General features: G+C 42.8%; 41 protein-coding genes (2 of these 41 only partly in view). 22 read left to right on the top strand and 19 right to left on the bottom strand.

Annotated elements, in window-relative coordinates; genetic code table 11:
* Positions 1-1,153: the 5' portion of an ABC-F family ATP-binding cassette domain-containing protein gene (locus ACTJKG_RS08940; protein WP_440738988.1), read on the bottom strand. The gene continues 437 nt to the left of window position 1, outside the view; only the first 1,153 of its 1,590 coding nucleotides appear in the window; it begins with the start codon at positions 1,151-1,153; its stop codon lies beyond the left edge, outside the window.
* 204 nt (positions 1,154-1,357) lie between these two features.
* On the opposite strand from ACTJKG_RS08940, the gene ACTJKG_RS08935 reads away from it, so the two are divergent.
* The 5 genes from ACTJKG_RS08935 to ACTJKG_RS08915 all read left to right on the top strand — a co-directional run bounded on the left by ACTJKG_RS08935 (position 1,358) and on the right by ACTJKG_RS08915 (position 9,493).
* On the top strand, positions 1,358-2,056 hold the full coding sequence (locus ACTJKG_RS08935) for an aspartyl/asparaginyl beta-hydroxylase domain-containing protein (RefSeq protein WP_440738987.1): 699 nt from the start codon (positions 1,358-1,360) through the stop codon (positions 2,054-2,056).
* Between the two features lie 6 nt (positions 2,057-2,062).
* Positions 2,063-3,019, top strand: a complete 957-nt coding sequence (locus ACTJKG_RS08930; RefSeq protein ID WP_440738986.1) for a sulfotransferase — start codon at positions 2,063-2,065, stop codon at positions 3,017-3,019.
* Between the two features lie 130 nt (positions 3,020-3,149).
* Positions 3,150-5,573 (top strand): family 20 glycosylhydrolase, encoded by a 2,424-nt coding sequence (locus ACTJKG_RS08925; protein WP_440738985.1) that lies wholly within the window; start codon positions 3,150-3,152, stop codon positions 5,571-5,573.
* A gap of 32 nt (positions 5,574-5,605) precedes the next feature.
* Positions 5,606-7,294 carry a DUF4091 domain-containing protein gene (locus ACTJKG_RS08920; protein WP_440738984.1) on the top strand — a complete coding sequence of 563 codons (1,689 nt, stop codon included), beginning with the start codon at positions 5,606-5,608 and terminating at the stop codon, positions 7,292-7,294.
* A gap of 9 nt (positions 7,295-7,303) precedes the next feature.
* Entirely contained in the window at positions 7,304-9,493 is a 2,190-nt protein-coding gene (locus tag ACTJKG_RS08915) for an alpha-galactosidase (protein WP_440738983.1), read from the top strand.
* Between the two features lie 287 nt (positions 9,494-9,780).
* Here ACTJKG_RS08915 and ACTJKG_RS08910 read toward each other — a convergent pair whose 3' ends face one another.
* A complete protein-coding gene (locus ACTJKG_RS08910) occupies positions 9,781-10,140 on the bottom strand; it encodes a DUF1304 domain-containing protein (protein ID WP_440738982.1) in 360 nt (119 codons plus the stop codon).
* A 330-nt stretch (positions 10,141-10,470) separates the two neighbouring features.
* On the opposite strand from ACTJKG_RS08910, the gene ACTJKG_RS08905 reads away from it, so the two are divergent.
* From ACTJKG_RS08905 to ACTJKG_RS08875, 7 genes are all read left to right on the top strand, one after another.
* Positions 10,471-11,706, top strand: coding sequence for an ROK family protein (locus ACTJKG_RS08905; protein WP_172335089.1), 1,236 nt, complete (start codon positions 10,471-10,473; stop codon positions 11,704-11,706).
* A 45-nt stretch (positions 11,707-11,751) separates the two neighbouring features.
* Positions 11,752-14,907 carry a SusC/RagA family TonB-linked outer membrane protein gene (locus tag ACTJKG_RS08900; RefSeq protein ID WP_172335088.1) on the top strand — a complete coding sequence of 1,052 codons (3,156 nt, stop codon included), beginning with the start codon at positions 11,752-11,754 and terminating at the stop codon, positions 14,905-14,907.
* Between the two features lie 25 nt (positions 14,908-14,932).
* Positions 14,933-16,558 (top strand): SusD/RagB family nutrient-binding outer membrane lipoprotein, encoded by a 1,626-nt coding sequence (locus tag ACTJKG_RS08895; RefSeq protein ID WP_440738981.1) that lies wholly within the window; start codon positions 14,933-14,935, stop codon positions 16,556-16,558.
* 520 nt (positions 16,559-17,078) lie between these two features.
* On the top strand, positions 17,079-18,674 hold the full coding sequence (locus ACTJKG_RS08890) for a glycerol-3-phosphate dehydrogenase/oxidase (protein ID WP_172335086.1): 1,596 nt from the start codon (positions 17,079-17,081) through the stop codon (positions 18,672-18,674).
* 132 nt (positions 18,675-18,806) lie between these two features.
* On the top strand, positions 18,807-20,312 hold the full coding sequence (gene glpK, locus ACTJKG_RS08885; RefSeq protein ID WP_440738980.1) for a glycerol kinase GlpK: 1,506 nt from the start codon (positions 18,807-18,809) through the stop codon (positions 20,310-20,312).
* A gap of 36 nt (positions 20,313-20,348) precedes the next feature.
* On the top strand, positions 20,349-21,086 hold the full coding sequence (locus ACTJKG_RS08880; RefSeq protein ID WP_172335084.1) for an MIP/aquaporin family protein: 738 nt from the start codon (positions 20,349-20,351) through the stop codon (positions 21,084-21,086).
* A 41-nt stretch (positions 21,087-21,127) separates the two neighbouring features.
* The gene (locus ACTJKG_RS08875; protein ID WP_440738979.1) at positions 21,128-21,907 is read left to right on the top strand and encodes a hypothetical protein; all 780 of its coding nucleotides are present in this window, start codon (positions 21,128-21,130) and stop codon (positions 21,905-21,907) included.
* Between the two features lie 205 nt (positions 21,908-22,112).
* Here ACTJKG_RS08875 and ACTJKG_RS08870 read toward each other — a convergent pair whose 3' ends face one another.
* Positions 22,113-23,144 (bottom strand): LacI family DNA-binding transcriptional regulator, encoded by a 1,032-nt coding sequence (locus ACTJKG_RS08870; RefSeq protein ID WP_172335082.1) that lies wholly within the window; start codon positions 23,142-23,144, stop codon positions 22,113-22,115.
* 307 nt (positions 23,145-23,451) lie between these two features.
* Between ACTJKG_RS08870 and ACTJKG_RS08865 the strand changes: the two genes are divergently transcribed.
* Both ACTJKG_RS08865 and ACTJKG_RS08860 read left to right on the top strand, forming a co-directional pair.
* Entirely contained in the window at positions 23,452-24,915 is a 1,464-nt protein-coding gene (locus tag ACTJKG_RS08865; RefSeq protein ID WP_172335081.1) for a tagaturonate reductase, read from the top strand.
* 95 nt (positions 24,916-25,010) lie between these two features.
* Positions 25,011-25,652: a DUF2306 domain-containing protein gene (locus ACTJKG_RS08860; protein ID WP_172335080.1), complete on the top strand. Its 642-nt coding sequence runs from the start codon at positions 25,011-25,013 to the stop codon at positions 25,650-25,652.
* Positions 25,653-25,663: 11 nt separating this feature from the next.
* Here the strand turns inward: ACTJKG_RS08860 and ACTJKG_RS08855 are convergent, their stop codons facing one another.
* The 3 genes from ACTJKG_RS08855 to ACTJKG_RS08845 form a co-directional block, all read right to left on the bottom strand.
* Complete coding sequence (locus tag ACTJKG_RS08855; RefSeq protein WP_172335079.1) at positions 25,664-26,542, bottom strand: cyclase family protein; 879 nt, start codon at positions 26,540-26,542, stop codon at positions 25,664-25,666.
* A gap of 480 nt (positions 26,543-27,022) precedes the next feature.
* Positions 27,023-28,405, bottom strand: coding sequence for an MFS transporter (locus tag ACTJKG_RS08850; protein ID WP_440738978.1), 1,383 nt, complete (start codon positions 28,403-28,405; stop codon positions 27,023-27,025).
* 619 nt (positions 28,406-29,024) lie between these two features.
* Positions 29,025-30,032, bottom strand: a complete 1,008-nt coding sequence (locus ACTJKG_RS08845) for a ThuA domain-containing protein (protein WP_440738977.1) — start codon at positions 30,030-30,032, stop codon at positions 29,025-29,027.
* 257 nt (positions 30,033-30,289) lie between these two features.
* Between ACTJKG_RS08845 and ACTJKG_RS08840 the strand changes: the two genes are divergently transcribed.
* The 3 genes from ACTJKG_RS08840 (at position 30,290) to ACTJKG_RS08830 (ending at position 34,024) form a co-directional block, all read left to right on the top strand.
* A complete protein-coding gene (locus tag ACTJKG_RS08840; protein WP_440738976.1) occupies positions 30,290-31,786 on the top strand; it encodes a flavin monoamine oxidase family protein in 1,497 nt (498 codons plus the stop codon).
* Between the two features lie 346 nt (positions 31,787-32,132).
* On the top strand, positions 32,133-33,107 hold the full coding sequence (locus tag ACTJKG_RS08835; protein WP_440738975.1) for a purple acid phosphatase family protein: 975 nt from the start codon (positions 32,133-32,135) through the stop codon (positions 33,105-33,107).
* 122 nt (positions 33,108-33,229) lie between these two features.
* Entirely contained in the window at positions 33,230-34,024 is a 795-nt protein-coding gene (locus ACTJKG_RS08830) for an alpha/beta fold hydrolase (RefSeq protein WP_440738974.1), read from the top strand.
* Between the two features lie 262 nt (positions 34,025-34,286).
* Here the strand turns inward: ACTJKG_RS08830 and ACTJKG_RS08825 are convergent, their stop codons facing one another.
* The 13 genes from ACTJKG_RS08825 to ACTJKG_RS08765 all read right to left on the bottom strand — a co-directional run bounded on the left by ACTJKG_RS08825 (position 34,287) and on the right by ACTJKG_RS08765 (position 51,465).
* Positions 34,287-34,673 carry a DMT family transporter gene (locus ACTJKG_RS08825; protein WP_172335073.1) on the bottom strand — a complete coding sequence of 129 codons (387 nt, stop codon included), beginning with the start codon at positions 34,671-34,673 and terminating at the stop codon, positions 34,287-34,289.
* Positions 34,674-34,684: 11 nt separating this feature from the next.
* Positions 34,685-35,641: a sterol desaturase family protein gene (locus tag ACTJKG_RS08820; protein WP_172335072.1), complete on the bottom strand. Its 957-nt coding sequence runs from the start codon at positions 35,639-35,641 to the stop codon at positions 34,685-34,687.
* A gap of 112 nt (positions 35,642-35,753) precedes the next feature.
* Positions 35,754-36,557 carry an SDR family oxidoreductase gene (locus ACTJKG_RS08815; protein ID WP_440738973.1) on the bottom strand — a complete coding sequence of 268 codons (804 nt, stop codon included), beginning with the start codon at positions 36,555-36,557 and terminating at the stop codon, positions 35,754-35,756.
* Between the two features lie 147 nt (positions 36,558-36,704).
* Positions 36,705-38,048, bottom strand: coding sequence for an aminotransferase class III-fold pyridoxal phosphate-dependent enzyme (locus ACTJKG_RS08810; protein ID WP_440738972.1), 1,344 nt, complete (start codon positions 38,046-38,048; stop codon positions 36,705-36,707).
* Positions 38,049-38,061: 13 nt separating this feature from the next.
* Complete coding sequence (locus ACTJKG_RS08805) at positions 38,062-39,000, bottom strand: transketolase family protein (RefSeq protein ID WP_440738971.1); 939 nt, start codon at positions 38,998-39,000, stop codon at positions 38,062-38,064.
* 4 nt (positions 39,001-39,004) lie between these two features.
* Positions 39,005-39,868 carry a transketolase gene (locus tag ACTJKG_RS08800; RefSeq protein ID WP_440738970.1) on the bottom strand — a complete coding sequence of 288 codons (864 nt, stop codon included), beginning with the start codon at positions 39,866-39,868 and terminating at the stop codon, positions 39,005-39,007.
* Between the two features lie 26 nt (positions 39,869-39,894).
* Complete coding sequence (locus ACTJKG_RS08795) at positions 39,895-40,698, bottom strand: cytidylyltransferase domain-containing protein (protein ID WP_440738969.1); 804 nt, start codon at positions 40,696-40,698, stop codon at positions 39,895-39,897.
* Between the two features lie 114 nt (positions 40,699-40,812).
* The gene (locus tag ACTJKG_RS08790; RefSeq protein WP_172335067.1) at positions 40,813-41,865 is read right to left on the bottom strand and encodes a hypothetical protein; all 1,053 of its coding nucleotides are present in this window, start codon (positions 41,863-41,865) and stop codon (positions 40,813-40,815) included.
* A gap of 225 nt (positions 41,866-42,090) precedes the next feature.
* Positions 42,091-42,933 carry a phosphatidylinositol-specific phospholipase C/glycerophosphodiester phosphodiesterase family protein gene (locus tag ACTJKG_RS08785; RefSeq protein WP_253952218.1) on the bottom strand — a complete coding sequence of 281 codons (843 nt, stop codon included), beginning with the start codon at positions 42,931-42,933 and terminating at the stop codon, positions 42,091-42,093.
* 300 nt (positions 42,934-43,233) lie between these two features.
* Positions 43,234-44,862: a RagB/SusD family nutrient uptake outer membrane protein gene (locus ACTJKG_RS08780; RefSeq protein WP_440738968.1), complete on the bottom strand. Its 1,629-nt coding sequence runs from the start codon at positions 44,860-44,862 to the stop codon at positions 43,234-43,236.
* Positions 44,863-44,882: 20 nt separating this feature from the next.
* Positions 44,883-47,915, bottom strand: a complete 3,033-nt coding sequence (locus ACTJKG_RS08775) for a SusC/RagA family TonB-linked outer membrane protein (protein ID WP_440738967.1) — start codon at positions 47,913-47,915, stop codon at positions 44,883-44,885.
* A 480-nt stretch (positions 47,916-48,395) separates the two neighbouring features.
* Positions 48,396-50,939, bottom strand: coding sequence for a hypothetical protein (locus ACTJKG_RS08770; protein WP_172335064.1), 2,544 nt, complete (start codon positions 50,937-50,939; stop codon positions 48,396-48,398).
* 322 nt (positions 50,940-51,261) lie between these two features.
* Positions 51,262-51,465, bottom strand: coding sequence for a hypothetical protein (locus tag ACTJKG_RS08765; protein ID WP_172335063.1), 204 nt, complete (start codon positions 51,463-51,465; stop codon positions 51,262-51,264).
* Between the two features lie 285 nt (positions 51,466-51,750).
* Here ACTJKG_RS08765 and ACTJKG_RS08760 point away from each other — a divergent pair, with 285 nt between their 5' ends.
* From ACTJKG_RS08760 to ACTJKG_RS08740, 5 genes are all read left to right on the top strand, one after another.
* Complete coding sequence (locus ACTJKG_RS08760) at positions 51,751-54,153, top strand: GumC family protein (RefSeq protein WP_440738966.1); 2,403 nt, start codon at positions 51,751-51,753, stop codon at positions 54,151-54,153.
* A gap of 78 nt (positions 54,154-54,231) precedes the next feature.
* Positions 54,232-55,533: a lipopolysaccharide biosynthesis protein gene (locus ACTJKG_RS08755; protein WP_440738965.1), complete on the top strand. Its 1,302-nt coding sequence runs from the start codon at positions 54,232-54,234 to the stop codon at positions 55,531-55,533.
* An 87-nt stretch (positions 55,534-55,620) separates the two neighbouring features.
* Entirely contained in the window at positions 55,621-56,208 is a 588-nt protein-coding gene (locus ACTJKG_RS08750; protein WP_440738964.1) for an acyltransferase, read from the top strand.
* A gap of 13 nt (positions 56,209-56,221) precedes the next feature.
* Positions 56,222-57,487: a hypothetical protein gene (locus ACTJKG_RS08745; RefSeq protein ID WP_440738963.1), complete on the top strand. Its 1,266-nt coding sequence runs from the start codon at positions 56,222-56,224 to the stop codon at positions 57,485-57,487.
* 11 nt (positions 57,488-57,498) lie between these two features.
* Positions 57,499-57,671, top strand: the start of a protein-coding gene (locus ACTJKG_RS08740) for a glycosyltransferase family 2 protein (protein ID WP_440738962.1). The gene runs 589 nt beyond the window's last position; only the first 173 of its 762 coding nucleotides appear in the window; it begins with the start codon at positions 57,499-57,501; the stop codon falls past the right edge of the window.

Raw genomic sequence — 57,671 nt, 5'->3', positions numbered from 1 at the left:
GCATCATTCTGACCAATGTTGTTTTTCCCGATCCATTGGCTCCCCGGATCACCAAACGCTCGCCACTTGTGATCTGAAATGTTAAAGGCTGTTCCCAAAGCGGTTTATCATCGTATCCGAAATTAATATTCCTGGCATTGATCAATATCTTCCCGGTATGCAGGGCCGAATTGTCAAAATCCATTTTCATTTTATCAATCCCGGGCAGCTCTTTCCGCAGCTGACTCAGCTCCTGCGAAATATTACCCACCTTTTCGGCGTGAATACCTTTCATTTTTGAGGTACTGTTCTCGGCGCTGTTCCTCAGGGTGTTCATCATAATGGTGGGCACTCCGGCCTTTTCCTGTTTCTTTTTGCCCCGGGCGTCCAGCTTTTGCTGCCGCTCTATAGATTCTTTGGCTGTTTCTTTCGCCTTGCGGAGCGCTTTTTCTTTGCTCTTTACATCCTGGTTCAGGGCGTTGCTTTCCAGTAATTTTTGTTCCGCGTAAAAATCGTAATTGCCGCCATAGGTGGTTATGCCCCGCTTACTCAATTCGCAAACGGTATCAAGCAGGTTCAATAATGTTCTGTCGTGGCTTACTACTATCAGGGTATTGGATGTTGAGGTGATATAGTCATACAGGAGTTTCCGGCCGTTTGTATCCAAATGATTGCTCGGTTCGTCCAACAAAACAGTTTCCGGTCGGTGTATATCTATCCCGGCCAGGAAAATCTTTGTTTTTTGTCCGCCGCTCTGGGTCGCCATTTTTTGCGTCAAATCAAGATCGCCCAATCCCCAGTGGGCAAGGGCTTCCCGGCAGCGTTCTTCAATAGCCCAGTCATCATTCAGCAACTCCATGTTTTCGTCGGTTACCTGGCCTTCCAGGATTTCTTTTAGCGCGTTCAGTTTGCCATCTATCGCGAGTGCCTGGGCTATACTCTGGTCGTTAAACTGACCAAAAAGCTGCGGCACATAATAGGGTTTCGGATCGGCTTTTACCAGTCCGCCCAAAGGTTGCAGTTCTCCGGCTAAAATTTTTAAAAGGGTCGATTTTCCGGTTCCGTTATTGCCAACCAGGGCAATTTTTTGATGTTTATTGACAATAAGATCCAGATCTGCAAATAACAGATCCTTGTTGGGATGTATATACGTAATATTTTGTAGGGTAAGCATAATTCCTTTCCTTAAGAGGTGAATAATTGAAGCCAGCTGATGCGTCGCTTGTGTTTATTTGTCCTGGAAGAAATTATTAATTACATAGAGAGGGTATGGGTTTTTTATTGCGACAAAGATATAAAAAATAAAAAACCTGTCCTTAAAATTTCGCAACTTAGCGTAACGCGCTGCGTTTAAAAGAAAACCTAACCACCTGTTATCATGATCATCCGTTATGCCCGTTTGTTTTTGCCGTTTGATTTAAAAGCCATGCAGACCGAAATTGCACAGCTTGGCCATCAATGGCGGGCGCATTTCAACACTTCTTATTACGAAGGTTCCTGGACAGCATTGGCGCTGCGGTCGCCGGGGGGGAGCCATACCAATATTACACCCGATCTGATGACCGATGCCGACTTCAGGGACACGCCACTCATGCCGCATTTTCCTTCGGTTATAGAGCTCATTTCTACCCTGGATTGCCCGGTGATGGCGGTACGTTTTTTAAAGCTGGAGGCTGGCGCGGTGATCAAACAGCACCGGGATAATGAGCTGGCTTTTGAAAAAGGGGAGGCGCGTTTGCATTTTCCGGTGATAACCAATCCGCAGGTGTTGTTTTATATCGAGGATGAACGCGTGCCCTTGCAAGAAGGCGAAGCCTGGTATATCAATGCCAATTTGCCGCACCGGGTATCCAACGAAGGGCAAACCGACCGCATACACCTGGTGGTGGATTGCACGGTGAATGATTGGCTTAGCCGGGTTGTGGATGGATCGGACAAGATATCCTGCAAAGAAGAGCATACGCGGGACGATCTGCCCCAAATTATCAGCGAGTTGCGTTTGCAAAACACAGCCGCTTCCCATAAACTGGCCGCAGAACTGGAACAGCAACTGAGTGGTAACCATACGGTCATTTAGATGGATATGGCTGACTTTACCCTCAAAAACTGGATACCCTATAAACTGGTAAACCTGGATGGCCAACTGCAATGCCACTGGTTAAATGCCCAGCAAATGCCCTTTGCCGAACCTTTTTTTGATGAAAGCATTGTAAAGCTTAAAGGATTGAACGGTGAACATGCGGGTATATCATCGGTAAGTGATCTCTCTTTATTTGAAGAATGGAGCCATGACCTAAGCGCTATTGAACCATCTGCCTTTATTTTTCATATTTCGCGCTGCGGTTCCACATTGGTTTCGCAATTGCTTACGGAATCACCCAGGCATCTTGTGCTTCCGGAAGTTCCTTTTTTTGATGATCTGCTGCGCTTGCCCTATCAGCTCAGTGATTTTACTGCTCAAACAACTTCCCGCTTACTAAGGGCGGCCATGAAATACTATGGGCAAAAACGAAGGGGCACCGAGCAGCATTTGTTTGTGAAGACCGATAGCTGGCACCTGTTTTTTTATGAACAATTAAGGCAGCTTTACCCCGATACGCCTTTTGTGCTCATCTACCGTAACCCCAACGAGGTATTCGGCTCACTCAGGCGGGTTCCGGCATTACAATCAGTACCAGGGCTGATCGAACCCGAAGTATTTGGGTTTGACAGGGAAGATGTCCCGCAGGCTCAGGACCTGTACATCGCCCAAGTGCTCGAAAAATATTTGCAACGATACCTGGAGATCATAGCGACTGATAGTAAGTTCCTGCTGCTTAATTACAGCGAAGGCCCTATGCCCATGATTAAAAAGATAGCCACTTTCAGCCATATAACTCTTGACCCACAGGATATAGCGACCATGGAAGAAAGAAGCCGTTATCATTCCAAAAGGCCCGATACCGTTTTTTCCGAACCGGATGCCGCGCCCATACCGCAATGCCTGCACCAGGCGATGAAGCTTTATCATGAACTCGAAAAAATACGATTGGTAGTCTAAACGGCTGGTTGATGATCACGCAAACGTTTGTTTGAATCTGATTTATCCGGCTCATAATTTGGATATTAGGCAACGCCAATGCCCGGTTTAAATCGTTACGGTTTAAGCTGTGATAACCTATTTGAGAGCTATGAAAAACAGACTTATCCCATGCAGGGACTTTATCAAGCAAAGTAATTTCCAAACATTAAACAATAGTAGGTCCATACCAAAACGATCACATCTTTCCAAAGCGCTGTTACCCGCAATCCTCCTTATGGGGCAACTGGGCTTTGCCCAAACAAACACTAAAACCGCCCCGCCGGTGCCCGAGGTTCGCGTTATACAGCCCGGCGATAAAAGGATCTTTGCTCCGCAAGCTCCCGAAGGTTATCACCTGCTGTTTAAGGGTAGCGACCGTTCACCTATCATTGATAGTACAGGCGCCATTACTACTCCTTTGGTGGAGAGCAAGGTAAATCTGTATTTTCAACTCATCAGCAACCAAATAGATACACTTAAATACGATGTTTCTAAACAGGTAACCGTTCCCGGGAAATTTGCGGATAAGGGTACCAATTCACAACCTTTTGTTATTCCTGCCCTGCGCGAATGGCACGGCGGTGTGGGAAACTACGCGTTAACAGCCTCAAGTAGGATCGTAGTCAATATGGTTAACAAAACGGCTTTGCAAAAAGTGGCCTCCATTTTAAAAAGAGAGATCAAAGAACAAACGGGACTAAGCTTAGCCATCATAAGCGGCAAACCCGAAAATGGAGATATTTTTTTAACGCTGCAGGAGCCCGATAAAAGTATTGGCGAAGAAGGTTATTATTTTAAGGTCGATCAATATATCACCATCAGCGCGCTCCGGTATCAGGGCTTGTTTTGGGGTACGCGTACCTTATTGCAATTACTGGAACATCAAACCAGCATTCCCAAAGGCATAGCCCGCGATTATCCCGAATTTAAAGTACGGGGTTTTGTATTGGATGATGGTCGTAAGTTTTTTAGTCTGCAATTTTTGAGGGGCTATGTAAAGCTGATGTCCTACTACAAACTGAACGATTTTCAGATCCACTTGAATGATAATGGCTTTAAAAAATATTTTAATAACAGTTGGGATAGCACGTATTCGGCCTTTCGGTTGGAGAATACTACCTATCCCGGGCTTACCGCCAAAGATGGCTCGTACACCAAAAAAGAATTTATCGACTTACAGCAATTGGCCGACGATTATGTCGTACGCATCATTCCCGAAATAGATGTGCCCGCGCATGCCCTCGCCTTCACCAAAGTAGTGCCCGCGATAGGAAGTAAACAATACGGCATGGATCACCTCGATCTGCACAGTCCACTTACCTATACCGTTATTGAAAATGTACTGAAAGAATACCTGGGCGGCGATCACCCGGTATTTACGGGTAAAGAGTTTCATATCGGTACCGATGAATACGCCAAACAGGAGGCGGAAGCTTTTCGCGCCTTTACCGATCATTTTATCAAATATGTACAGGGCTTTGGTAAAGATGTGCGGGTTTGGGGCGCGTTGACGCACGCGAAAGGTACCACGCCCGTGACTGTCAAAAATGTCACCATGAATACCTGGTATAATGGTTACGCCAATCCCGTCGACATGAAAAAGCTGGGTTACAGGCAGATCAGTACACCCGATGGCTGGCTATACATTGTGCCTGCCGCGGGCTATTATTTTGATTACCTGGATTGTAAGAATATATACGATAACTGGACACCATCCATGATCGGTGATGTGCGCTTCCCGGCAGGTGACCCCACCATCATCGGCGGTTCCTTTGCCGCATGGAACGATATCGTGGGCAATGGCATCAGCGAAAAAGATGTGAACGATCGGGTATTCCCGGCGATGCAGGTTTTATCGCAAAAAATGTGGGATGGAAATCATACCGAAAATGATTATGCAGGTTTCGCGACAGCAAGTAAACAAATTGGCGAAGGCCCGGCTGTAAATATCAGGGGCCGGATAAGCGCTGACACCACCTTTACAACCCGTTTTACATTCAACAAACCCGACCCTAAAGTACAGCTCCACGGCGCTACTTATACCCAAGGTATAAAAGGGCAGGCCCTGGCTTTTTTGGGCGACAAAAGCTGGGCTACGTTACCGTATCCAGAGATCGGTTATAATTATACCATATCTTTTTGGATCAATCCCGCTGGTAACCCTTCCGGCGATGTTACGCTGTTTAAAGGTCCTAACTCGGTTGTGAAATTAAAACAGGGGAATACCGGTAAATTAGGTTTCTCCCGGGATGGTTATAACCTTGATTTTGATTATACCCTTCCTGAAAATGTTTGGACGCACGTGGTCATCTCCGGTACCAATAAAGGCACCAGCCTGTATATTAATGGTCAGCTGCAAAAGAAATTGTACGACAATTGGATCCAGTTTACCGATAAAGAAAAAACCAAGATGCGCAAGGTTGAGACCCTGTTTTTTCCTCTGCAGCAGATAGGCGGCTTCCACGGTAAAATAGACGACCTGCAAATCTGGAACAGGGTATTATCCGATCAGGAGATCGCAAACGACAAATAAGCGCTTAGCCTAAATACAATTAGAAGAATACCATGATCAAAAGAATTACTGCCACCTTATCCTTTTTCCTACTCGGAGGCCTAACAGCTCTTCAGGCGCAAAATATCAAATTAGTCGACCCTTTAGAGCCCATATATCCCGATACCAACCACGTAGAACAATATAGCGCCAATTATCGCGAGGATTTCCCCCTGAACACCAATGCCGATGTTCATCTACTGATCGAAACTGCCCCGGGAAGTCAGATATCTGTATCTGCTGATATCAATAAGCGTCCTGTGCCGCTATCGGCCTGGTGCCAGCTGCTCGATGTTCCTGTAGAACGGAATACCGGTTTAACCGGCCGTACGGAGATCTACAATCACCAGATCGACCCGTATGTTATCCGTCGTGCACCTTTCCGTATTTACGAGGCCATACAGCCGCTTAAACAAAATCAGGTAGTAAGCAGCAATAAGTTTACCGCGTTAAGATTAAGCGTAGACCGGTCGCTGATATCCAAAGCAGGCGAGTATCCCTGTCACATCCTGGTTAAGGGAAAAGGCTGGCAGCGTAAGGCTGTGTTCACCATCAAAGTTTACCCCGTAAAGCTACCAGCTGTGGCCGATCAGCAATTTTTCTATACCAATTGGTTCAACATCGTACAAATGGAAAAACGGCAGCATGTGGAACGCTGGACGAAAGACTGGTTTGCCATGCTCGATAAATACGCGCGCTTGATGGCTCATGGTCGCCAGAATTGTATCAATATTCCGGATGAACTGTTGAGCTATCAAAATAACCACATCACCCTTGACGAAAAACGCTTACTGGATTTTATAGCTGTTTTCCGGAAATATGGTTTTAAATATTTTGAATCGCCACACATCATGTACCGCGGCGATAATGACGACTGGAACGATCCGGAATTGAAAGTTTTCCTCACCAAAAGAAGGTACCATACGCCCGAAGCCAAACTGGATGTGGATACCATGGTGCATCTGATCAAAAACTTTTGCGTTAAAAATAATCTGGAACACAGCTGGCTGCAACATATCTCCGACGAACCCAAACAGGTACAGGCCAAATGCTACCGCGAGATAGTGGCACAGATACGATCCATATATCCAACTATAAAAATAATAGAAGCCACAAACGATAGGGACAGCCTGGCAGGCAGTGTGGACCTGTGGTGTCCCACTATTGATGATTATCAGGAAAATCAGTCGTTTTTTGATGAACGGAAAAAGCACAACGAAAACGTATTGGTTTATACCTGTTTAACCCCCGGCGGCAAATGGCTCAACCGCACGCTCGATGAGGAAAGACTGCGGCAGGTATACTTTGGCTGGGCGGCCGCCAAATACCATACTTTAGGCTTTCTGCACTGGGGATTGAATCAGTACCATGTTCCCGATCCTTTGCAGCAAAGCGTGGTGCACCATTTTGCACCGGGCGCGGCACTCAATAATGAACTGCCGCCGGGGGATACCCATATTATTTATCCCGGTGCGGACGGGCCATTGTCGTCGCAGCGTTTTGAATCGCACCGGATTGGTGTTGAAGATTATGAACTCTTGCGGATGCTGCAAAGTACGGACAGCACAGCCGCGGCAGGTATCATCGCGCAGACTTTTACCAGCTATAATGATTACAACACATCTGTAAAAAAATACCGGCAGGCAAAGACCGGATTATTAAAAGCCTTATCCGTAAATTCAACTAAGCTTACCGCTAAATAAATGACCGCCATGATGATATACTCCTGTAATCTGAAACGCGTACCCACTGCCATCATCAGTTGTTTTATGCTGATCGGGCTATGTTTAACAGCTAACGCTCAAACCCAACCACAGTCCGACTGGCTGTTGAACCCGATAGCCTATAAAGCGGTGATCAAACCCTCGGCTTCGGGTAAAGAAATCACGTTGAATAATGGTTTAGTTAAAAGAACTTTCAGATTGAATCCTAATTTGGTTTGTACCGATTATACCAACCTGGTTAACGGGCAGCAACTGTTACGGTCGGTTAAACCCGAGGCCCGTTTAACCATCAACGGCAAAAATTATAATGTAGGCGGATTGATCGGCCAGAAAGAGAACGCCTACCTTTTGCCTGAATGGATAGATAATTTCAGAGCCGGTAAAAATGATTTCCAGTTCAAACGTTTCGAGATCAAAGCGCTGATGCCGAGGCTTAACTGGAAAAGTAAATTCTGGGCAAGTAACCACCAACAGCCCGGCGGTCGGCAGATTGATTTTTATTACCAGTCCAGCGCACCTGAGCTGGCCGGGCTGGAAGTTACCGTAAGCTATGAACTGTATGATGGTTTGCCCCTGATCGTCAAATCGCTTAGCATCAATAATAAAGGCGACCGCTCATTTAAGATCAACCGGGTGGTTAATGAGATATTAGGTATGGTGGAAGAACAAAGCGCGGTAGTAGGCACCCCCTCCAATATGGCCAAACTACAGGGCATATATTTTGAAACGAATTATGCCTTTAACAACGCCATGCGGTACGATCTGAGCGACCAGACCACGCACTGGAAGGCCGATTCGACCTATACCTCGCAGGTAAATTTTGACTACCAGACGCCATGCCTGCTGGAGATCTATCCGGATAAGGCACCCGGCATCGATCTGCAAAGTGGCGAGGTTTTTAACTCCGTACGCACCAATGAACTGCTGATGGATAGCTACGACCGGGAGCGGCGGGGTCTGGCCATCCGTACCATGTACAATACCGTAGCGCCATGGACAACCGCCAACCCCATATTTATGCACCTGGTGAGCCGCAATGATGAGGAAGTGCGCACCGCGATTGACCAGTGCGCGGCAACGGGCTACGAAGCCGTGATCCTGAGCTTTGGCAGCCATTGCAATATGGAGGATACTTCTGCCTCGAATATCAAAAGATGGAAACAGCTGGCCGTTTACGCGCACAGCAAAAAAGTGTTTATAGGCGGATACTCCCTGTTCAGTTCGCGCAGGATAAGTGATGAGGATGATGTGATCGACCCGAAAACGGGTAAACCGGGTGGCGCTTTTTTTAGCAATGCGCCTTGTTTTGGCAGTAAATGGGGATTGGCTTATCGCGATAAGATCAAAACTTTTTATGCGCAAACCGATTTCGATATCTGGGAAAATGATGGCCCTTATCCCGGCGACGTATGCGCGTCGAATACCCATCCCGGACATAAAGGTTTGGACGATTCGCAATGGCGGCAAATGGAGATCCAGAAGGAACTGTATCATTCCCTGCATCAAAAAGGGGTATACATCAACGCGCCCGACTGGTACTTTTTAGATGGTACCAACAAAATAGGCATCGGCTACCGCGAAGTGAATTTCTCGCTGCCTCGCGAAAATCAGATGATCCTGAACCGGCAGAATATTTTTGACGGCACCTGGGAAAAAACGCCATCCATGAGCTGGGGATTTGTACCCCTCACCAAATACCAGGGCGGTGGTCCGGAAGCGGTCTTAGAACCCTTGAAAGATCACCTCAAAGATTATGAACAACTGATGGCCCAGTATTATGGCGCAGGGGTACAGGCCTGCTATCGCGGTCCACGGTTGTATGATACCGAAGCCACGAAACAAACCGTTATCAAAGTGATTAACTGGTACAAAAAATACCGCGACATCCTCAACTCGCAGATCATCCACCTGCGCCGCGCCGATGGCCGCGATTGGGACGGGATACTGCACGTAAATCCTAACTTACCAACCAAAGGCGTGCTGATGTTATACAACCCCTTGAAGCAGACCATTACCCGAACCATTACCATTCCGCTGTACTATACCGGGCTAACAACAGTGGCTATAGTTCAGGAACAGGAAGGTCCTGCTAAAAAATACACGCTGAGCCGTGACTATAAAATAACCACCACTTTTACCATAAAACCCGAAAGCTACACCTGGGTGCAGATCAGGTAATTTTAGGAGTAAGGATTCGGGGAACAAGGAGCAAGGACTTTTGGAATAAAGATAAAAGGTGTAAAGAGCAAAGGCTACTTTCATTTATGTTTTTATTGAGTTCTTTAATTTTTGTTCCCAAAGTCCTGGTTCCAAAAAATACTTTTTAAACTTTTCAAAACCCATCAAAAATTTGTTAAAAAGTGTTAAAATGGCGTTAAAGTTTAGTTAAAGTGGCCAAAAAGCAAGCGTTTTTACCCTGTTTTTAACTAAAAAAGTGTTAAAATTTAACGTTTAAAAAGTTCTCCTCAGCTGATCAGGATAAGAACGATGGCCAGCAATGCCGGCACCGCCTGAATAAAGAATATCTTTTTGGTTACAGTAAGTGCTCCATAGATACCGGCTACGGCTACACAAATCAGAAAAAACAGGGCAATATTGTTATGCCACTGTAAATCACTGATAAAGAATGTCCAAATCAAGCCTGCTGCCAAAAATCCGTTGTATAAACCTTGATTAGCGGCTAAAACTTTGCTCTTTTCCAGTTCTGCAAGAGGTTTATTGAAGGCTTTAGGTCCACGGGTTGTCCAGGCAAACATTTCCAGCCACAGTATATAACAATGAATAAAGGCTACCAGGCCAATAACTCCCTTAATAATAAGATCCATAGGTTTAAATTATTTAAGTATAAATGTAGTAAAATGTGCGTGATATATTACTCTGGGATTTTCGCTGTACCAATGTTACCCTTTACATTTATTCGGCTAGCCTTTTCTATAAAAATGAGTATATAGCTTATCTTTTTGCTAAATAAGCTTAATTATTGTAAGTATTATAATTGCTGCTGATAATTATCGAAATTTTTATTGGAAAGTATTATTTATATCAATCAAATTTGAAAATTATTTCATTTGTTCAAATACTTATTAAAAAAAATAAAAAAGATTGCTTAAAAATTCAAAATTAATTAATTATGTTTGAATAATAAGCAATTATTTATGGAAGATAGGCATAAGCAAATTAAAAGTGCCCAATTAAAGAGTGATATCTTAAAACAATTGTATTTTAAAAAATCGCTTTTATATAGCGAATTAAGCGCCATTTATAACAAAAGCATTCCTGTAATAAATAAAATAATAAATCAATTAATTAAAGAAGGGCTTGTAGCCGAGATTGGTTATGCTGCATCAAGTGGAGGAAGAAGGCCTTTGATGTATGCCGTAAAACCGGATGCCATGTATATCATGGCTATAGCGATGGATCAGTTTTCTACGCGTATGCTAATTGTGGATATGCATAATGACCCGGTAACGGAAGTTGAAATGATAGCATTGTCGTTAAATGCCAATCCCGATGCGTTGTCTCAATTGATCGGTCACATTAATGATTGCATCATAAAAAGCGGGCTCGATAAAGCTAAAATATTAGGTATTGGAATTGGCATGCCGGGATTTGTGAGTGTTTCTGATGGTATGAACTACTCTTACCTGGATACCGGTGGTGAAAAATTGACCGAGCATATTCAAAACGCAGTTGGTTTACCGGTATATATTGATAACGATTCGAGTTTAATTGCCCTCGCCGAACAAAAGTTTGGTGCAGCGCAATCAAGAGATCAGGCGATGGTTATTAACCTAGGGTGGGGTATTGGTCTTGGAATGATAGTTAATGGTGGCATTTTCAGAGGGAGCGATGGCTTTGCCGGAGAATTTAGCCACATTCCCATATCTGAAGATGGAACGTTGTGTCTTTGCGGAAAACAAGGGTGTCTGGAAGCCGAAGCATCCATGCTGGTTGTAACCAAAAAAGCGATAGAGGGGATTAAACAGGGCAAATTATCTTCCTTAAAATCATTCATTAACGAGCCCCTGGAAGTGATTGCGAAGGCCATATTTGATGCAATCAACATCGGTGATCAGTATGTTATAGATCTGCTTTCAGACGCTGGCTATAAAATAGGAAAGGCGCTGGCCATACTGATACATATTATGAACCCACGCGCTATAGTTTTAAGCGGACGGGGTACAAAAGCTGCTAAAATAATGCTGGCTCCTATACAGCAGGCATTAAATAAATATTGCATTCCGCGTTTGGCGGCAAAGACGGAGTTGCTCATTTCATCGCTCGGTTTTGATGCTGAACTTTTAGGAGCCGCCGCTCTGGTGATAGAATATTTAGACGATCATATTTTAACTACACATTTTAATCAACAGCCTATGGATAAAACAAGCTAAGAAAAAACAACCCCAAAAATTCAAAATTACTATAACCGCTTAATCATGAAAAAAACATTACTCGCATTAATAATGCCTTGCTTGGCTATTGGAGTCAACACCCGCTCAATGGCAGGTGTTAGGGCAGCAGATTATCTGCATATTGTTAAAAATAATACCGGAGCCTTAAACGCGATCGACGCTATTAAAGGAACCGTGAAAGACGCCAGCGGACAACCGCTTATAGGCGTTAATGTACAGGTAAAAGGAACCAATCGTGGTACCCAAACCGATGTAAACGGTGCATTTACCGTTCAAGCCAGCACAGGCGAAATATTAGTTATCAGTTATATAGGCTACGCAAAAAAAGAAGTAACCGTAGCAGGCCCGGGAGTAGTTCTCAATATCGTACTCGCTGAAGATTCCAAAACACTGGGCGAAGTTGTGGTAACGGCTTTAGGTATCAAAAAATCCGAAAAATCAATTACTTACGCATCGCAACAAATTGGCGGCAGCGAACTTACCCGGGTAAAAAGTGATAACCTGATGAACTCCCTGAATGGTAAAATTTCGGGCGTTACCATTTCTCCAAGTGCTTCTGGTGTAGGTGGTTCGGCTAAGGTTATTTTACGTGGTAATAAATCGGCCGCGGGTAATAACCAGCCTTTATATGTAATTGATGGTATACCTATCTCCAATGGTTCCAACGCGAATGGACAACCCAATAATACTTTTGGAACCAGTATTGGACAAGGCGGTATGGCATCAGCGGCGTCTACCAATCAGGATGGCGGCGATGGTATATCAAACCTGAATCCAGATGATATCGAAAATATTACCATATTAAAAGGAGCTTCTGCTTCTGCATTATATGGTAGCCAGGCACAAAATGGTGTTATTCTGATCACCACCAAAAAAGGTAAGGCCGGAAAAACATCTATTAGCTTCACTTCGTCGGCCTCGGTTGATCATATTGCTTATAAGCCAGACTTTCAAAACTCATACGGACAAACTCCCGGGGGCGCTGATAGCTGGGGTGCAAAAATATCAGGTGGTCATGATAATCTTTCAGAGTTTTATCAGAACGGTACTAATTTTACTAATTCCATAAATCTTTCTGGTGGTTCCGAAATAGCGCAAACTTACTTTTCGTATGCAAATACAACCGCCCGAGGTGTTGAGCCGGGGAATAAGCTGGTTCGTAACAACCTTAACTTCCGCGAAACTGGTCACTTTTTAGATAATAAATTAACTGTTGACGGAAATATTACCTACGTTGACCAGAAAATAAACAATTCACCAGGTCTGGGTTTGTATTTAAATCCTTTAACCGGCTTGTATCTATTCCCGCGCGGGCGCGACATCCTTCCCTATAAAAATCAATTTGAATTGCCGCCGGTAGCAAATGTGGGTAATGGTGCGCCAACCCAAAACTGGCCTTTTAATGAAGATATCCAGCAAAATCCGTGGTGGACAACCCAAAGGGATCCAAATACGGCACAGCGTAACCGCATCCTGATAAACGGTAGTGTTAAATATGATTTCACCAAATGGTTGAGCCTGCAGGTTAGAGGAAATCTTGATCGTTTTAATGATGTTTATGAACAGGATCTGTATGCAGGTACTAATCCTGTTTATGCAAAGGCAAACGGGCAGTTTTTGTTAACCAATCAAACTACTGAGCAAAAATATGGCGATGCATTGTTAACTTTTACTGTGCCTGGTAAATCTGATTTTAAGGTTGATGGTATTTTGGGTGCAAGTATCACCGATTCCAGAACATCCGGCACAATTATAGGGCCCAATTCGTTAAATACATATAATGATCCGGGGCTTTTAATACCGAATGTGTTTTTACCAGAAAACCTTACCTCTGCTGAAGGAGCCCCGCCTGTTAATACGCTTCAGGCAAATCATAATCAAATACAATCGCTATTTGCTAACGCTAATATATCTTATAAAAACTGGGCTTTTTTAACGCTTACCGGCAGAAACGACTGGTCATCAAACCTGGCATTTACGCCTAATAGCTCATATTTTTATCCCTCGGCAGGTTTATCGTTTATCTTAAACCAAATGTTTGAATTGCCTAAAGCTATTTCTTACGCCAAAATCAGGGGTACCTATGCAGAAGTTGGTAATACTGTACCTCCATATGTAACTAATCCGTTAACACATATCAGCCCAGGTGGTGTAATTCTGAATTCTGTGGCTCCTTTTCCGGAGTTGAAACCCGAACGCACAAAATCGTTTGAATTGGGCTTTGATTCGCGCTTTTTTGAGGATGCCTTAACGGTTAATTTTACTTATTACAAATCCAATACAAGAAATCAATTTTTTAGTATCTCACCCTCCAGGGTAACTACTTATTCATTGGGTTATGTTAACGCTGGTAATATTCAAAACTCGGGTGTTGAGTTTATGGTGGCTTATGATATAATCAAAAACAGTTCCTTTACCTGGAATACTGCCTTCAATGGATCTACCTTTAATAATAAAGTGATTGATGTTGATTCAAAAGATGGTATCGATCAGTTTATCCTAACCACAAGTGCCAATAACTCCTATGAGTCTATATTGGCCAAAGGGGGCTCATATGGCGATATTTATGGTGTTACTTTAAAGCACGACGCGCAGGGCCGTATTATGGTTGGCACCGATGGAAAGCCAATAACAGAAGATGGGTTTAATTATATCGGCAATCCAAATCCTAAATTTCAATTAGGATGGAACAATACTTTCAACTATAAAAAATTCACTTTGAGTTTCCTGGTTGATGGCAAATTTGGCGGGCAAGTATTGTCATTGACACAGGCTGTAATGGATAAGTATGGTGTTTCGAAAGTAACAGGTGATGCGCGTAATGCAGGCAGCGTGCCAATTAATGGTGTTGATCCAACAGGTAAAGCAGTAAGCAGTGTTGATCCGAAATTGTGGTACACTACAATTGGTGGCCGTGATGGTATCTCAAGTCAATACATATACAGTGCTACCGTGGTACGTTTGCGTGAAGCTTCAATAGGTTATACCTTGCCGCTTACCGGTAGTGTATTTAAAAGTTTAAGACTTGCGTTAACGGGCAGGAATATATTGTACTTCCACAAAAAAGCGCCCTATGATCCGGAGGTTACCATGTCTACAGGTAATAGCCTTTCTGGTGTGGATACCTTTAACCAGCCGGCAACACGTAATATTGGTTTTAACCTGAATGTTACTTTATAAAATATTCAATTTAAAAATGAAAGTAATGAAAACACATTATAAATTAATTGCACGCTCAGGCTTTAACTATGGGATAGTCGGGCTGTTTGCAATGGTAATACTTACTTTTACCAGTTGTAAAAAGAATTTCGAAAAGTATAATACAGATAATACTGGTGTATCCAAATTTTCATCTGGTTTAATATTTCCCGGGTTGCAATACTCTGTTTTTAATGAAGAGGGAGGTTATCAGCTTGATCAGAACCTGAATGCTGACTGTTATGCGGGTTATATGATGTCGCCGAATCCATTCAGGGGAAATATTAACAACCTGAACTATAGTTTGGTTGATGGCTGGAACCAGCAGATTTTTATTGACTCTTACACTACGTCATTATTTGCAATAAATGGCATTGCCAAAACAGGGGCAAAGGCGAATCTCCCCGATTTCTGGGCAATAGCTTTGATTTTAAAGGTGGAGATTATGGATCGGGTAACCGATAAATTTGGACCAATCTCCTATAGTAAGGCCGCAACTTCCATATTGACTACGCCTTATGATAGTCAGCAAAGTGTTTATAATCGCTTTTTTATGGAACTGGACACCGCTACGGCTAATTTAAATACTTTTATAGCTGCTAATCCGGGTAAAACGCCATTTGCAACCTATGACAGGGTTTTTGGTGGCGATTATACCAAATGGCTCAAATTTGCCAACTCATTAAGATTGCGTTTAGCAATGCATCTTACCAAGGTAGATCTTGTAACAGCCAGGGCTCAGGGAGAAAAAGCACTAATAGCTCCCGGAGGGTTAATGACTACCAGCGATGATAACGCAGGTATTTCTGGCTCGGGGTACCACAATCCTCTTAATGTAATCACCACCGGCTGGACTGATATCGCGGCGGGAGCTTCATTACAATCATACCTGGTAGGTTATAAAGATCCACGATTGGCTAAGTATTTAAGTCCCGTAGTTACAGATCCTAAAGTGTCAGGCTCGCTGCCGGCAAGCTATGCCGGGCAGTATATAGGTATCCGTATTGGATCGGCTGTTACAGCAAAACCGGGTTATAATAGTTTTTCTACTTTAAATCCAAATACCGTTGTTGCATCAGGATCGCCTATGTTAATGATGACTGCTGCCGAAGCCTGGTTTCTGAAAGCAGAAGCTGCACTGCGTGGCTGGACAGGTGCCGGTGATGCGAAAACAAACTATGAAACTGGTATCAATACATCATTAGCGCAATGGGGTGTTTCAAATGCCGCTTATGTTAATGATGCTGCCAGTAAACCAAGTGATTATAAAGATCCTGTGAATTCGGCTAATAACGCCACTGCGGTTTCTAATATTACGATTGCCTGGAACGCAGGTGCTACCGATGAGCAAAAACTGGAGCGGATCATTACTCAGAAATGGCTGGCCATGTTCCCGGAAGGTCAGGAGGCGTGGACCGAATTTAGACGTACCGGCTATCCTAAATTGTTTACTGTTGTAAATAACAATAGTGGCGGAACAATTGATACGCAGACGCAGATCCGCAGATTGGCTTATCCCCGGGATGAGTATACTAAAAACGGAGCCGAAGTTCAAAAGGCCGTTACACTACTTGGTGGACCGGATAACGGTGGTACAAGGGTTTGGTGGGATGTCAACAAATCCAACTTTTAATCAAGGAGTTAAAGTTTATATAAAAAAAACAATGTTTAAAAAAGAGGCTGTATCATATTTTATGATACAGCCTCTTTTTTTTATTCAGATGTTTAAGTGATGTATACTTTTGGGTAGAATTGATTCTGAAAGTGGGTTTACATGGTTTACATAATTTAGGGTTAACATGTTATTATATTATTGATAATCAATTTATTGTGTATTTTTTCGTGCAAAAAGTGTAAACCCACTTTTTGTATACATGTAGTGGGTTAAAGTTTAGTTCAGCGCCAAGAGAAAGCTGTGGCACGGTTCCTTTTTTATGAAATGAATTTCATGTGTGTATTCTTTTTTTGTTTCGTTTTATTTTAATTGTGTTTCGATTTGTGTTGTTTTGGTGCGAATTTTATTGAAAATGGAATTCTTTGTTCTCTTTTCGTGAAAAATTAATTATTAATAAGTTTTGTTTTGTTTCTAATTGTTATTATTTATAATTTTGATATGTGAATCGAAACTGATTGACAAAATAACGATAAAGATCATGACTGCAATTAACAGAAGCGATATTGTACAATCTATAACAGACTCTAATAAAATTTGGGATGTGGTTATAGTAGGCGGCGGAGCCACCGGTTTAGGTGCCGCAGTTGATGCCGCCGCCAGGGGCTATAAAACATTGCTATTGGAGCAAGCCGATTTTGCGAAAGGCACCTCAAGCCGAAGTACTAAACTGGTGCATGGTGGTGTGCGCTATCTTGCACAGGGTGATATTGGCCTGGTACGCGAAGCGTTGTATGAACGTGGTCTGTTGCTTAAAAATGCACCGCACCTGGTAAAAAACGAGTCGTTTGTTATTCCAAACTATGAATGGTGGGGTGGAGCTTTTTACACTATCGGCCTAACCATGTATGATTTGTTGGCGGGTAAGCTTGGGTTTGGACGGGCAAAGCATATCTCCAAAAAAGAAGTGATTAGTAAGCTGCCAACCATCAATCAAAAAGGTTTACGTGGTGGAGTAGTTTATCATGATGGCCAGTTTGATGACTCCCGGCTTGCGGTAAACCTGGCGCAAACCGCATTGGAACAAGGAGCTACCGTATTGAACTATTTCCGTGTAGTTAGCCTGATCAAAAACGATCAGCAGAAAATATCGGGGGTAATTACTACCGATATGGAAACCGACCAAACCTATACCATTAAATGTAAAACCGTTATTAACGCTACAGGTGTATTTGTTGATGACCTGCTGCAGATGGATAAACCCGGCAAAAAGCCCATGGTTAGGCCAAGCCAGGGCGTACACCTGGTGCTCGACCGGTCGTTTATGCCCGGTGAAGATGCCATCATGATCCCTAAAACAGAAGACGGTAGGGTGCTTTTTGCCGTTCCGTGGCATGATAAACTGGTAGTAGGTACAACAGATACTCCGCTGAATGAACATAGCCTGGAACCACGAGCCTTGGAAGAAGAGATCGACTTTATTATCCGTACGGCCGAAAAATATCTGTCTAAAGCCCCAACCCGCCATGATGTGCTCAGCGTATTCGCCGGTTTACGTCCATTGGCCGCTCCGGATGGCGATTCATCCAAAACAAAGGAAATCTCCCGTAGTCACAAATTATTGGTTTCCGATTCTGGCCTGATCACTATTACCGGTGGTAAATGGACAACCTACCGCAGGATGGGGCAAGATACCATTGATAAAGCGATTGAGGTAGGTAAATTGGATCCGAAGCCAAGTGTTACCAAAGACTTGTCGATACACGGCAGTAAACTCAATGTTGACAGGAACGATCATTTATATGTGTACGGCAGCGACGAAGCTCAACTGCTGGCCTTGGTAAATGAAAATGCCGAATGGGGTAAAAAAATGCACCCGGATATGCCTTACATACAGGCCGAAGTGGTATGGGGGGTAAGGCATGAAATGGCCCGCAATGTGGAAGATATCCTGGCTCGTCGTGTTCGATCATTATTCCTGAATGCCCGTGCCGCTATTGATATGGCCCCAATTGTAGCCAGTTTGATAGCTAAAGAACTCGATAAAGACGCCGCCTGGGAGAAGGAGCAGGTAGCATCTTTCACCGTTTTAGCCAACGGCTACCTGCTGGAGCCTTATCAGGCCAAAAAAGTATAAATAAATCAAGCCTCACCTAAACGGCGAAGCCCTCATGTAATAAAATCCTCTCTCCCGATAGCTATCGGGATGGAGAGGGCAGAGTGAGGCTAAATCAATTATTAATTATAAAACCAATGAAAAACGTAAATTATGGAAGATTACATTTTAGCATTAGACCAGGGAACTACCAGCTCAAGAGCTATAGTATTTGATCACAAGGGGCAAATTAAATCTGTTGCTCAAAAAGAATTTAAACAGATATTCCCGCAATCGGGTTGGGTTGAGCATGACCCGAACGAGATCTGGTCGACACAGGCCAGTGTAGCAGCAGAAGCCACCGTTAAGATGGGCATAAACGGTACCAATCTGAAAGCTATTGGCATCACCAACCAACGCGAAACGACTATTGTTTGGGATAGAAATACAGGTGAGCCGGTGTACAATGCCATCGTTTGGCAGGATCGGCGCACCGCTGCTTTTTGCGATAAATTAAAACATGATGGTCACGAAGATATGATCCGTTCCAAAACAGGACTGGTAATCGATGCCTATTTTTCCGGCTCAAAGATCAGGTGGATACTGGACAATGTAGAAGGCGCCCGTGCCAAAGCAGAGAAAGGCGAACTGGCTTTTGGTACCGTAGATAGCTGGCTGGTATGGAAATTTACCCGCGGACATGTACACATTACCGATGTTACCAATGCCTGCCGTACCATGCTGTTCAATATCCAGACCCAGGAATGGGATGATGAATTGATAGCTTTATTGGATATACCTAAAAGCATGCTGCCGGAAGTGAAACAATCCAGCGAGATATACGGCGAAACAGCAACCACTATTTTTGCTTCTAAAGTTCCGATCGCGGGTATTGCCGGCGATCAGCATGCCGCGCTCTTTGGGCAAATGTGTATCGAAAAAGCCATGGTTAAAAATACCTACGGAACAGGCTGTTTTATGCTGATGAATATCGGCGATCAGTTTATCGAATCAAAAAATAACCTGTTAACCACCATCGCCTGGAAAATTAACGGGAAAATACAATACGCTTTTGAGGGCAGCATATTTATCGGTGGGGCAGTAGTGCAATGGCTGCGTGATGGATTGGGTATCATCAAAACATCGGCAGATGTAGAAAAACTGGCTTTAGCTGTTGAAGATACACAGGGCGTATACTTTGTACCAGCCTTTGCTGGTTTGGGGGCACCCTACTGGAAGCCTGATGTGCGCGGAACTATAGTCGGTTTGAGTCGCGGAACTACGGCGTCGCACATTGCCCGTGCAGCATTGGAATCTATAGCTTATCAAACTATGGACGTACTCAAAGCGATGGAGGCTGATAGTGGGATGGAAATTAAAGAATTAAGGGTTGATGGTGGCGCTACAGCGAATGACCTGCTGATGCAGTTTCAATCGAACCTGTTGAATTGTAAGGTGATCAGGCCAAATGTAGTTGAAACGACAGCCCTGGGTGCTGCATACCTGGCAGGTTTAGCGGTTGGATATTGGGAGAGCGTAGAGGAGATACAACAGCTATGGAAATCAGAAAAAGAATTTACGCCGGAGGCTGATCTTTCTGAGATCAAAAAGGGTATCAAGGGTTGGAAAAAAGCGATTCATGCCGCGCAATCCTGGACCGATGAACTGCCTGAGGCTTAATTAACTTGATTATTCACCATTAATTTTAATATCAATATGTCACCATTCATAGCTGAGTTGTTGGGCACCATGTTGCTTATACTTTTAGGCGATGGCGTAGTTGCCAACGTTGTTTTAAATGATACCAAAGGGAATAATAGCGGTTGGATAGTTATTACCACTGCCTGGGGGCTGGCTGTTTTTGTAGGTGTGGTTGTAGCCGGGCCATATAGCGGGGCGCATTTAAATCCCGCGGTTACCATTGCGTTGGCCATTGCCGGTAAATTTGCCTGGGCAAGTGTGCCAACTTATATAGCTGCACAGCTTTTAGGAGCATGTTTGGGCGCTTTTTTAGTGTGGTTGATGTACTACGACCATTTTCAGCGCACCAATAACCCAGGCGGGATATTAGCCGTTTTTTGTACCGGACCTGCTGTGCGTAATTATAAATCAAACATAGCCAGCGAGATCATCGGCGCATTTGTACTGCTATTCACCATTTTTTATATCTCCGGGGCCGAGATCACCCCAAGCAAAACACCCGTCGGCTTAGGATCGGTGGGTGCCATACCTGTAGCCTTATTGGTTTGGGTAATTGGCTTATCGCTGGGTGGTACAACGGGCTATGCTATTAACCCTGCCCGCGACCTTGGGCCACGCATCATGCATGCTATCTTACCCATCAAAAGCAAGGGTACCAGCGACTGGGCGTATGCCTGGATACCTGTTATAGGTCCTGTAATTGGTGCCGCGATAGCTGCTTTTTTATATACCAGCCTGGCTATAGGGCATTAATATATAAACCAATTATTATTTCTTTTTAAAACCAGAGTTTTATGAAAACGATTTATAAAGGTGGCCTTTTGGCCATACTTGGGCTATGCCTTTGTCTTCAAAGCAGGGCCCAGGATACCACAGCAAGGAAAAAAGACTCAGTTGTTGTAAAAAAATACCGTCCGTTTGATGTTAACTTACAGGTAAGGTCGTTATATATATGGCGCGGGTTTAAAGTATCAAATGCGCCTATTACAGACGTAGATATGCACTACACCACCCGTGATGGTAGTTTTGCCGTTGGCCTATGGGGCGGTGCCGGTTTTACAGGCGATTACAAGGAGTTTGACTATTATGTGAAGTATAATCATAAATCGGGCTTTAGCGCTTCGGTATGGGATATCAACAACTTTACCAATTACCCCAATGCCGATCTGTTTAACTATAACAAAGCCAGCACATCGCACTTTATTGATGTTACGGTAGGTTACCAGTTTAAGGATTCGTTTCCTTTGAGTATTAACTGGAGCACTATCGTGCAGGGCCGGGATACCTATGTTAAAAGCAACGGCGATTTAGGCAATGCCTACTCCAATTACGTGATACTGGATTACAGGCTATGGAAAGAAGGAACCTCCGATCTGCATATTTTTGCGGCAGGCGCATTTGCTTTTGGCCGTGACCAAAATTTTTACGGATCAAAGCCCAATATTGTTAATGCCGGTTTAACGCTGAATAAGGAACTGGTACTTTTTAACTATCACCTGCCAATTTCGGCTACGGCAATGTTTAGTCCGGAGCATAAATACGGGGCATTGCAATTGGTTATGAATGTTTTTTAAATGATTGAGGTCTGTTGAGAGTAATAGACATATACATTAATAATATCACAAAAAGGGGGGCTGTCACCCTGAGCCCCCGTCGAAGGGTTGAGTGCAGAGGCCTGCCCACTATGCTTCGACGGAGCTCAGCATGACAGCCTTTCTTGGCAAATGTCTAATCATGGGCTATTACTCTGTTGAGGGGATTAGAAAGACGGTGTTAATATTATCTCCGCTTTTGCGATGATGCCCGGGCAATCAGTTCGGTTTCTACCAGTTCTGTAGTAAACTCCTCAACAGGCCATTTACTTTCAATGGTCTTGATCAGCATTTCGGTAGCCAATTGCCCTATTTGAAATGCCGGTTGACGTACTACAGTTAGCGGCGGATCAAAAAGCTCGGCCACGTCGGAGTTGGTGAAGCCGGCGATGGCTATATCGTCAGGAACTTTAACACCCAGCTTTTTGAGTATATGCATGCAGCTGATGGTAAGACGGTCGCTGCCGATGAAAATGGCTTCCGGGGGCTCGTTCAGGTTTAAGAGCTCTTTAATGGCCAATTCTACCTCATCTTGTATCATGCCTCCATGATTACAGTGTTTTAAATAACCAGGTTTAAAATCAAGATTATACTTGTCGAGGGCTGCCTTAAAACCATTGAATCTTTCTTTGCTGATGAGTAGGTTGTTGGAGCTGGTTATGTGAGCTATTTTTCTGAAACCCATATTGATCAGGAGTTCGGCAGCATCAAAGGATCCCTGAAAGTTGTTGGCTATTACTTTATGGGTGTCAACATCAGCCGCAACCCGGTCGAAAAATACAATGGGGAATCCTTTTTCATGCAGATATTTGTACTGGGAAGTATCAGTTGATTCGGCAGATAAGGAAACCAGCAGACCATCCACATGCCTGGACAACAGGTGCTTCACATTGGTGCACTCCCTGTCGAACGATTCATGGGTTTGTGTAATGGTAACATGATAGCCACGGTTATAAGCGATTGACTCAATACCATTAATAGCCTGCGAAAAATAGGTATTGGCCACTTCGGGTACCACAACACCAATAGAGTGACTCTTTTGTTCTTTTAAACTAAGCGCTATAGGATTTGGCCGGTAATTAACTTTTTCGGCATATTCCAGTACCAGTTTTTTGGTTTCGGCACCTATTTCATAGCTCCCGTTCAATGCTCTTGATACTGTTGATGTCGACAGGCCCAGCGCCTTGGCTATATCTTTTATGGTATAAGATTCAAACATAATTTAGCTTACTGGTATTTCAAGAGGCCAGCTTAGTGTTGGTTTACAATAAGGGTACACTGTTAATTGGCTAAGTTAGTGTAAAATTACAGATCTCTCGTGTCAATTCAGATACATTTGAATTCACTAAACCGTGCAAACGTTTCCGGGAACGTTTGCACGGTTTTAATACCGCATATCTTTTTTTTATTAGCTACTTGTACTTAATCTTGTTTAGTAATTGAGCTTTACTGTTAATAGGAAATGCTCAGTATACCAATAGCAATAAACCAACTATAATCGATAAATTCATCTTTTTATTGAATACATGATCTTATCCAGATATAATTTAAACAAAATCAGTTTGCCGGTATCAGGCCTGCCGGATACACAAATATTTGAACTTCCTGAAAAGGTATTACAATTTGGTACCGGGGTACTTTTACGCGGCTTACCCGATTATTTTATTGATAAAGCCAATAGTAATGGTGTTTTTAATGGTAGGATAGTAGTGGTGAAATCAACCGATACAGGTTCGGCAAGTGATTTTGATAAACAGGATGGTTTATATACTATTTATACAAAAGGTATTGCAAATGGTCAGGAAATAAATGAGCAGGTTATATGCTCGGCCATCAGTCGTGTATTATCTGCTACAATCGACTGGGCTGCTATCCTGGAGGTGGCTCAGAGCCCTCATTTGCAGGTGATCATCTCCAATACTACAGAGGTTGGTATTAAATTGGTAAAAGAAGACATCAGCAAGCATCCCCCGGAATCCTATCCTGGAAAATTACTGGCTGTATTGTATAAACGATATCAGGCTTTTAATGGTAGTGCTGATAGCGGGCTGGTTATTATTCCCACGGAGCTAATAACGGATAATGGTAAAAAGTTAGAGTCCATAGTACTTGAACTGGCGCATCTGAACAAGTTGGAACCCGCTTTTATGGATTGGTTGGAAAGTCATAACCATTTTTGTAATTCCCTGGTTGACCGTATTGTTCCAGGCAGGCCAGATAAGGTATTGAATGATGAGCTGGAAGCAAAAAGTGGCTATACAGATAATCTAAGTATCATAGCAGAGCCCTATAGCCTATGGGCCATTGAAGGAGACGATCATATCAGGTTGGTGTTATCATTTCATGAGGTTGATGAAAGTGTTGTTATAACTTCTGATATTGAATTATTCAGGGAGCTTAAATTACGTTTACTAAATGGTACACATACTTTAAGCTGTGCCTGGGCCATTTTGCAGGGTTTTGCCACGGTAAAGGAAGCCATGAGCAATGAAACCTTTATCAATTTTATCACGCCCTTGATGTATGAGGAGATATTGCCCGCCATCCCCTATAAAATCGATGAAAATATAGCAACAGATTTTGCAGGTAAGGTGCTCGACAGGTTCCGTAATCCCTACATCAGGCATGAATGGTTGAGTATTTCAGTACAATACACTACTAAGATCAAAATGAGGGTGGTCCCTTTATTATTAAACTACTATAAGCTAAACAGTTCGATCCCCGAACATATGGTGCTTGGTTTTGCTGCCTACATCAGGTTCATGCAGATCAAATTAAGTAACGATGGCCATTACACCGGGAAAATGAACGGGCTGGAGTATCGGGTTACCGATAGCTTTGCCGAATACTTTGCCACGGTTTGGGCAAATTCTGAAACCAATGTAGCCATACATCAGATACTGACTAATACCGAGCTTTGGGATGCCGATCTTACCGCCTTATCAGGATTCGAAGATGCTATAATTGAACGGTTTCGCAGTTTCAAATAGGGTAGCGGGTCATGTTAATTTTTGCCGGGCTGTAACAAATTTTTGGCATACATCATCTAAGCGTTAAAGTAAAGGCAATCACCATACTAAACTGCATGAAGCTGAAAAAAATATCCTGGATTTCCATTGTTATTTTTGCCATCGTAATAGGCCTTTACCCGCTTGCCTATTACTTTACGGATATAAAGACCAACGGCTTGCTCAGCACCAAACCCCGCGAATTATTAAGTAATTCCGTATGGTATGCAGCGTTTTATACGCATATTACCTTTGGTGGTATTGCCCTGCTAACCGGTTGGAGCCAGTTTAGCAACAAACTGCGCCAAAAATATTTGAGCACGCATCGCCTGGTTGGCAAAATTTATGTTATTGCCGTTACGCTGAGTAGCATCAGTGGTTTATTTATCGCTTTTTTTGCAACCGGGGGCATTGGTAATGTGCTGGGCTTTGGCATATTAGCTATGTTATGGTTTATAAGTGTGTTTAATGCTTATACCAGCATCCTGAAAAGGGATGTATACCGGCATGAAAACTGGATGATACGCAATTACGCGCTCACTTTGGCCGCGGTTACTTTACGCATTTGGTTGCCTTTATTATCTGCTTTTGTTTTCCACGATTTTATACCCGCTTACCGTATAGTATCCTGGTTGTGCTGGGTACCTAATTTGATCATTGCCGAGATCATCATCAGCAAAAGATCCGCAAAACAAGAGCAGATCCTTCAGACTATATAAGCTTTCAACAATTAAAAACTGGCGTATGCCCTTACCGGGAATGTGCCCACGCCTTTAAATTTGGGTGGTACGGCATTGAACTTATAACCACTCTCGGGTAATTTGTCCAGGTTGCATAAGTGCTCTGTTATCAGTATTTCGGCGCCCAGTAAAATAGTATGTACCGGGCGACTTTTGCCCTTGGTATCATCAATGTTATGGCTATCAATGCCTACCAGTTTTACGTTACATTCCTTCAGATATTCAGCTGCTTCGGCAGTAAGGTATGGGTGGCCTTCAAAATACTGCGGTGTGTTCCAGTGTTTTGCCCAGCCCGTATAAACTAATACGGCTTTATTCCTGATCTCTTTACCGGTAAAATAGCTCTTGCCAATTTCGGTTGCATTTTGGGCGTTAATGGTGATAGCATCCAGATCGGCAAAGCGCTCCAGTTCTATTTCTGACAAATCTTTACCATGGGCAAAGCGGTGGAAAGGGCAGTCGATATAAGTACCGGTATTGGTTACCATTTCAATTTTTCCGATCTGAAACTCTGTTCCCGGTTCATAGTTGGCTTTGGATTGCTCCCGACTCAGGTAATCGCAAATGATAGGCGCGGGTAAGCCTTTATAAGTTACCAGGCCATTAAAAATGGTGTGACTCAGGTCGATATATTTTTCATCAGGTACGAGGTTAACCGCCTGGCGCTTGTGTTTTTCTTCGATGTAGTATTTGTTCAGAATGGCAACCTTACCAACCATAAGCAGTTGCATATCGTTTACAATATAGTCGGCCAGTTCCTGGTCGCTGATGGTATCGCCGGCAATATCCAGGCGAAAATCCTGGCCCTGGATGCCGCCGCCATTGGTGAAAGAAATATCAAAATCAAAAACTACTCTTTTATCGGGCATGGTTGTTTGGTCTGTTTTGGTGATGGGATCAATATGGCCAAAAAAACTTTTTAAACCTTAAATTTTAACATTTTTTTAGTCGAAACAGGGGCAAAAACAGTTTAAAAATTATTCAAAATCATTGATTTTAACAAATTTCAAGTCCGTTTTGATGCGTTTTTTAAACTTTAAAAAGTATTAAAGAGTATTAAAGAGTTAATTATAAAATAACTAAATGCTAAGCGGTCGGCTTTTTTGTCTGGGGTTATTCCTTAACAAAACAGCCCGGATGTCTGCTGAAAGACATCCGGGCTGTTGATTGAAATAAAGATACTAAAATTTGGTTGGAATATCCATAAAATTCAGTCATGCCGAACTTGTTTCGGCACCCCACGGGTAAGATATTCAATATGCTGGTTAACTCGTCCTGTGGGATCCTGAAACAAGTTCAGGATGACTCCTATGTGCTCCTCTCGTCCTTCGTCCAATGATCCTCTAATCTCACTTACCTATCTTCAAATACCTATAGATCAGCAAAAGGATACAAACTATACCTGCTGCCGAAATAAGGGAGCTTATGGTTATGGCGTGTACTATGGCTTCGGGGCCGCCGTTGGTCATGGCGCCAAATACGGCTACGCCCATGGCTCCTGCAGCCTGCCGGGTGGTATTTAGTACTGCTGATGCCGTGCCTGATCGTGTTTTGGCCACCGTGGATAAGATGCCTGTGGTCATGGCGGGTACGGCAAGGCCCATACCCAGGGGGATAATAATAAAGGGAAAGAACAGCTGCCAGTAAGGCGTATGGGCATGAGCGATGAGCAGTCCCGCATAACCGATAGCGCCAATGGTAAGCCCGGTGATGATGGGTACGCGTGTGCCATATTTGGCCATCAATTTAGCACTGATGAGGTTGGAGATGATAAATCCGGCGGTAAGCGGCAAAAAGGCCATGCCCGCGGTGAGCGAAGGATAGTGCAGTACATTTTGCAAGTACAGGCTCAGCACAAATACGGTACCGTAATAGGTAGCATTTAATACAATGCCTTGTAATACCAATACATTAAAAACGGGCGACTTAAACAGGTCAAGCGGTAGGATGGGGGCTTTGGCTTTCTTTTCTATCCGCAGAAAAATGATGAACATAATAGCGCTGAAAATCAACGCGCCATAGATGATGGGATTGTTAAAACCGAGGTGGTGTAATTCAATAATAGCGGCTATAAGCGCGGTAAGGGCCAGCATCCAGGTAAACTGACCAGGAATATCAAAACCTTTGTTTTCGTGCTTCTCGCTTTCCTGTAGCTTTATGCTTAGTAAGATGCCGACAAGGCAGATAGGTACGTTCACAAAAAATATCATGCGCCAGTTGCTCACATGCATCAGCAATCCGCCCAGGATCGGTCCGGCGGCAATGGATACGCCACCGGCGGCTGTCCACCAGGCAACGGCTTTGCTGCGCTGGGTGGCCTCGTGGGCAAAGCTCTGGTTTAGGATAGATAAGGAGCTGGGGATCATGGCTGCTGCCCCTATGCCCTGCAACACACGGAAAGCAATCAAACTAAAAGGATTCCAGGCAAAGCCGCAACCCGCAGATGCGATACCAAACACCAACAGGCCAAACTGGAAAAGGCGTTTTGAACCCAGCAGATCGCTCATTCCTCCTGCCGATAGCATCAGCACCGCAAAAGCGATGGTATAGGCATCAACTATCCACTGCAACTCGCTGATATCTGCTTTGAACGAGGCTGAGATCTGCGGTAGCGCGATATTCACGATGGATACATCCAGCTGCGATACCACAAAGGCCAGACTGGTGGTGCCTACTATAAAAATAAATGGTGATTTTGTTTGGTGTCCTTTGTTTACCGCCGTATCTGCCATGATTTGTAACTATTAGTTTACAACACAAAGATACCTCCCTCAAAAACATTACACTTCGGTTTTAAATGAAATATGATATTCATATCGAATATGAATAAATGTTTTTGTTGTTTTTGTCCACTCAGGGTATCCCGAAGATGATACCATGGGGATGGAAGTCATTTTTAATTTCCTCCCCACGGGAGGGGTGCGTAGGGTAGGTGTAATGGGAGGGAGGGGTTTCTACGCGCGATGATTATCCTTGTTCCATAAACCCCTTCCTCCCCTTCCCGAGGGAAGGAATCGCACAAAGCTTTCGCTCTTTTGATGGATGCCATGGAGCTCAGTCGAAGTATGACAACCCCTCGCTGGTGCACGTGACACGTGCGTCAGCATTAGCCAATTATACGCTAAATATCAGCTTTACGATCGTCCAGTCGTTTGAAGGATAGGATAAACAGGATTCCTAAAAATGAAAAGAGCATGCCATACATGATTCCATTAAAGGCACCCATTAAGCGTTTAGATCCCGCGTAAGCACATAGCCTGAGATAAAAAAGCCCGATAACAAATCCTATTAATTCCTGCATGTTTATTTAAAAGTACGAACAGTAAGCTAATTTAGCTCAACCTGGTTAATTTATTTCACCTCAGGCGGCACCATGCTCACCGCTGTACTTGTCGGGAAGTTTTTTGGTAGGGGAAAAGTCACTTTGCCGGTTCCAAGCCATTCCACGGCCCTGATCATGGTGGTTTGAAAACCTACGCAGCGATAGCCGGGCGGATAAGTATCACCTTTCCATAAATGGCCCATGCTGGATACATAAACCTTTCCCTTGCCATATTTCACTATCCATTCCACAGGCCAGTTGATGCCCGTGAGCGGATCGTTGGCGTAGGAGAGTACCTTGAGGTTTTGTGCTGGTCCGCGTGCAAATCGGTACAGCTCAACATCGGGGGTAAGCCATTGTTTAGGGTAGGCTGCATTTATGGGGTGCTCATTCAATACGCAGATCAGCAGGTTGCTCCGGTCGTTATGATAGGTATCCTGGCCCTGGCCGGGAGGTATGCTGTCTATTTTACCTAAGGAATCAACCCGGAGCGCGTAGCCAAAGTTTTTTGACCGCCAGCCTAAGCCTATCATTTGGTTATACCCGGGCCAATCGGGGTAAGCGTTATTAGCGGAATGCAGGATATATAAGCCGCCGCCATTTTTAACATAGTTTTCCAGTTCACGCTGTACGCGTAAGGGCCATTTTAGCTTGGGGTTCTGGATATTGTTGGTATTTTGAATAACTACATCATATTTTTTAAAGTTGGGTTCCCAGTTGGATTGCACAGTAGTATCCTGCAGGTTTATGGGTATGGTGGAAACTGTTATTTGAAACAGACCCGGTCCTTCCAGTATCTGCTTAACCATTTTGGTGGTCTGTTTCCAGTCGTGGTTGCTGAAACCATCTACAATAAGTACACGGATGATTTTTTTATGGCGATTTTTTACGCACACTACAGCGCATAACAGGCAGGCGGTAATGATGAGGCTATATTTAAGATATTTCATGGAATTAATTTGCGGTATAAAGATAGGATAAGCAGCTACCTGTGTGGTATGGCAACGAAAGCCAAAACGTAAGTAATTGCGTTTCATCTTGTAAATATTGTGTTATAAAGCCTTTGTATAGTATATTTAACGTGAGTTCGCAATAAGAAATGGATGTCCAATATCTACAGATTGTCATTTCGAACGAGGTACGAGGAGAAATCTTTTGCGCACGATAAGCCTGGCGCAAAAGATTTCTCCGCACCCCAACGCCTTGTCCATCTCTGTTTGTCGAAATGACATGACTTGTTCTTTCCGAATTCACGTTGTTTAACTTTATCCTCAATCAGATTAAAAAAAAGGTAATGGCTCATATCAAACGAAGGGTATTTATCAAAGGCACCCTGCTGGCCGGTGCAGGTACTGTTTTAGGCCCGCAGATCATGAGGGCGGCAGAAGAGCGTATAAGCATAAAATCTGCCGACAGATCAATCATGGCAAGCGGTAAAAAAGTAATCGTCGCGGGTGCGGGGATAACGGGCCTTTGCTGTGCTTATGAGCTGATGAAAGCAGGGCACGAGGTGGTGGTATTGGAAGCCAGCGGCCGGTATGGCGGGCATATATTTACCGGGCGCGATGGTTTGTCTGATGGCCTGTATGCCGACTTCGGGGCCGACCATATTACCAAGCCCGGCTATGAACGTTTTTTTGAATATGTGGATGAATTTAAGCTCAAGGCCATCCCATACCCGCATGCCGAGGGCTCTGAGGCCGCGCCGGATAATCATACCCTGAAAATGATTGATGGTAAATTTTATACACCCGAAATGATGAAAGATCCAGCGGTGTTGGCCAAATTCGGGTTTAATGAAAAGGAGATCAAATTTCTGTCGCAAAATCCCATGTATGCTCTGAACGATTTCTACCTGAAACCGTACCTGGATAAATTTACCGATCCATATCAGCCATTTGGCGTTGGTTATGATGATTACGACCAGATAGCCATAAGCCAGATCTATAAAAAAGAAGGCGCTTCGCCGGGTGCGCTGCGGTTTTTGGGTGGCAGTACAACCAATGCCCTGTATGTGCTTTGGCGGTCGGCTATTATGAAATTTCGGGGTATACCGGCATCCGAAGGTGATACTTATCATTTAAAAGATGGCAATGAACAATTGCCCATCGCTTTTGCCAAACGCCTGGGTGCAAGGGTTAAATTGAATCATCCGGTTACGGCCATTAAGCATGATAGTACAGGGGTAACAGTATCCTACAAAGCTTATGGTATGACACAAGTGCAGGAAATGAAGGCCGATTTCCTGGTGAATTGTATCACGCTGCCTATTTTTAAAAATATCCCGGTTAGCCCTCCATTGTCGCCGGCTAAGCAGTATGTGGTTAACCGTATGGGTTATTCTTCGCACCCTTTTTATGTGTTCGAGGCCAGTTCCAAATTCTGGCTCGAAGATGGGTTCAAAACCATCAATATGGAGTTTGAGCATCCGGATATTTCCTCCATATGGGAAGAAACCAACGAGGTAGATACTCAGCGCGTGATCCTGAAAGCTTTTGGCCCGGGCGGTATTTCGCCCGAGCGTGTCCTGGCTGCTTTCAGGTCCGTTTACCCGGGCAAACATGATACGATAGAACAAGCCTTAACTTTCGACTGGACAAAAGACCGCTTTGCCCCGGCCTGCGAAATGCAGCCTTTCCCGATAGGCACCATGCGCAAATTCTGGCCGCAGGTAATGCTGCCCGAAGGACACATCTATTTTGCAGGTACTTATGCCGATAATATGAGCCGTGGGATGGAGTCGTGCATCCGCTCGGCGCAGCGGGTAGCGCAGGAAATTGGCAAGGTATGACAGAACATTACTAACCGGGTGTATAGCCAACTCACCCGGTCTACGCTGCGCTGGACCGCCCTCTCTCCGGCTTTGCCGCAAAGAGGGCACACTTTCTCTTATTTTTTGTCATCCTGAGGAACGAAGGATCTACTCTGCAATTGAAAAGTTCAATAATAGATGCTTCACTCCGTTCAGCATGACAAATCTTTTCCCCCTCTATGCGCGAAGCGCAGACGGGTGAGTCGATATCCTACTTCATTTGATTTTACAATTTATTAAACATTTGTTATCCTTTTACAATCCGCTTTCTTTAATATCTTAGGCTCCTTAAAACCGGTATTTAAGCAACGGTTTTGCCCGATATATGAAACGCAGAGATTTTGTAAAAAACGCTACGCTTACCGCCCTTGGCGCATCGCTGATTGGTCCCTTAGAGGCTTTTGCTGAAGAACGGGTTACGCATCTGGACAGCGACGACGTATCGCCCCGGGCAGCGCTGGCCGATGAATTTAAGCTGCACTTTTTGGTCGTTGGCGACTGGGGCCGGAACGGCGAATATGACCAGGCCGAAGTAGCCAAACAAATGGGGCAATGGGCCACCACGCATCCCAATGATTTTGTGGTATCGGTAGGTGATAATTTTTATCCCAAAGGCATCATCAGCGAAATGGATCCGCAGATACATTACTCTTTTGAAAATATCTATACCGCGCACTCCTTACAGTGCGACTGGTATCCCATTTTAGGCAACCACGATTACCTGACCGATCCCGACGCGCAGATTCGCTATAGCAAGGTAAGCCGCCGATGGAACATGCCTGCGCGTTACTACACTAAAGAGGTTTCCTTAGGGAAAGATAAAGGTAGCGCTTTGCTGATAATGATCGATACCGATCCTATGTTGCATGAGCATCTGAAAGATTATGTGGATACACAGATGCAGTGGTTGCGCAAAACATTGAAAGAAGCATCTGCAGATGTGAAATGGAAAATAGTGATCGGCCACCACCCGTATTATACGGTTGGGCCGCGTATAAGCAATTTTGATACTTTAACTGTGCGGAAAATATTACCGCAGATATTTGAGGAGCACAAGGTTGATGTTTACCTGTCGGGCCACGATCATTCCCTGCAACACCTGAAACCGGAAGGTTTTACTCACCAGTTTATCTCGGGCGCAGGCTCGGAGCTCACGCCTGTAACTGCCGGGGTATCCTACAGCAAGTTCCAGGCATCTGAACACGGCTTTATGGCGTTCTCGGTAAATTCCAGCAAGCTCAATGTAAAAGCCATTAACCAGGTTGGTAAGGTGATTTACGAAACGGAACTGACGAAATAGTTTTTAGTCGATGGTCCATAGGCAATAGCTGGTGATTGGCTTGCCCCTCCCCACATTTGGTGATAGGCTATTTCAACGGTATACTTTATACTTGCCGTAAACATTTACCAAAACCCCAACATATGAACTTATATAGTGAAACAACAGGGAATGGTGGGCATTTCCTGATATTTGTACACGGAAACTCCCAATCTTTACATACCTGGGATAATGTGATAGCCCAGCCTGTGTTACAAAAGTACACCAAAGTAGCGGTTGACCTGCCCGGACATGGCTCGTCTTTTCGCAGTACCAATCCTGAAGAGGATTATACAGCAAAAGGGCTTGCAGCGCACCTGAATGCTTTTTTAAAGCATTATGCCGATAAAAAATACATCTTGATAGGCACCTCATTAGGCACCAGCATTATCAGCGAACTGAATCCGTTCCCGGCATCGTGTAAGGGCGCTTTATTATCGGCCGCTATGCTATCGTCCAAAAACATTACGGTTAAAGATATGATACAGCCCAATATCGGGGTAACGGCAGCATTTCAGGCTCATCCATCCGAAGAAGAGATCGATTACCTGATAGACAGGTTTATTTACCTGGCAGGCGATGAAGTTAAAAAGCACTATAAAACGGTATTTAAACAAACCGATCCGGATATGCGGGGCTACCTGGGGCAATCATTGGGCAACCCCCCGGCAATTGATAAGGTAGCCAATATTACATCGGCCGGGATACCGGTAGCTGTAGTTTATGGTGAGCAGGAAGGCATAGTACAGGCTGATTACCTGAACCGTACTATTTTGCCTAAATGGCGAGACCAGATCTTCAGGATCAGCGATGCCGGGCACTGTATCGAGCTTGATCAACCCGAAGCCATGTCCGCACTTATTGGAGAATTTGCGGAGGATTGTTTTAGGGAAAAATAGTTTTTGACCATGGCCGATGGTCTATAGACGATGGTCCATGATTCATAGACAATAAATAGTTCATTGACCATAGTCAAAAAACACCATGTCAATTGCGAGGAGGAACGACGAAGACAACCGACCGGAGGGCGCTTATTTAATACCTTTAAAACCAAACAAAATATTAATAATCTCGTGGCATGTATAAACGCGGGTAGGTTGCTTCACTAAGTTCGCAATGACATATTTTTTATTTTTATTCCTTGCTCCAAAAATCTCGCCGTTACGGTACCTGGTTAATATGTGATACGGAGAATTTTAGTCCCATGATGCCGATCATGATGAGGGAGATAAAGAAAACTTCCATCCAGGTAATGGTTTTATTAAAGAAAGCCATTTCGGCTATTTTGATGAACACGAGGGTAGCGGCCGTCCAGATGGCGTATGCAGTGGCTGTAGATAGCTCTTTGATAGCCAACGAGAAGAAATATACATTACACACTCCAAACAGGATATAGCCCAGCAATGGTGCCAATAACGGGAAGCTTACATCAACGCGGTAAAAGTTGTGCCAGGTAAGCAGTTTCAAATCGCTTAGTTTAAAGTATTTTACCGAGAACGTCCACGCGGTTTCAAATACTGCTGCTATGATGATATATATCCAGGCCAAAGGTTATGGGATTATTGCAAAATCTCTTCTTGCGGGTGAGTGGTTATGGTGGTGTTGATAGCTTGTGCCGTTATATTGGTAGTTGCTTTTGAGTCTTTTTTATTAAATGGTGACAGCAATATCGATAAAATATTCGGTCGCAGATTATAGTAGCGCTCAAACCATTTGTATTTCAATAGTTTTTTTTCGTCGAAGCGCTTCACCGAAAAGGCGTGCTGCATAAAATAGTCACGGGGATATTCGTAGCCAAGGCCCCAGTTTTCGCGCTCGTTGCCGGGTGCATGCCCCGGGTCATAAGCGCTGCCAAACAAGTGATCCCAGATGGCAAATTTGGTAGCGAAATTGGCATGGAAAACTTCGATGTAATTGGCATGGTGCCATAAATGCAATTCAGGAGTGTTGAGGATGTATTTGAGCTTGCCCAGTTTTACATTCACATTGGCATGGATGAACATACCAAACATGGCATCCAACAGGGCTTTGATGGGAATTACTGCCGGATCGGCACCTAATAAAATGATAGGTGCGAATTCAATGGTTTGGTTGATGATGATCTCGATGATGTGCGAGCGAGATCCCGACAGAAAATCAACTTCTTTGCCCGAATGATGGGCCTCATGTGTACGCCAAAGGAACTTGCTGCGATGCTGTAAGCGATGGAACAGGTAGATGTACAGATCGTGCGTCACCAGGAAAAACAATACCTGCACAGCTATTGGCCAATGCGTTACAAATTGAAAGGAAGACCAATCAAAATGATGTTGAACAGGGGCGATGATGTAATCAAATATCAGGATCTTTAAGAAATAGCTTTGTATCAGCGTATACCAAACCAGGTCGATCCAAAAACCTTCCCTGAAAAATTTTAATCCCTTGCGATAGGGCGATATCCGTTCCCAGGCAATGATGAATATGATCCACAAAACCAGTATAGTGGTTGTAACAGTAAGTAGTTTTTCCTGTGGCATTTTTTAGTTTGTATCAAGTAGTTAGTATCAAGTATCAAGTACCAGGATATCGTTTATAGACGGTTTTCAAAAGTCTCGATACTTGATACTAACTACTTGATGCTAAAGTAAACTATATCGCTGTCCAGCCGCCGTCAACCACGAGATTGGCGCCAGTCATGTATGCGGATGCTTCGCTGGCTAAAAATATCAGCGCGCCCTGGTAATCGTTTGCTTTGGCCATACGGCCCAATAATGTTTTGGCCGAATAGTTCTCAACAAAAAAATCATTCTGGTTATTCTCTACACCACCCGGCGAAAGAGTGTTTACCCGAACCCCTTTATTACCCCAATAGGCAGCCAAAAAACGGGTAAAGTTGATGACCGCACCTTTGGTTACCGGGTAGGCGGCAGATTTATAAAAATCCTGCTCGCCCTGAGGGTTTTTGTATATAGACTGATCGGGTCCTACCATACCGTAGGTAGAAGCTACGTTGATGATACTACCCGAATGCTGTTCGGCCATCACCGTACCAAATACCTGCGAGCAAAGGAACACCCCCGTTACGTTTACATTGAGTGATTGCTGAAAGGCCGTAAGCGGGTAATTTTCAAATGCCGAAAGCTCTTTAGCCATAGCGGGGCTCTCGAACATATCGTTAATGGCGGCATTGTTCACCAGTATATCGATGCTGCCATAGCGGGTCAGTATTTGATCGCGGGCAGCTTCCAGGGAATGTTTATTGGTTACGTCGATCTTCAGGCCGCCATGCTGTTCGCCCAGATTGGCGGCAAAGGCTTCTACCTTTTTTTCGTCTATGTCGGCAGCTACCACATTGGCGCCGGCCATGGCCAATGCTTCGCAATGCTTTTGCCCGATAAGCCCCAGTGCCCCGGTCACGATAGCCGTTTTTCCCTGTAATGAAAATAGTTCCATATATTTTTATAGGAGAATCAAGATAATAAGAGTCAGGATAGTACGAAGCAAGAATCAAGACAAAACCTTTGTTGGATACCTTTTATCATTCTTAGTTTTTTTAATTCCTGGCTCTTGATTCTTACTATCTTGATTCTCTCCTCTTATTTATAGTGCCGCTGTTTTTGGCTTAATGTTATAATTGCTCACCTTGCGGAAAACTGCTTCCAGTACTTCGCCTTTTAAATAGCTTTTTACATCACCGCTTAAAATGGCTTCTTTAACTACCTGCAATACGTCGCGGTAGGCTAAAAGGGTGTAGTCGATATCCTCAGAGGTATGGCTGAAACACATGTTATGGAAACCGGCCCAAAGGATACCGCGTTTGATCATTTCCTGCTGCATCAGGGTTTTCAGTTCCAGTGCGTTGCCTGCTTCGGGGGTAAAAGTTACCATGCTGCGGCAGTTGTAACCAATACAGCGGGTATACTGATCCATACCTAATGATATGGCGATCTGGTTATAGCCATCTTTTAGCAAAGCACCATGCTGATCAAGGTATTGCGGTACGTTCTTGTCGCGCAGCTCGTTGATGGTAGCTATACAGGCTGCTAATGATAAAGCCTCACCGCCAAAGGTGGTATAACTGAATACTTCGGAATTAAAAAGCTCCATCACATCCGCTCTGCCTGTGAGCATGGCTATCGGCATGCCATTGGCACATGCCTTGGAGAATACGGCAAAATCGGCCTTTACGTTAAAATATTCCTGCGCACCGCCTAAAGCAATGCGGAAGCCTGTCCACATTTCATCAAAAATGAGCAGGGTGCCGTTTTCGCGACAGGCCTCGGCCAGTTCCTGTAAAAAGCCGGGTTTAGGAGCTTCAAAAATAAAAGGCTCTAATATTAGGGCAGCCACGCTCTCGTCTAAAGCTGCTTTTATCGAATCGATGTCGTTGTATTCAAAAGTATAGGTAAGATCCTGAATAGCTCCGGGGATACCTGCGTTACGACTGGTGATACCGATGTACCAGTCATGCCAGCCATGGTAACCACAGCAAAATACTTTATCCCTGCCGGTAAATGCACGGGCAACACGGATGGCTGCCGAGCACACATCAGCGCCTGTTTTGGCTATCTTAACAGCCTCAGCATTTGGGATCACTTGTTGTACCAGTTCGGATAGTTCCACTTCCAGTGGGTGCATCAGCGAGAAGGTGATGCCATCATTCAATTGCTCGCGGATGGCATCATCAACAGCAGGGTAGGCGTAACCCAACGAAATAGGGCCAATAGCCGAGTTATAATCGATAAATTCATTGCCATCAACATCCCAAACGTGCGAGCCTTTGCCTTTTACCAGGTATTTAGGCGCTACGCCTTTGCTAAACTGACCCGGACCTTTAGCCAGGGTTTGGGTTACCGGTTTTTGAACTTTTAAAGCGCGCTCATATATTTTGTCCGACTCGGTGATGTCGGGATAGTTGTTGCTTAACTGTATTTTATTAGCCATGGTGAAATCTTTTTTATTCTGAAAACTCTGGGGTTAATATGGATGGTTGTGAGTACCCGGTTTGATAGCCTAAGATCCTTTCGGCTATTTGTTTGCCCGAGAAACCTTCGTTTTGTAATACATCGGGTAATAATGCTGGTTTGAACCATCTTTCTTTCAGGGCGATAGGCATAACTTTAGCGGTTGTTTGGTATTGCAGCAAAACCTCCGCAACAATAGTATACAGGCCGCCGGTCAGGAAATGGTCTTCGAGGGTAACAATGAGATTGCTGCTGGCGGCTACCTGTAGAATGATGGCTTCGTCAACCGGTTTAAGGCTGCGCATGTTCACCAGGCCAACGGATAAACCTTCGTTCTGTAATACTTCAACTGCGATAAGTGCCTGCTCAAACATCAAGCCATAGGTTAAAATGGTTAAATCGCTTCCCGAACTGATCACTTCGGCTTTGCCCAGTTCAAAAGGCTCATGCACATGGCTGGTTTTGCGGGTATTGATACGTGTATAGGCCGGGTTTGGCGATTTCCAGATCTCCGGCAGCATTTTTACCAGGTCGTCCTCATCCGCCGGGGCAAACACGGTTAGGTTGGGGATGCCCCGCATAATAGAAATATCTTCGATAGCCTGGTGGGTAGGGCCATTGGCATCTGATAAAAAGCCGGGAATAAAACCGCTTAGCTTTGCCGGTAAATTGGCAATCCCCAAATCGGTACGTACAAATTCAAAGGCGCGCATGGTTAAAAAAGCGGCCAGGGCATGTACTACAGGTTTGCGGCCACGCAGGGCCAGGCCAGCCGCCGCGCCGATCATCGTTTGCTCGGTAATGCCGGTATCAATAAAACGTTTACCCAAAACCGCGGGCAGGTTACGCACCAGTGCCCGGTTCTCGGCTGTCATCACTATTACCTGTTCATCGTTCAGGGCCGTTTCGGTTAATAATTCTTCGTAGGTCATGGGGTTATCTGACAATTAAAGTTTCTGATGTTAATGAGGTGGTATGTTCACCATGCAATTCCAATAAAAGCTGCTCAACTTCATCTGCCGAGAAGTTACAGAACCAGCGATCGGCGCGCTCCTGTATGCTGGGCAGGCCTTTACCTCTTACGGTATCGGCTATAACCACATTGAGCTTTCCTTGCTGAAAAGGATAGGCGCTAAAGGCATCATGTAATTCTGTATAGCTATGGCCGTTGATGCGTTTCACCGCCGCGCCAAATGCTTCAAATTTTTGTGCCAAAGGCTCCAGCGGTATCAGATCCTCGGTGCGCATATTAGCCTGGAAATGGTTACGGTCGATCACAAAGATCAGGTTATCCAAATTGTAAGCATTGGCTACCAATACAGCTTCCCAGCAGGTGCCTTCGTTAAGTTCGCCATCACCCATAATGCAGATCACTTTGTTATCGCTGCCGCTGATCTTCAGATCCAGAGCCACACCGATAGCTACCGAGGGTAGATGGCCCAATGAGCCTGAATGGAATTCAACTCCCGGGATATGGGTATTGGGGTGCCAGTAAATATGATCGTTCAAAGAAAGATGATTTTCCAGCCGCTCTTTTTCCAGGAAGCCCAGTTCAACCAATGTGCCGTATAAAGCAGGCACATCGTGGCCTTTGGAAAGGAACAGGTAATCTCGGTTAACGTCTTTTAAGTTCGAGGGCGTCAGGTTCAGGAATTCGCCATACAGGTAAACAATCATGTCAACTGCCGATAAGGAGGCGCCGGTAAAGCAGCCGCCTGCGGTTGACATACGCACAATATGTTCGCGCACTTTTAGCGCTATGGCCTGTAATTCCTGCTCGCTATGTTTTGTGTTTTCCACGGGGTAATGGTTATAAATTAAATATTTTATTGGCTAACCGGCGCTTGTTTGGTTTGCTCCGGTTGTATAGTTTTTAACTCGTTTAAATGGTTGCGGTACCAGTTTACACCAGCATAACCGGCATTGATCTGGTAGATCTGGGGTTTGCGTTCCAACAGGTCCAGTATGTCGTCACAGGAGAAATTTTTGTTTATCGGGTAAAGCTCCTCAAACACCCTTTTGATAAACAGATAATCCTCCTGATAGTCGATCGTAAAACGATGCGACATGGAATAATCCAAACCCGTTTCCCAGGTAACATTACCAATATTGAACAGTTGCGGGTTTTCCCAGATATAAGGGGTGGTATGTTCCAACTCCAGGTTTTTCTCCGCGTTTTCCCAGGCTTGTTTTAAGCAGGCCATAGTCATGATCTCCACATCGTTGCCATCGGGCCAGGTAGCGGGGTGCAGGTTGCTTACATAGTCGGGTGTAACGGTTTGATCAAAAAAGTAAGTAAGCACGCGGTCAATGGCCTGTGGATCTATCAGCGGGCAATCTGAAGGGATTTTTAATACAACATCGGCGTTGTGTTGCAAGGCCGCCTGGTAATGACGATCGAGCAGGTTGTTCTGATCGCCCCGGTAACAGAGGATGTTCAGCGAGTGGGCTTCCTGCTCAATAATATCATCCTCCGGGTTAACAGATGTAGCTATTACCACTGTGGCCTTATGCTGTATCATCTGCAGGCGCTCTATCATCATAGCCAATATGGTTTTACCCAAAACAGGTAACATCACCTTCCCGGGTAAACGGGTCGATGCCATTCGGGCCTGTACGATGATCACCATTTTTTAATTATTGAATTAGTGAGTTAGCGAATTAGTGATTTATTGAATTTGTCTTTGATCCAAAAGCCTTTGTTCCCAAAATCCTTGCTCTTTGCTCCCAAAGTCCTTGTTCCCTTAATAATTAACTACCAGTTGCTCGGTGTAAAAAGGGATACCTTGTGTATTTAAAGCCTTTTGTACATCAAAATTTTCCTGTGCGCCTTTATGGCTGATATATGCCCGGCATAACTGGGCTATTTTATTTGCCGATATACCTCCATTTTGAACGGGAGCGAGTCTTTTAAGCTCATCCACATCAAACCAGGAGTGTACCTTTTTGCCTAAAGCTATACCGGTATACACTACGGTTGAGTATTGGGTGATGAGTTCGCAGCAATTGGCTATCATATGGTTGGTATTACCTGCTTTGAAAATCATGGTACCTGCCGGTGCATATTTCCTGATCTCTTTTTCGGCGCGTTCTGCGTCTTCGTTTGGGTGTAGTTTAAACAGCAGTGGCCGACCGTTTGCTATTTCAACCGCACTTTTGATAAAAGCCGGCCGGTTCTCGAAACGATAGGTTTCACGCATATCGGTAGTTGCTACCATTACGTAATCATGGTGCGGAAAGTCGTTATCCCGAAATTGCTCCAGGTTATCGTAATTAGGCATGCCGGTAACCGCTATTTTATGACTATCCGTGCCGTTTTTAATAAAGTATTGGCGGTAGCCGGATGAGGCAGAACAATAAATGTCGCAAACATTTGCTGAGCCGTTTAATGAGGTGTTACCGCATAGAAAAGTAGGCAGCTTCAAGGTTTTTACTATTTTACTCAGCAGGGTATATTTATCAACCATGCCTTCCTGTACCCATACTGTTTTGGTTTTGCGCATGCGGTGGGGTACCAGTATGTCCGAGCAAAAAACTACCAGGTCGTATTGGTTTAACCGCGCACCATAATCAATTTGCAATCCGTGTTGATGAAGATATTTTTCGGAATTGGTACGGTAATAATTTGAAAGTATGGTGCCGTTAAGTAATGAAGTATGATTGATCAATAAATTTAATATATAGCTATCTGTAAATAGCTGACTAAACCAGCAATCAAACTCGGGCAGTTCGTTTGCTATCTGGTGCATTTGTGATGTTTGGTTTACAGAACCGGTAATGAACAGTATTTTCTGCATTTATAGTTTGATCACTAATTGTTAAGGCAAATGTTGTATGTTCTGGTATGCTTAACTTTATGGATATAAAATATTATAATAAATTATACACTAAATATTAAAACCATCGCAATGGATTAAAAGTATGGCTGTTACTTTTATTAAATGCTAATTTAAAGTTATGAAATAGTTAATTGTGCATTAGCTTAATTTTAACTTAACGCATTATATACTAATGATTTAAGTTTATTTGGCATTTGCCGAAAAAGCTACCCGCCTGGTTAAAAAGTTTTTAAGTTCGGGAAGTTTATCTGTATTGATCAGGTCGACGCCGCAGTCGAGCAATTCGTTCCAAACCGCCGGATTTTCGGGCGAAGCCCAAAGCCTTACTTTTTTACCGTACCGGTGTGCCAGGCTCACATATTTGCACAAACGTTGCTTTTGTAAAACCGGGAAAGCTCCACTGCCATTCCAATTAACCAGCCGGGAGTATTTACAGCTTGCGGTGCGGTAGATATTGGCCGATGAGGTATCCTGCTGAACCTTCATCAGATCTTCGTCAATAAAGGCCAAACGGTTTTGTTGGTTTTTAAGGATCTCCAAAGGTTTGTGTCCGGTTATTACTATCGTGATCTGGCGCTGAACAAATACACCATCCTCGTAACCCGAAAGTATGTTTTTGTATTTTTCGAGCACGGCCGACAGGGCTTGGTATGTTTTAACTGCGTTTGATTTAATATCGATCATCAGCGTAATGGGGTAAACAATACGTGATTCCTGTTCGTTTGAGCCGTTGATGCAGCTGGCCAGCGGATCGAGATAAAGACGTTCCAATGTACGGTGTCTTTTAAAAAACGGGAGCAAATGAGCTACAACGAGCTTTCCGCGCCTTAAATATATATCAGCTTCAATATGGGTATATCCGTTGTCCAAAGCATCGTACAAAGGGCGTTTGTGCCAGTAATCATTATGGGCAAAGGCATTGGCGAGCGGGACATTTTGGGAGTAGGCATTAAAGGCAGTAAATACCAGGAGTGTTACGAACAATAATTTCAGGTGCTTTAGGCAAAAGCTTGCTGCTTGCATCATTAATTGTTTTGTTGCCCGAAGGTACCTTTTAAATATGTTGTAAATATTAGCATATGGTTAACAAATTTTTTATTAATGTTTCTTAAGGGACAAGGATTTTTGGATCAAAGAGCAAAGACTTTGGGAGCAAAGGTTTTTGGATCAAGGAATAAGGACTTTTGGATTGGGGACTCTGGGATAAAGGGTAGGTACAAAAAAGAACAAGGAGCAAAGATTTTTTATCCTTGCTCCTTGTTCTAAAATTATGTATCAGGAAGAGGGAATCCTTGTTCTTTGCTCCCCTCATCCTTGCTCTAAGAATTAATAACCAGGGTTTTGAACCAGGTTAGGATTGGTTTTTAGTTCGGTTGAAGGGACAGGGTATAACCTGCGGGTTGGATCTGTGTTCATTTTCAGATCGTCCGTTTTTCCACCCATTACCGGCAGCGGATATTCTTTCTCGAACAAGCCGTAGCGGATCAGGTCATTACGGCGCCATGCTTCCCATGAAAGCTCACGAGCACGCTCATCCAGCAATCCATCCAGATCAATTGATGAAGCGGTTTGCGCGTGGGCACGCAGGCGTAGCTTGTTTACCAGGGTTAATGGAGTTTGTGTTTCGCCATTGATGTTGGTTGGTGCAGCACCGCGCAATAAGGCCTCAGCTTTCATCAGGTAAATATCCGCTAAACGGAATACCGGTACGTCGTTACTGTTTAAACGTGTTGCCTGGATGATATTAACATCCGGATAATATTTAATAGATCTTACGCCTTCGGCTTGTGAGGTAAGCACGTCGTTACCCAAATCCATAGGTTTCTTTCCGGTAAGGGTTAGTGTAGGTATAATGTTAATTTGTGTATTTGCGGGAACTCCTACAGTTCCTGCAGGATAGTAAACTGGCTGATTAGTAAAGCCGCCATTACCGTCAGGGTAAAATTGTGGACCTGCCAGCCAGGTTTTGGTACGGTCATCTCCAGGGATGTTAAAGCGGTTGTAAAACTCAGGTGTAGTGCTCATGGCAATACTTAAATTTACATTGAAACCGTATGCCTGTACCAGGTAGTAAAAGAAACCAAAACGGGTAAACTGGTTACCTGGTATTTGCTGGTCATAAGGAACAGCAAATATGGTTTCGTTGATCGCAGGGCCGTTGGTTGGTAAAAATATATCCCTGTATTTAGCATCCAGAAAGTAATTGGTGTTAGCCTGTACGCTATCGCACATGGTTACGGTTTCCTGGTAGCGGTTAGTGCCTACATATACCCCGGAGTTCAGGTACATTTTTGCCAATAAGGCAAATACCATCCCTTTTGTTGGGCGGCCGTATTGTGATACGTTTGTTGCCGCGTTACTGCTTTTGGCTGGTAATAAAGGTAAAACAGCTTTTAACTCGCTTTCAATAAAGGCGTATACTTTGGCACGTGGTTGTGTTGCTGGCTGTGTGGTCACCGGGAAATCAGTAATGATAGGTACATTACCGTACAGGTCCATCATGAAATACAGGTACAGGGCACGCATCGCTTTAACCTCGGCAATTGATGATTGTTTTTTTGCCTCAGATGACGGAGATGAGTTAATAACGCTAATGATACGGTTACAAGTGTTGATACCACCAAAACCCCATTGCCATACTCCTATTACATTTGGATGGTCAAAGGTCCAGGTATGGTAATGTAACTGCCTGTATTGACCGCCATCGTCAAAGTTACCATCACGGGCCGGTAAAATAGCCTCGTCTGTTGCCATGTCTTGCATGCGCCAGTACGGCACTGCATAACTTGATGACAGGTTGGAGTAAATAGTACCCAATAACGCGATATAATCTGCATCGGTTACCGGGAAGTTTGATTTTACGTACTGCGATTCAACAGGTACATTTAGTTTTGTACAGGAGAATGTGCCCATCGTCACAACTATCGCGGCACATAATATGAATATCTTTTTCATTTTTGTTTGTTTAACTGTTATTAAAATGATGCGTTTATACCTAAGCTAAAGGTGCGTGTTTTAGGATAAAAGTTCTTGTTATCGATACCCGGGGTTAAACCACCCATATCAATTTCCGGGTCAACACCGCGATATTTGGTGATGATGAAAATGTTATTACCTGAGGCATAAAAACGTAAGCTCTTAATAGCCTGAATGTGTGGTTTAATGGTATAACCCAAAGTAGCATTATCCAAACGCAGATAGGAGCCGCTTTCCAGGAAACGATCCGAGATCAGGTAAGCATTAACATCATTGAAGGATTCGCCTAAGGTAAATCTTGGGATATTTTGCAGTTTAGTGGCGGCAGGGTTATTCAAACCCGCAAGCGTCGCGTTTAAAATTTTATTACCGTATACACCACGAACTAAAAAATTAAGATCAAAGTTTTTATAAAAAAAGCTGTTGCTCCAACCATAAATTAGCTTAGGCTGTGCATCGTATTTAATAAACTGATCGTTGGTAGATGGTTGGGCAGCTATAACCGAGCCATTGGCAGTTTGAAAAGTACTCACACCATTGGCGTTTTTGCCCATATAATGCCACAGGTCAAATGTGCCAATAGCATAACCTGGCTGAATGATCTGGCTATAGTTACCAGATTGCCCTTGACCACCTAATTGGGCGGTTTGAATAAAGTTTAGCCCGAAATTACTGTTTGATATACTCTGTACAACGTTTTTGTTATGTGAAAAGTTTAATGACGTGCGCCAGGTAAAGCTTTGTGATTTTACAGGGATAGCGTTTAGAACAACCTCGATGCCACTGTTTTTTATTTTGCCTACGTTGGCCGTATAAAATGGGTAAAAATATTTTGTGGTTGATACGGGGTATGTATAGATCAAATCGGATGTTTTTTTTATATAATAATCAACAGAACCGGTAATGCGATTGTTGAGTATACCAAAATCCAAACCAATGTTGGTAGTAGCGGTACTTTCCCATTTCAAGTCTGGGTTATCATTACGCACTGGACCTATAGGGTTAACAATATTACCGTTGCTTAAAAATTTACCGCCACCTGGAGGCACACCGTAAATTAACTGGGCAGTAAAGGCGTCGAATCCTAAACTATTACCCGATACACCGTAACCAGCTCTTAATTTCAAATCACTGATAACCGGAACTGATTTCATGAAATCTTCGCTGGTGATCTTCCATCCGGCAGAAACCGCAGGGAAATAACCATGGCGTTGATTAATACCAAATGCTGATGAACCATCTTCACGGATCGACGCTTGTAAAAGATATTTATCTGAGAATTGGTATTGTGCACGTGTATAAAAGGATATTAAGCGTAATGTAGATATATAAGTTGGCGGTGTAGTACCGTTAACATTATAATTAGGGTTAAAAATAATCTGTGAAAGTTGAGTTGGGTTGGAGAATGCTAAATAATTATAAGCCAGGGCGTCATTAGAGAAATTTTGGGTTTGTACACCAAAGCCATCATTATCACGATTTTGTTGATAAGAATAACCGCCTAATAACTTCAATGAATGCTGGCCAAAAGTACGATCGTAATTAAAATAAGCTTCTACAACGTTACTGGTATTGGTATAAGCACTGCGCACGGCTACACCATTTTGGTTAACGTATATGGCCGATTGGCTGTTAGAATAGGTGTTAACGTTGTTTTGTTCTTTTTGGGTTGATCCTGTTATGGTAAACTTTAAACCGTTTATGATATCAACCGAGGCAAAACCATTGATCAGGGTTTTGTTATTTTCTGTTCTGGTAAAGTTATTATCTATTAACGACAATGGGTTTAATGGGCCACTTCCGGTCCTCTTTAGATTTTCTTTATAAGTGCCGTCTGGATTAAAAGGGCTTACTGTTGGTAAATAGAATAATATACCTGGTAATACCTGGCTTTGAAATATATCGTTATTCTTAGTAACGCTATTGGTTAGGGTGATGCCCAGTTTTAAACGATCGTTAAAAAAGCGCTGATTGATATAACCCTTGTAAATAGTGCGTTCAAGGCTGGTATTTTTTAATATACCATTGTTTTTCATATAATTTACACTTGCACCATACTCAGAATTGGTACCTGCGCCACCATAAGAAAGGTTGTGGTTTTGAGAATAGCCGGTTTTTTCGGCTAATTTTTGCCAGTTGGTGTTTGATCCATCGTCATCTATTGGTTTTAATAAGGGAGATACTTTATTGTCAGCTAAATATTTACGTAATTCGTCGCCTGTAAGTACATCAATATTTTTTGATACATTTTCAACGGCTGCATAAGCGCTGTATGTTAAGCGGGTTTGGCCAGCCTTAGCCTTACGTGTAGTAACGATGATTACACCATTAGCTGCGCGCGAACCATAAATAGCCGTTGAAGATGCATCTTTCAATACGTCGATACTTTCGATATCAGCAGGAGCTAAAAGGTCAATGGATGCCCCAGGTACACCATCAATCACATAAAATGGCTGCTGAGCAGCGCCTTCGCGTAAAGTTGATGGCCCTCTTAATATAGTTGATGGTTGTTTGTTGGGGTCGCCGCTTTTGGTAATGTTTAAGCCGGCTACCTTACCCTGTAACAACTCGGCAGGGGTGGTTAATACACCCGCGTTAAAATCTTCGGCTTTTACCGAGGTTATGGCACCGGTAACGTCCTTGCGGCTGGCTGTACCGTAACCAATAACTACCACATCTTTCAACTGTTTGGTATCAGTTACAAGCGTAACGTTAATTGCGGCTTTATCGCCTGTCGTAACCTCTTTAGGTACCGAACCCAGAAATGTGAATTTTAAAACATCATCTGGCCCGCTAACGGTAACCGAATAGCCACCATTGCCATTAGTGGTTGTGGCTTTGCCTGTGCTTTTAACAGTTACAACAACCCCTGGTAAGGGAGCGTTGGTTTCGTCGGTTACGGTTCCTTTCACAAGCCGGCCAGTTTGTGAAAAAGCTTGTAATGCGGTCAATAATATTGCGCAGGCAATGAGCAAGGCATGCCTGGATAAGTGATGTGTTTTCTGGAAAAAACAGTGGTAAATTTTTTTCATAATGTGTGTTTGGGACAATTAATTTAACTAAACTCAGGAATCGCATTTTTCCGCTGCAAAGGAATGATGCGCATGTTAGGAAATCATCAAGTGAACATTAGCTTTTTTCTTTAGGTTAAGGTTAGTGATTTGGTTAATTAGTTATATTTTTTGTATTAATTTATTGATTTTTAGTGTTTTAATACTTAAAATAGATTAGTTGAGCCATAAATTGGTTATATGGGAAAAACTAATTATTAAAATTAGTTTAATATCAGTTTAAACAACTTTAATAAGGTAATAAATAGGTTTTATTGCCTGTAGTTGAAGCTTATAAATTCAGTAAGTTTATTATTGGTTTGCAACGTAATAGTTAAAGAAGTAACCGTTACAATGGATTAAAAATAGATTTTAATTAATTGATTTATCATTTACACTAAATACTTAAACGTTTTTGTTTAAAAGTAATTTCCAATTAGGTTCATCTTGAACCCTATTAGCCTAATTGGAAAAATCGTGGTTTGAGAATATTTCAGGGCTCAATCCGCATTCGCGCAAAGCTTTGGAGTTGTTATAAGCCAGTTGTTTATAAAAAGCTTCATCCTGGTTTACAATTGCGGGGTTATTGATCAATAAGTTTATCGTAAATATCTTTGAAAACTTGTTCCCTGATTTTTCTGTTGCCTGGTTCAGATATTTGAAGTACCCGGGAATGGTATTGTATTCATTGTTAAGAATAGCTTTTTTAATCTTGAGGCTATAAAAGGCTTGTTTCATATATGGCGTAAACAAGCTCTCTTTAGTTTTAAACAACTCAGAAATGTGATCGTTAATAGCTTTAAACTCTTTTACCCTGCCTAATAAAAAGTACGAGTCGGCCATTAATATTTTTAAAAAGAAATTATAACCAACAGCTTCCGTTGAATGTATTTTTTGGAGCGCGTTGATATACCTGATCATTTTCCGGGGTTTCTGGCATATCACAAGGGTAAAGCCTGCCAGTAAATAAGTAAGATCATTCCGTTGACTATAAGGCTGGCTACCGGTTTGTTTTGGTGGGTTAAAATAGAACCGGGTAATGGTTACAAAAAAGTCCTTTTTTATAATGCCGTATTTGAAAAAATAATACACCGTATTAAGGCACTCTAAGGGGCTTATAGTAAACTCCTGATAATCCTCGTGCGAAAAAGCGCTGAGCTTTACCAGGTATGCCTCTAACGAGGGTAGGTCTAGTTGGAGTACCGATATAATAGCTAATGTACTGTAGGTTAATATCTTTTTATAATTAGATAACTCGAATTTTAACAATGATTGTAAAGCTTTTTTATAATCGGTGGTTATCAGTTCAAGCCCCAAAAAATAATAAAACAACCCGTCGTTGCAATCCTGCTTAAAATAATTGGTCATAGCACCTGCACTACTTTGACCCGAATAAGCTTTATGTAGCAGATCACCTAAAAAAACAATCAGATCTGACTTTTCTCTGGGATTAAGATCGACCCCGGAAAGTGCCGAAAAATTTTCCTGCTGCCCATTTTTCATGGCATGCATAACGCACCACTTCATAACGGCAACTTTAAGCTCGTTGTTTGAAAATAATAGGTTAAGGGCTTTAACCAGGTTTTCGTCAAAGATGTTGTTATTGTCGTATAATAATTTTTGTGCTATTGCCAGTTCTAAAAAGTTATTATTCCCGAATTGTACGTGTGTATTAAATTGAGCATCGTTGCTTGTATTGGTTTCTTTTAAAAAACCAATACTTAATAATTCTTTGTAAGCCTGGTTATATTGGCTAAACAGATCATTTACTTTTAATTTGGCCACATCATACTCACGCTTTTTAAAATCCATATTTTCAATAAGGCCTTTTAGTAACAGCGTTTTGTCAGCGGCATGATGCCCCATATAAATTTTATTGAATATAAAATTGGAGATCAGATCGTAAATAGAAGTATGATCAACGTTACTAAGAGAAAAATTATCTTTGTATTGTTTATAATAAAATTGAAAGTACAGTGGATGATTAAAGCTGTTGGCAACATCTACAGGTATTGGTGTCAACACTTCCGGATTGATGTTAAGGCATAGGTCTTTTATCTCCTGTAAATTAAATAAAGGTACATTGCTGTATAATTGCTGATCGGTAATAGCTCCTGTAAACCATTTTGGGTGATCATGATCCAGTACATACCGGTTATTGATCCAGTTGGCCGATCGCATCGTTAAAACCATTTTAAACCATTTGTTCGATTGATAAAATGAAAAAATATCCATTAACTGGTCAAGCAATAACTGGAACCAGTTATTTTTAAACATATGTTCATCCAGGCCATCAATAACCAGGTAAAAATTGCCTTCTTTTGGCTTACTACTATCCAGCAGTGAAAGGATGTCTTCTTCAGTGGTATAACCCAACAGGGCCAATAGCCAATCATTAAAATCCTTGCCACTGATCAAAACGTTCATTAGCGCATTGCTGCTAAAAAACAAGATAATATCATTGCTGCCAGATGTAATGTTTAGGGCCTGTTGTTCATCTATCCAATGGCATAGGGCAATCGTTTTGCCATAAGATGGGGGAGCGACTAAAACGGTAGCCGCGTAATCGCCTTTTAGAAAATCATCAAAATGTTTCTCAAGAAAATTCCTTTTGATACTTTGATTAAACGGAATACCAGATTTGTTTTTTAGGGCCTGTAATGTAAAATTGGTGATTTTGGCCGCTTTTTGACTGAGAGAGTCCCAATCTGCATTTTTATGTTTATTGTTAGTATGCTGTTTGTCCTGTTTTTTGCAAAAGTCATCCCACCCGTTATATCCGCAATAATTTGATAACACATCAATGGTAAACAATGATGGTTTAAACTTACTCAACGCAAAGCCATATATCCGTTTTAATGTAGTTTCACTTACTGTATGATTGGTTTTATCGCTTATGCGCGCTGAAAGTATTTTACAATCACTTGCCTGGATACGGTTAAGGTGTGATATTTCTAAAACATATGATTTTAATAATTCAAATAGCTGTGATGAAAAGGCTGTCATGTTATTAAAAAATATCAGGTATATGGCTTTTAATGACTGCTTTATTGATAATTAAGCACCATAAGGCTGCATTATAAGTTTTAGTTGACTAGTAGGTTAATTATAAGTTTATGAATGTATGTAATTTTATGACCTTACATTTTATTCTCGCTCTTAATGAACGAAATGAATGTTTTCGTTGGTTTTGTTCATTTATTTGATTAAATGAACAATTATCCCTGCTTTTAATTTTTCTGTTTTCTTGTTTAGGGGGAGTATGGGCATTGTGTTGATTGGAGGGTAAGTTACTTATAGGTTAATTTATTGCTGAACGCGCTGTTTATTACAGAAGCGAAAAAATAGACACGGCGCAGATCAATACATGAAAAATACCTATCACCAACAGATCCGACTGTTCGTCTGTCAATAGCTTTCCTGGTGCTTTAATACTTAGTTTTTTGAGTTTCACAAAGCCATAGATGCCCGCTATGACAGCTAAGATCACGGTAAGTGCCGCGGTCTTATCGTTTATAATGTTGTACATCATAAGTCGTTTTTTAGGTTTAATTCGCTTGTGGGGGCTTGTAGCGTATACATAGTTATGTATAATGCCCATATATGAGATTTGTTTATTTTGTTCATTATTATATAATTGTTCACATTGTTCATTCTGATAGTTTCCCCTTTAAGCCAGCATTTTGGACTTAACTTTCCTATAGCTAAACCCGTATTACTTTACAATTTGATACCTGCCTCCGGATCAATAATTCCGGGGCTTTAACAAATAAAAAGGAACACCTTAAACACCTTGTACTTATATTAAAATAGACAAATGGATAACACAGACATTTTGGCCGAAAAACTTGATTTTACATACAAAAAAGAAGAGGGGCCCAGCGATGTAAGAGGGTTGATCGCTTTGTGCCTTAATTATTGGTATGTATTTGCATTAAGTATTATTGCCTGCCTAATAGCCGGATTCGTTTATATTCAATACAGCCCGAATCAATGGAGTATATTGGGTAAGGTTATTGTTGAGGACGAGCAAGGTACCCCCGAAAAAGCGCTGACCAATGGACTTAATGCCGATCTGGCTTCCCTGTTTGATGTAAAAAGTAATGCCGATAATGAGGTTAAAATATTAAAATCAACAAGTTTAATAAACCGTACTGTTACCACGCTCAACTTGAATGTTCATATCCTGGACAACAATGGCTGGAAAAGCTATGAAATATATGAGAATTCGCCAATTGCCGTATTTGTTGATTATAAAAAGAAGGATATCCGCTTAAGCAAGTTTAAAATTGCTATCCTTAGCAACACCACTTTCCGGATCAAGAACAGTAAAGAGGATCTGGACGTAACCGGTGAGTTTGGAAAGCCAATCCAGCTTAGTCAATACAACCTTACCATAAACAAAACGGATAAGTTTAAACCTTCCGGATATTACAAGTTAAATATCCAGTCAAAAAAACAAGCGGCAAAGGATCTGAATGATAATCTGGCTGCCGGGCTTGATGATAAACAGGCTACAGTGATAAACCTGCAGCTGAGTTATGAGAACCCGGATCATGGCGAGTTGATTTTACAAACGCTGATGCAGATGTATCTGCAAAGTAACTTATCAAACAAGATCCGTAAGGCCGATAGTACCATGAAATTCATCAATGCCCGCTTGTTGGTTGTGGGTGATGAGCTGGGTAAGGTTGAAAAAAACCTGGAGCAATATAAAGTTCAGAATAAGATTTCAGATATCAACGCGCAATCAAAAGCGCTTATTGAAGGAGCTAACCAGTACCAAAGCAAACTGAACGATAACTCCGTACAATTAGCAGTGGTAAATGACCTGTACAAATACGTAAATGATGCCAATAACCCTCAGGTTGTACCCAGCTCATTGATAACTAAGGACGTTGCCTTTGGTACGGCCATAAATGCCTATAATGAAATGCTTTTACGTAAGGAGCAGTTGAAGTTAAACCTTACCGATAACAGCACCATTATCCAAAACCTTAATCAGCAGATTGAACTGGCCCGCAGATCATTGATGGCCAGTATCAAAAACTATCGCAATAGTTTAGAGGTTTCACAACTGGCTTTCAGAAAGCAAAATTCAACTATTGAAAACAAAATATCCGATGCCCCGGTAAAAGAAAGGATATACCTTGATTATTCGCGGCAGCAAAGCTTAAAACAGGATCTTTATTTATTCCTACTGCAGAAAAAAGAAGAAACGGCCATCTCGCAAAACGCTACCATGTCAAGCGTGCGTATATTGGATAATGCCGAGAGCAGCGAAAAACCATTCGCGCCGAAACAATCGTTGATATACCTTATCGCATTATTCGCGGGTATATTTTTACCGGCCACCGGCTTAAGCATAAAAGAGATGCTCAATATCCGTATCAACAGTAAGGCCGATATTGAAAAACATACCAGTGTGCCTTTACTGGGCGAGATAAGCCGGAATACCAACCGTAACAAACTTTTAATATATAACGATTTCCGTTCTATAGTTTCGGAAGAGATCAGGGCGGTGCGTACCAATCTGAAATATGTTACGGAGAAAGGGAAATCGAACGTGATTTTGTTTACTTCGAGCATGAGCGGTGAGGGTAAATCATTTATATCCCTTAACCTGGGTAATTCTATTGCTATGTCTGGCAAAAAAGTAGTATTGCTTGAGTTGGATTTGCGTAAACCCAGGTTGCTGAAAAATATTGGTGTGGAGAATGATCATGGTTTTACCAACTATGTAATTTCAAGCGAAGAGGAGAGTATCGATAATTTGATCAAGCCTTCTACTTTTAATGAAAACTTCTTTTTCATATCCTCAGGGCCGATCCCGCCTAACCCAACCGAACTGTTAATGCACGACAGGTTAAAAACTTTGATCGAGGAACTGCGTACCAGGTTTGATTATGTGATCATCGATAGCGCGCCGGTAGGCCTGGTTTCTGATGCCCTGATCATTGAAGAGTTTGTAGATATCACCTGCTATGTAGTGCGTCAAAATTATACCTATAAATCACAACTGGGTATCGTGAACGATTTGCACAAGTCAAAAAAGGCTAAACATCTTTACCTCATCGTAAATGATATTGAGCTTAAAAAGAATAGCATTACCGGTTACGGGCATGGTTATGGTAACTATGGTTACGGTTATGAAGGCATCGAAGAAAAAAGTAACGGATTAGCCTCCATCTTTAATAAAACAAAAGAACCTACCTCATAAAATAGTAGTCAATAATTTATGCTGCAGGCTATACAAACTCATGTTCAGCGCTTTTTTACAAAGGGACACGAGCGTTCTTTGAAAACCAAAAAAAACATCATCCAGTCGGTTTTACTGAAAGGGGGGAGTGTTGCTATTTCGTTATTGCTCATTCCGCTTACCATCAAGTATATCAACCCAACTCAATACGGTATCTGGCTCACCCTAAGCTCCATCATAACCTGGGCAGGTTTATTTGATATGGGGCTTGGAAACGGGCTGCGGAATAAGCTGGCGGCCATGATATCATTGGGCGATGTTTCGGCGGCAAAAAGTTATGTGAGCTCAACCTACGCACTGTTGCTCATCATATCAAGCATCATGTTTGTGGTTTTTTATTTTGTTAACCCTTACATCCAGTGGCAGCAAATATTAAACGCGCATAACACACCGGCAGGCTATCTGAGCATGATTGTATTGATCGTGTTCGCATTTTTTTGTTTTCAGTTTGTAATCCAGCTGATCAATAATGTTTTAACAGCCAATCAGGCTCCTGCCAAAACCGCTTTTTTAAACCTGCTGGGGCAAATATTGTCGCTATTAGCGGTATTGTTTCTAATGAGGGTTAAACAGGGCGAATTGCTTGATGTGGTAGTTATTATAGCGGGTTTACCTTTAATAGTATTGGTTGCAGGCAGTATCTGGTACTACAACGGAAGCTATAAAGAGCTTGCGCCTGGTTTCGGATCTATCAATTTAAAACACGCTAAAGAGCTGTTGGGTGTAGGCGGAGGATTTTTCATTATCCAAATAAACGCCCTTGTACTTTACGAAACTGATAATATCGTGATCACCCAGCTATTTGGCCCCAAAGAGGTAACTACTTTTAATGTGGCTTATAAGCTGTTTTCGATTATCCTGATGTTCTTTGTTATTGTGATTACACCATTTTGGAGCGCTTTTACCGAAGCCTACACCAAAAACGACCTGGAATGGATCAAAAACGCGGTGGCCAAAATAAATAAATTATGGGTGGCCCTTAGTGTTTGCGCTATTTGCCTGCTCATTGTATCGCCCTGGTTATATCGGCTTTGGTTGGGTAAAACCATAACGGTACCGGTTATGCTGTCCATTGCCATGTGTTTGTATACTATAACCATTATATGGCAGGCCATACATGTTCAGCTTTTGAACGGGATAGGTAAAATAAAACTGCAGCTATATGTAGGTATTATAGGTTCTATTGTAAATGTACCCTTATCCGTTTTTTTAGGCAAACAGATAGGAGTAGCGGGGGTAACATTATCAAATGTTATTTTATTTATCATTATGGGAGTGCTTTTTTCCATACAAACAAAAAGAATAATCAATAAAACGGCTACAGGCATTTTTAATGCTTAACAAGAGCCCGGGGGGAATATAATTATCAGGTTGATCATGTATTATATCAGAAAATTTTACAGGTTGTTACGGGTGCTGTACTATCAAATGGCACGCCGATACTCGTGGCTGATCAGCAGTTTTAAATTTTACTTAAACAATGTAAAATATCACCGCGATTTTGTTGGCTTCGGCATACCCATATTAGACATTAACCTGCAGGGGAGTTTTTCTATTGGTAAAAAATTTTGGTTCAATAGTGGTAAATATCATGCCATGGGCGGGCGGCAGCAGCAATGCTATTTTGTGGTGGCAAAAGGTGGCGAATTAACCATTGGTGACCATGTAGGTGTTACGTCGATAGCCATTATTTGTCATAATAAAATAAGCATTGGTAATCATGTAAAAATAGGCATCAATACGGTTATTTATGATACCGACTTCCACTCGCTTGATGCCCGGATGAGGAACAGTTACCCCGAAAGGTTGGATGGCGTAAAAACAAAACCGGTTACTATTCGTGATGGCGCTTTTATAGGCGGGCACAGCACTATTTTAAAAGGGGTAACCATTGGCAAAAATTCAATAGTAGGAGCAGGCTCTGTGGTGTTTGAGGACGTACCCGACGAGCAGGTTTGGGCAGGAAACCCAGCCCGCTATGTACGTGACAACTTTGTTTATGCAACAACGACTTAAATAATTAAAAAAAATGATCAATCGTGTATTTCCACTTTTATTGCTGATACTCATTGTGGCATCGTTTTTTCACATGCAGGCCATTGTGATAGCTATTGCCCTGTTGATCATTTTTATGCCTTTGAAACATCGTTTAGCCGCTATAAAGGTTGCCCGTGTTTTTGCCATTTTATTGCTGCCTGTGCTATTTGCCTTGATAGTTGGTTATCAGAATGACAATTATCTTATCCTCAAAGATTTCTATTACTTCTGTATACCTGTGCTATTTATACTATCGGGTATTGTACTGGCCTGTCGCCTCGATATTGAGAAATTCCTGAAAACCCTGGTTTATGCGGGCCTGATCACATCAGTATTGGTAACAGCTATATCGGTATCCTACATGGGCGTCAGCGCTTTGTTTGATCCGTACTCGGCTCATTATGCTATGGGTATAGTAGGAGCACCCGGTCCGCCAATGGGCCTGGCCTGTTTATTATTTACCTGGAAGTTTAATATCCGGTTGTTTAAGCCCCATTGGTTTAAGCTGTTTATGGCAGTAAACGCTTTTGGTATTTATATGTGTGCCTCCCGTACTTACTTTATTATTATGGTATGTTTTGCCTTGCTCATGGTGGCTGATAAGGTTAAAAGGATATGGATAATTCCCACTGTATTTTTCCTGGTGGTGATCTTCGCGCTGGTACCTACTGATATTTTCCAGGCAACCTCCTCCGAAACCTTTATGAGCAAATTGCTGGGCTCATTTAACGAGTTAAAAATGGGTGATTATAATACCGAGCAGGATATCAATATGAAATACCGCGGGTATGAATCGTTTATGGCATTGAAGAGTTATATGGAGGGTGATACCAAAGACTGGATATTTGGTGGTTTGGGTAAAACTGTCGACCTGAAAACCTTTGTGCGCCTGGGTGAGGATACTGATTTTCAGTTTATCCCGGTTTTGCATAATGGTTGGTTGTACCTGCTGGTAAAAATGGGTATAGCTGGTGTGCTCACCTACATTGTGATATTTTTTGGATTGATTATCAAAAACTGGCGGAAGTATGCTGATAGTACGGCTAAACCTGCTATCAGGTTGTTTGCTGCTTTAAGTATTGGTTGCATATTTAGCCTGCTGCTTACCAATTATATTGTTACCGCTTTGTTTAATGCCGAGATGTGTATTGTGATGATAACCCTGGGCTATAGTTATCTCAATTTTAACGCGCTGGTTTTTAAACAAGAGCAACGTGAAAAAGAAAAAGTGCAGGCCTATCAATTTGAAGCGGCCTAATGGATATGAAAATGGAAACACATTTAAATACCCCTAAAGTTACCATTATTACGGTTGTATATAATGCGGTTGCTACTATTGAAGACACCATTCTGAGTGTTATCAATCAAACCTACAGCAATATCGAATATATTATTGTTGATGGGGGCTCAACCGATGGTACTTTAAAGGTGATCAATATGTA

The organism is Mucilaginibacter sp. 22184, assembly GCF_052045695.1.
Taxonomy (GTDB): Bacteria; Bacteroidota; Bacteroidia; order Sphingobacteriales; family Sphingobacteriaceae; genus Mucilaginibacter.
Note: the sequence above shows the minus strand (reverse complement) of the source record. Positions and strands in the feature narration are given on the sequence as shown.

Coding starts and splice junctions, on each gene's coding strand:
- ACTJKG_RS08865 (WP_172335081.1), top strand. CDS start 23,452: ATGATCTTATCCAGATATAATTTAAACAAAATCAGTTTGCCGGTATCA.
- ACTJKG_RS08765 (WP_172335063.1), bottom strand. CDS start 51,465: ATGATGTACAACATTATAAACGATAAGACCGCGGCACTTACCGTGATC.
- ACTJKG_RS08905 (WP_172335089.1), top strand. CDS start 10,471: ATGGAAGATAGGCATAAGCAAATTAAAAGTGCCCAATTAAAGAGTGAT.
- ACTJKG_RS08815 (WP_440738973.1), bottom strand. CDS start 36,557: ATGGAACTATTTTCATTACAGGGAAAAACGGCTATCGTGACCGGGGCA.
- ACTJKG_RS08925 (WP_440738985.1), top strand. CDS start 3,150: ATGAAAAACAGACTTATCCCATGCAGGGACTTTATCAAGCAAAGTAAT.
- ACTJKG_RS08880 (WP_172335084.1), top strand. CDS start 20,349: ATGTCACCATTCATAGCTGAGTTGTTGGGCACCATGTTGCTTATACTT.
- ACTJKG_RS08900 (WP_172335088.1), top strand. CDS start 11,752: ATGAAAAAAACATTACTCGCATTAATAATGCCTTGCTTGGCTATTGGA.
- ACTJKG_RS08830 (WP_440738974.1), top strand. CDS start 33,230: ATGAACTTATATAGTGAAACAACAGGGAATGGTGGGCATTTCCTGATA.
- ACTJKG_RS08790 (WP_172335067.1), bottom strand. CDS start 41,865: ATGCAGAAAATACTGTTCATTACCGGTTCTGTAAACCAAACATCACAA.
- ACTJKG_RS08930 (WP_440738986.1), top strand. CDS start 2,063: ATGGCTGACTTTACCCTCAAAAACTGGATACCCTATAAACTGGTAAAC.
- ACTJKG_RS08820 (WP_172335072.1), bottom strand. CDS start 35,641: ATGCCACAGGAAAAACTACTTACTGTTACAACCACTATACTGGTTTTG.
- ACTJKG_RS08870 (WP_172335082.1), bottom strand. CDS start 23,144: ATGTTTGAATCTTATACCATAAAAGATATAGCCAAGGCGCTGGGCCTG.
- ACTJKG_RS08770 (WP_172335064.1), bottom strand. CDS start 50,939: ATGACAGCCTTTTCATCACAGCTATTTGAATTATTAAAATCATATGTT.
- ACTJKG_RS08745 (WP_440738963.1), top strand. CDS start 56,222: ATGATCAATCGTGTATTTCCACTTTTATTGCTGATACTCATTGTGGCA.
- ACTJKG_RS08775 (WP_440738967.1), bottom strand. CDS start 47,915: ATGAAAAAAATTTACCACTGTTTTTTCCAGAAAACACATCACTTATCC.
- ACTJKG_RS08875 (WP_440738979.1), top strand. CDS start 21,128: ATGAAAACGATTTATAAAGGTGGCCTTTTGGCCATACTTGGGCTATGC.
- ACTJKG_RS08750 (WP_440738964.1), top strand. CDS start 55,621: ATGGCACGCCGATACTCGTGGCTGATCAGCAGTTTTAAATTTTACTTA.
- ACTJKG_RS08920 (WP_440738984.1), top strand. CDS start 5,606: ATGATCAAAAGAATTACTGCCACCTTATCCTTTTTCCTACTCGGAGGC.
- ACTJKG_RS08855 (WP_172335079.1), bottom strand. CDS start 26,542: ATGCCCGATAAAAGAGTAGTTTTTGATTTTGATATTTCTTTCACCAAT.
- ACTJKG_RS08910 (WP_440738982.1), bottom strand. CDS start 10,140: ATGGATCTTATTATTAAGGGAGTTATTGGCCTGGTAGCCTTTATTCAT.
- ACTJKG_RS08835 (WP_440738975.1), top strand. CDS start 32,133: ATGAAACGCAGAGATTTTGTAAAAAACGCTACGCTTACCGCCCTTGGC.
- ACTJKG_RS08780 (WP_440738968.1), bottom strand. CDS start 44,862: ATGAAAAAGATATTCATATTATGTGCCGCGATAGTTGTGACGATGGGC.
- ACTJKG_RS08845 (WP_440738977.1), bottom strand. CDS start 30,032: ATGAAACGCAATTACTTACGTTTTGGCTTTCGTTGCCATACCACACAG.
- ACTJKG_RS08760 (WP_440738966.1), top strand. CDS start 51,751: ATGGATAACACAGACATTTTGGCCGAAAAACTTGATTTTACATACAAA.
- ACTJKG_RS08810 (WP_440738972.1), bottom strand. CDS start 38,048: ATGGCTAATAAAATACAGTTAAGCAACAACTATCCCGACATCACCGAG.
- ACTJKG_RS08795 (WP_440738969.1), bottom strand. CDS start 40,698: ATGGTGATCATCGTACAGGCCCGAATGGCATCGACCCGTTTACCCGGG.
- ACTJKG_RS08850 (WP_440738978.1), bottom strand. CDS start 28,405: ATGGCAGATACGGCGGTAAACAAAGGACACCAAACAAAATCACCATTT.
- ACTJKG_RS08935 (WP_440738987.1), top strand. CDS start 1,358: ATGATCATCCGTTATGCCCGTTTGTTTTTGCCGTTTGATTTAAAAGCC.
- ACTJKG_RS08860 (WP_172335080.1), top strand. CDS start 25,011: ATGAAGCTGAAAAAAATATCCTGGATTTCCATTGTTATTTTTGCCATC.
- ACTJKG_RS08805 (WP_440738971.1), bottom strand. CDS start 39,000: ATGACCTACGAAGAATTATTAACCGAAACGGCCCTGAACGATGAACAG.
- ACTJKG_RS08915 (WP_440738983.1), top strand. CDS start 7,304: ATGATGATATACTCCTGTAATCTGAAACGCGTACCCACTGCCATCATC.
- ACTJKG_RS08895 (WP_440738981.1), top strand. CDS start 14,933: ATGAAAACACATTATAAATTAATTGCACGCTCAGGCTTTAACTATGGG.
- glpK (WP_440738980.1), top strand. CDS start 18,807: ATGGAAGATTACATTTTAGCATTAGACCAGGGAACTACCAGCTCAAGA.
- ACTJKG_RS08840 (WP_440738976.1), top strand. CDS start 30,290: ATGGCTCATATCAAACGAAGGGTATTTATCAAAGGCACCCTGCTGGCC.
- ACTJKG_RS08785 (WP_253952218.1), bottom strand. CDS start 42,933: ATGATGCAAGCAGCAAGCTTTTGCCTAAAGCACCTGAAATTATTGTTC.
- ACTJKG_RS08890 (WP_172335086.1), top strand. CDS start 17,079: ATGACTGCAATTAACAGAAGCGATATTGTACAATCTATAACAGACTCT.